Source organism: Bradyrhizobium sp. (assembly GCF_036735945.1).
In the GTDB taxonomy this organism is placed as follows: Bacteria; Pseudomonadota; Alphaproteobacteria; order Rhizobiales; family Xanthobacteraceae; genus Bradyrhizobium.
Window position 1 is genome coordinate 1 of sequence record NZ_DAINNI010000034.1, and the last position, 46,019, is coordinate 46,019.

The 46,019-nt window shown below is 65.2% G+C and carries 46 protein-coding genes; 24 read left to right on the forward strand and 22 right to left on the reverse strand.

Going from position 1 to position 46,019, the window contains the following annotated elements; translation table 11 throughout:
• The 7 genes from V7E26_RS14055 to V7E26_RS14085 form a co-directional block, all read left to right on the forward strand.
• Positions 1 to 281 (forward strand): hypothetical protein (locus V7E26_RS14055; RefSeq protein WP_324416910.1); only part of this gene is annotated, 281 nt, incomplete at its 5' end.
• Between the two features lie 133 nt (positions 282 to 414).
• On the forward strand, positions 415 to 1,395 hold the full coding sequence (locus V7E26_RS14060) for a small ribosomal subunit Rsm22 family protein (RefSeq protein ID WP_324416912.1): 981 nt from the start codon (positions 415 to 417) through the stop codon (positions 1,393 to 1,395).
• Positions 1,396 to 1,694: 299 nt separating this feature from the next.
• Positions 1,695 to 2,255, forward strand: coding sequence for a LemA family protein (locus tag V7E26_RS14065; protein ID WP_324416914.1), 561 nt, complete (start codon positions 1,695 to 1,697; stop codon positions 2,253 to 2,255).
• 31 nt (positions 2,256 to 2,286) lie between these two features.
• The gene (locus V7E26_RS14070; protein WP_324416916.1) at positions 2,287 to 3,480 is read left to right on the forward strand and encodes a M48 family metallopeptidase; all 1,194 of its coding nucleotides are present in this window, start codon (positions 2,287 to 2,289) and stop codon (positions 3,478 to 3,480) included.
• A 169-nt stretch (positions 3,481 to 3,649) separates the two neighbouring features.
• On the forward strand, positions 3,650 to 4,399 hold the full coding sequence (locus tag V7E26_RS14075; RefSeq protein ID WP_324416918.1) for a hypothetical protein: 750 nt from the start codon (positions 3,650 to 3,652) through the stop codon (positions 4,397 to 4,399).
• 59 nt (positions 4,400 to 4,458) lie between these two features.
• Positions 4,459 to 5,130 carry a hypothetical protein gene (locus tag V7E26_RS14080; RefSeq protein WP_324416920.1) on the forward strand — a complete coding sequence of 224 codons (672 nt, stop codon included), beginning with the start codon at positions 4,459 to 4,461 and terminating at the stop codon, positions 5,128 to 5,130.
• A 71-nt stretch (positions 5,131 to 5,201) separates the two neighbouring features.
• Positions 5,202 to 5,534 (forward strand): GIY-YIG nuclease family protein, encoded by a 333-nt coding sequence (locus V7E26_RS14085; RefSeq protein WP_324416922.1) that lies wholly within the window; start codon positions 5,202 to 5,204, stop codon positions 5,532 to 5,534.
• A gap of 26 nt (positions 5,535 to 5,560) precedes the next feature.
• On the opposite strand, the gene V7E26_RS14090 is transcribed toward V7E26_RS14085, so the two are convergent.
• Together V7E26_RS14090 and V7E26_RS14095 are read right to left on the reverse strand one after the other, a co-directional pair.
• Positions 5,561 to 6,100, reverse strand: a complete 540-nt coding sequence (locus V7E26_RS14090; RefSeq protein WP_324416924.1) for an adenine phosphoribosyltransferase — start codon at positions 6,098 to 6,100, stop codon at positions 5,561 to 5,563.
• 103 nt (positions 6,101 to 6,203) lie between these two features.
• Positions 6,204 to 8,378: an anthranilate synthase component I gene (locus tag V7E26_RS14095; RefSeq protein WP_324416926.1), complete on the reverse strand. Its 2,175-nt coding sequence runs from the start codon at positions 8,376 to 8,378 to the stop codon at positions 6,204 to 6,206.
• Positions 8,379 to 8,709: 331 nt separating this feature from the next.
• Here V7E26_RS14095 and V7E26_RS14100 point away from each other — a divergent pair, with 331 nt between their 5' ends.
• The gene (locus tag V7E26_RS14100; RefSeq protein WP_324416928.1) at positions 8,710 to 9,705 is read left to right on the forward strand and encodes a VOC family protein; all 996 of its coding nucleotides are present in this window, start codon (positions 8,710 to 8,712) and stop codon (positions 9,703 to 9,705) included.
• A 159-nt stretch (positions 9,706 to 9,864) separates the two neighbouring features.
• On the opposite strand, the gene V7E26_RS14105 is transcribed toward V7E26_RS14100, so the two are convergent.
• From V7E26_RS14105 to petA, 4 genes are all read right to left on the reverse strand, one after another.
• Positions 9,865 to 10,764, reverse strand: coding sequence for an NAD-dependent epimerase/dehydratase family protein (locus V7E26_RS14105; protein ID WP_324416930.1), 900 nt, complete (start codon positions 10,762 to 10,764; stop codon positions 9,865 to 9,867).
• A 2-nt stretch (positions 10,765 to 10,766) separates the two neighbouring features.
• Positions 10,767 to 11,441, reverse strand: a complete 675-nt coding sequence (locus V7E26_RS14110) for a dienelactone hydrolase family protein (RefSeq protein ID WP_324416932.1) — start codon at positions 11,439 to 11,441, stop codon at positions 10,767 to 10,769.
• Between the two features lie 163 nt (positions 11,442 to 11,604).
• A complete protein-coding gene (locus tag V7E26_RS14115; protein WP_324416934.1) occupies positions 11,605 to 13,677 on the reverse strand; it encodes a cytochrome c1 in 2,073 nt (690 codons plus the stop codon).
• Between the two features lie 66 nt (positions 13,678 to 13,743).
• Positions 13,744 to 14,274, reverse strand: a complete 531-nt coding sequence (petA, locus tag V7E26_RS14120) for a ubiquinol-cytochrome c reductase iron-sulfur subunit (RefSeq protein ID WP_324416935.1) — start codon at positions 14,272 to 14,274, stop codon at positions 13,744 to 13,746.
• A gap of 275 nt (positions 14,275 to 14,549) precedes the next feature.
• Here petA and V7E26_RS14125 point away from each other — a divergent pair, with 275 nt between their 5' ends.
• From V7E26_RS14125 to V7E26_RS14150, 6 genes are all read left to right on the forward strand, one after another.
• Positions 14,550 to 15,035, forward strand: a complete 486-nt coding sequence (locus V7E26_RS14125; RefSeq protein ID WP_324416937.1) for a tRNA (cytidine(34)-2'-O)-methyltransferase — start codon at positions 14,550 to 14,552, stop codon at positions 15,033 to 15,035.
• Positions 15,032 to 15,664 (forward strand): 7-carboxy-7-deazaguanine synthase, encoded by a 633-nt coding sequence (gene queE, locus V7E26_RS14130; protein WP_324416939.1) that lies wholly within the window; start codon positions 15,032 to 15,034, stop codon positions 15,662 to 15,664. Before V7E26_RS14125 ends, queE begins: the two co-directional genes overlap by 4 nt.
• 15 nt (positions 15,665 to 15,679) lie before the next feature.
• Positions 15,680 to 16,045, forward strand: coding sequence for a 6-carboxytetrahydropterin synthase (locus V7E26_RS14135; protein WP_324416941.1), 366 nt, complete (start codon positions 15,680 to 15,682; stop codon positions 16,043 to 16,045).
• A gap of 9 nt (positions 16,046 to 16,054) precedes the next feature.
• On the forward strand, positions 16,055 to 16,942 hold the full coding sequence (gene hemF / locus V7E26_RS14140; RefSeq protein ID WP_324416943.1) for an oxygen-dependent coproporphyrinogen oxidase: 888 nt from the start codon (positions 16,055 to 16,057) through the stop codon (positions 16,940 to 16,942).
• A gap of 68 nt (positions 16,943 to 17,010) precedes the next feature.
• Entirely contained in the window at positions 17,011 to 17,241 is a 231-nt protein-coding gene (locus V7E26_RS14145; RefSeq protein ID WP_324416945.1) for a YodC family protein, read from the forward strand.
• 175 nt (positions 17,242 to 17,416) lie between these two features.
• Complete coding sequence (locus V7E26_RS14150; protein ID WP_324416947.1) at positions 17,417 to 18,148, forward strand: HAD family hydrolase; 732 nt, start codon at positions 17,417 to 17,419, stop codon at positions 18,146 to 18,148.
• Positions 18,149 to 18,168: 20 nt separating this feature from the next.
• Here V7E26_RS14150 and V7E26_RS14155 read toward each other — a convergent pair whose 3' ends face one another.
• From V7E26_RS14155 to V7E26_RS14175, 5 genes are read right to left on the reverse strand one after another with little or no spacing between them, the layout of a single operon-like run.
• Positions 18,169 to 18,930, reverse strand: a complete 762-nt coding sequence (locus V7E26_RS14155; protein WP_324416949.1) for a sulfite exporter TauE/SafE family protein — start codon at positions 18,928 to 18,930, stop codon at positions 18,169 to 18,171.
• Positions 18,927 to 20,186 carry a CCA tRNA nucleotidyltransferase gene (locus V7E26_RS14160; protein ID WP_324416951.1) on the reverse strand — a complete coding sequence of 420 codons (1,260 nt, stop codon included), beginning with the start codon at positions 20,184 to 20,186 and terminating at the stop codon, positions 18,927 to 18,929. The genes V7E26_RS14155 and V7E26_RS14160 overlap by 4 nt, the downstream gene beginning before the upstream one ends.
• Positions 20,183 to 20,446, reverse strand: coding sequence for a DUF6111 family protein (locus V7E26_RS14165; RefSeq protein ID WP_324416953.1), 264 nt, complete (start codon positions 20,444 to 20,446; stop codon positions 20,183 to 20,185). The genes V7E26_RS14160 and V7E26_RS14165 overlap by 4 nt, the downstream gene beginning before the upstream one ends.
• Complete coding sequence (locus tag V7E26_RS14170) at positions 20,443 to 21,093, reverse strand: CoA pyrophosphatase (protein WP_442893400.1); 651 nt, start codon at positions 21,091 to 21,093, stop codon at positions 20,443 to 20,445. Before V7E26_RS14170 ends, V7E26_RS14165 begins: the two co-directional genes overlap by 4 nt.
• Positions 21,094 to 21,113: 20 nt before the next feature.
• Positions 21,114 to 21,755 (reverse strand): DUF1285 domain-containing protein, encoded by a 642-nt coding sequence (locus V7E26_RS14175; protein WP_324416957.1) that lies wholly within the window; start codon positions 21,753 to 21,755, stop codon positions 21,114 to 21,116.
• Between the two features lie 373 nt (positions 21,756 to 22,128).
• Between V7E26_RS14175 and V7E26_RS14180 the strand changes: the two genes are divergently transcribed.
• The 7 genes from V7E26_RS14180 to V7E26_RS14210 all read left to right on the forward strand — a co-directional run bounded on the left by V7E26_RS14180 (position 22,129) and on the right by V7E26_RS14210 (position 33,869).
• The gene (locus V7E26_RS14180; RefSeq protein WP_324416959.1) at positions 22,129 to 23,130 is read left to right on the forward strand and encodes an AAA family ATPase; all 1,002 of its coding nucleotides are present in this window, start codon (positions 22,129 to 22,131) and stop codon (positions 23,128 to 23,130) included.
• Positions 23,130 to 24,074, forward strand: coding sequence for a DUF58 domain-containing protein (locus V7E26_RS14185; RefSeq protein WP_324416961.1), 945 nt, complete (start codon positions 23,130 to 23,132; stop codon positions 24,072 to 24,074). The genes V7E26_RS14180 and V7E26_RS14185 overlap by 1 nt, the downstream gene beginning before the upstream one ends.
• Positions 24,074 to 26,890 carry a DUF4159 domain-containing protein gene (locus V7E26_RS14190; protein WP_324417002.1) on the forward strand — a complete coding sequence of 939 codons (2,817 nt, stop codon included), beginning with the start codon at positions 24,074 to 24,076 and terminating at the stop codon, positions 26,888 to 26,890. The genes V7E26_RS14185 and V7E26_RS14190 overlap by 1 nt, the downstream gene beginning before the upstream one ends.
• Positions 26,891 to 26,893: 3 nt before the next feature.
• On the forward strand, positions 26,894 to 28,957 hold the full coding sequence (locus tag V7E26_RS14195; RefSeq protein ID WP_324416964.1) for a hypothetical protein: 2,064 nt from the start codon (positions 26,894 to 26,896) through the stop codon (positions 28,955 to 28,957).
• A 144-nt stretch (positions 28,958 to 29,101) separates the two neighbouring features.
• Positions 29,102 to 29,476, forward strand: coding sequence for a DUF2946 family protein (locus V7E26_RS14200; protein ID WP_324416966.1), 375 nt, complete (start codon positions 29,102 to 29,104; stop codon positions 29,474 to 29,476).
• A gap of 109 nt (positions 29,477 to 29,585) precedes the next feature.
• The gene (locus V7E26_RS14205; protein WP_324416968.1) at positions 29,586 to 31,979 is read left to right on the forward strand and encodes a TonB-dependent receptor; all 2,394 of its coding nucleotides are present in this window, start codon (positions 29,586 to 29,588) and stop codon (positions 31,977 to 31,979) included.
• 90 nt (positions 31,980 to 32,069) lie between these two features.
• Positions 32,070 to 33,869: a cation:proton antiporter domain-containing protein gene (locus V7E26_RS14210; protein ID WP_324416970.1), complete on the forward strand. Its 1,800-nt coding sequence runs from the start codon at positions 32,070 to 32,072 to the stop codon at positions 33,867 to 33,869.
• A gap of 36 nt (positions 33,870 to 33,905) precedes the next feature.
• Here the strand turns inward: V7E26_RS14210 and V7E26_RS14215 are convergent, their stop codons facing one another.
• The 3 genes from V7E26_RS14215 to V7E26_RS14225 form a co-directional block, all read right to left on the reverse strand.
• The gene (locus V7E26_RS14215; RefSeq protein ID WP_324416972.1) at positions 33,906 to 34,421 is read right to left on the reverse strand and encodes a GNAT family N-acetyltransferase; all 516 of its coding nucleotides are present in this window, start codon (positions 34,419 to 34,421) and stop codon (positions 33,906 to 33,908) included.
• Between the two features lie 68 nt (positions 34,422 to 34,489).
• Entirely contained in the window at positions 34,490 to 35,425 is a 936-nt protein-coding gene (locus tag V7E26_RS14220; protein ID WP_324416974.1) for a glycosyltransferase family 2 protein, read from the reverse strand.
• Between the two features lie 230 nt (positions 35,426 to 35,655).
• Complete coding sequence (locus V7E26_RS14225) at positions 35,656 to 36,144, reverse strand: NUDIX domain-containing protein (protein ID WP_324416976.1); 489 nt, start codon at positions 36,142 to 36,144, stop codon at positions 35,656 to 35,658.
• Positions 36,145 to 36,239: 95 nt separating this feature from the next.
• Here V7E26_RS14225 and V7E26_RS14230 point away from each other — a divergent pair, with 95 nt between their 5' ends.
• Complete coding sequence (locus tag V7E26_RS14230; protein WP_324416978.1) at positions 36,240 to 37,127, forward strand: metallophosphoesterase family protein; 888 nt, start codon at positions 36,240 to 36,242, stop codon at positions 37,125 to 37,127.
• Positions 37,128 to 37,151: 24 nt separating this feature from the next.
• Here V7E26_RS14230 and V7E26_RS14235 read toward each other — a convergent pair whose 3' ends face one another.
• The 4 genes from V7E26_RS14235 to V7E26_RS14250 form a co-directional block, all read right to left on the reverse strand.
• Positions 37,152 to 37,865 carry a glycine-rich domain-containing protein gene (locus tag V7E26_RS14235; RefSeq protein WP_324416980.1) on the reverse strand — a complete coding sequence of 238 codons (714 nt, stop codon included), beginning with the start codon at positions 37,863 to 37,865 and terminating at the stop codon, positions 37,152 to 37,154.
• A gap of 31 nt (positions 37,866 to 37,896) precedes the next feature.
• On the reverse strand, positions 37,897 to 38,451 hold the full coding sequence (locus V7E26_RS14240; protein ID WP_324416982.1) for a hypothetical protein: 555 nt from the start codon (positions 38,449 to 38,451) through the stop codon (positions 37,897 to 37,899).
• Positions 38,452 to 38,675: 224 nt separating this feature from the next.
• Complete coding sequence (locus tag V7E26_RS14245; RefSeq protein WP_028347002.1) at positions 38,676 to 38,885, reverse strand: DUF4170 domain-containing protein; 210 nt, start codon at positions 38,883 to 38,885, stop codon at positions 38,676 to 38,678.
• Between the two features lie 68 nt (positions 38,886 to 38,953).
• The gene (locus V7E26_RS14250; protein ID WP_324416989.1) at positions 38,954 to 40,594 is read right to left on the reverse strand and encodes an isocitrate lyase; all 1,641 of its coding nucleotides are present in this window, start codon (positions 40,592 to 40,594) and stop codon (positions 38,954 to 38,956) included.
• Positions 40,595 to 40,774: 180 nt separating this feature from the next.
• On the opposite strand from V7E26_RS14250, the gene V7E26_RS14255 reads away from it, so the two are divergent.
• Complete coding sequence (locus tag V7E26_RS14255) at positions 40,775 to 42,220, forward strand: helix-turn-helix domain-containing protein (protein ID WP_324416991.1); 1,446 nt, start codon at positions 40,775 to 40,777, stop codon at positions 42,218 to 42,220.
• A gap of 144 nt (positions 42,221 to 42,364) precedes the next feature.
• On the opposite strand, the gene V7E26_RS14260 is transcribed toward V7E26_RS14255, so the two are convergent.
• Positions 42,365 to 42,703 (reverse strand): c-type cytochrome, encoded by a 339-nt coding sequence (locus V7E26_RS14260; protein WP_324416993.1) that lies wholly within the window; start codon positions 42,701 to 42,703, stop codon positions 42,365 to 42,367.
• A 226-nt stretch (positions 42,704 to 42,929) separates the two neighbouring features.
• On the opposite strand from V7E26_RS14260, the gene V7E26_RS14265 reads away from it, so the two are divergent.
• Positions 42,930 to 43,211 (forward strand): hypothetical protein, encoded by a 282-nt coding sequence (locus tag V7E26_RS14265; protein ID WP_324416995.1) that lies wholly within the window; start codon positions 42,930 to 42,932, stop codon positions 43,209 to 43,211.
• Between the two features lie 142 nt (positions 43,212 to 43,353).
• Here V7E26_RS14265 and V7E26_RS14270 read toward each other — a convergent pair whose 3' ends face one another.
• From V7E26_RS14270 to V7E26_RS14280, 3 genes are all read right to left on the reverse strand, one after another.
• Entirely contained in the window at positions 43,354 to 43,767 is a 414-nt protein-coding gene (locus V7E26_RS14270) for a VOC family protein (protein WP_324416996.1), read from the reverse strand.
• Between the two features lie 13 nt (positions 43,768 to 43,780).
• Positions 43,781 to 44,344 (reverse strand): DinB family protein, encoded by a 564-nt coding sequence (locus V7E26_RS14275; RefSeq protein ID WP_324416998.1) that lies wholly within the window; start codon positions 44,342 to 44,344, stop codon positions 43,781 to 43,783.
• Positions 44,345 to 44,499: 155 nt separating this feature from the next.
• The coding region (locus V7E26_RS14280; protein ID WP_324417000.1) for a xanthine dehydrogenase family protein molybdopterin-binding subunit at positions 44,500 to 46,019 on the reverse strand (1,520 nt) is incomplete at its 5' end.

The window sequence follows — 46,019 nt, forward strand, 5'->3', positions numbered from 1 at the left end:
CGCTGATCTTCGCGGTGTTCCTCACCAACCCCTCGCCGATCTGCGTGCTGGACGAGGTCGACGCGCCGCTCGACGACCACAACGTGGAGCGGTTCTGCAACCTGCTGCACGAAATGACCTCCTCGACGGAGACGCGCTTCATCATCATTACGCATAATCCGATCACGATGGCACGGATGAACCGGCTGTTCGGCGTCACCATGGCCGAACGCGGCGTCTCGCAACTGGTCTCGGTCGGCCTCGACGACGCCGTGAAGATCCTCGATCAGCACGTGGCGTGATCCAGCTCGCGCCCGCCCGTTGACGTCGTCATCCGCGAAGGCGGATGATCCAGTACGCCGCGCTTTCAGTGGAAGCGCAAAACCGTCACGGCTTACTGGGTGCCCCACCTTCGCGGGGCACGACAACCGATAGATGACCTCACCCGACCTCCCTGCGGAGCTGAAAGCCGCGCTCGACGGCAAGCTGCGCGGCTTCTCCCGCAGCGACGCCGCCGGCCGCGCGGCGACAATTTCGAGAACCTATCGCGGCGGCGGCAACTCCGGCGCCATCCGCACCGAAGCCGACGCGCTCGCCTATGCGCTGGCGCGGATGCCCGCGACCTATGCAGCGGTCACCGCGAGCCTGAACGCGCTGGCAGAGATCCGGCCGGACTTTGAGCCGGGCAGCCTGCTCGATATCGGCGCCGGGCCGGGAACGGCGACCTGGGCCTCGGCCGAGTCATTTTCTTCCCTGAAGGATTTCAAACTGCTCGACGCCAACGACGCGCTGCGCGCGCTGGCGCTGGACCTTGCACGGGACAGCACACGGCTACGCGCGATCGATTATGAACGCGGCGAAGCGCACGCCACGCTGGCGAAGGCGGAAGCCGCCGACCTCGTCATGGCCAGCTACATGATCGGCGAGATCGGCGATGCCGAACAGCGCGCGCTCGCCGAGGCGATGTGGGCAAAGACCAACGACACGCTGCTCGTGGTCGAGCCCGGCACGCCCGCGGGCTATGCGCGAATCATCGCGCTGCGCGCGCACCTGATCGGCCTCGGCGCGCATGTCGCCGCCCCCTGCCCGCATGACGGCCAATGCCCGCTTCAGCCGCCCGACTGGTGCCATTTCAGCCAACGTCTGCAGCGCTCGCGCGCGCACATGCAGGTCAAGGGCGCGGAAGTGCCGTTCGAGGATGAACGATTCTCCTATGTGGCGCTGATGCGCGCGCCGGTTGAAGGCCGGCGGCCTTCCCGCGTGCTGGCGCAACCTGATGTGAGCAAGGTGGAAATCACCGCAAAACTCTGCACGCCAGAAGGACTTTCCCTCACCAAGGTGCCCCGCCGCGCCAAGGCGGATTACGCCGCAGCCCGCCGCTGGCGATGGGGCGATGCGGTGACCGAGGAAGGCTGATCCTCGGCGCCCCGGACGCAGCGCAGCGCGACGCGCTTGCGGCGTGATGCGCTGCAGAGCCGGGGCCCAGCTCCTGTGGCAGCGATGGGTCCCGGCTCTGCGGTGCAGCGTCACCGGACGATGCTTCGCATCGCCGGAAGGACGCTGCACCGCGTCCGGGACACGTCACAAAAACCGGCCTTGAACTTATCCCGCCCCTGTTCCGACTAACGCCATGCCCCATCTTGCGGGCGGGCTGCCGCACGCCCCGCTTTTCGTCTAGTTTCGCTGTCTTCCGTCCTCTTCAGGAGTTGTCCGTCATGTCGACCGGCTGGATCGTTCTCGGCGTCATCGTCATCATCGTGCTGTTCGCGTTCGGCGCGTATAACCGCCTCGTCGCGCTCAGCCAGCGCGTCAGCCAGGCCTTTGCCGATATCGACGTCCAGCTCAAGCAGCGCCACGACCTGATCCCGAACCTGGTCGAGACCGTGAAGGGCTACGCCAGCCACGAGCGCGGCACGCTCGACGACGTCATCAAGGCGCGCAATTCGGCGATGTCGGCGCAGGGGCCGGCGCAGGTATCGGCCGCCGAGAACCAGCTTTCCGGCGCGCTCGGCCGCCTGATCGCGCTGTCGGAGGCCTATCCCGACCTCAAGGCCAACGCCAATTTCCAGCAGCTCGCCAGCGAACTGTCCGACCTCGAAAACAAGATCGCGGCCAGCCGCCGCTTCTTCAACAACGCGGTCCAGGAATACAACACCGGCATCCAGCAGCTTCCGGCCGCGCTGTTCGCCGGTATGTTCGGCTTCACCCGCAAGGAATTCTTCGACCTCGGCGCCAGCCGCAGCCAAGTCGAGACGGTGCCGACCGTGAAGTTCTGACGCTTCAGACACCCGGCAGAGCAGCCCGACCATGGCCGCGTACGGTCTCTACACGCATATTGCATCGAACAAGTTTCGTTCGATGCTGCTGCTTGCAGGCCTGTTTCTGCTGATCTACGTGCTGGTGTTTGCCGGCGCGCTGGTCGGCGAAGTGTTCGCCAACAGCGACCGGCCGCTCAATTATTACCTGACACACGCCTCGCGCGACCTGGTCGCGGCGTTCCCCTACGCCACCATTGCCGCGGCGGTGTGGATCGTGATCGCTTATTTCTTCCACCAGAACATGATCGACGCCGTGACCGGCGGCGAGAGCGTGACGCGGCAGCAGGAGCCGCGACTTTATAATCTCCTTGAAAACCTCTGCATCTCGCGCGGCATCCCGATGCCGAAACTGAAGCTGATGGACAGCCCGGCGCTGAACGCCTTCGCCACCGGCCTCAACCGCCGGCAATATTCCATCACGGTCACCACGGGCCTCCTGCAGGCGCTCAACGACCAGGAGATCGAGGCCGTGCTCGGCCACGAGCTCACCCATATCCGCAACGGCGACGTGCAGTTGATGGTGGTCGCCGTAATCATCGCCGGCGTGGTGGGCTTTTTCGGCGAACTGTTCTTCCGCATGTTCACCAACCTGTCCTGGAACTCGAGCGGCGGCGGCTGGTCGTCCTCGTCTTCCCGCTCGTCTTCTTCATCGTCATCCGACCACGACAGCAAAGGCGGCGGCGGCGCAGTCCTCGCCATCGTCATCGCGGTCGCGCTGATCGTGCTGGCCTGGCTGTTGTCGCAGGTGGTCAAGCTGGCGCTGTCGCGCTCGCGCGAGCTGCTGGCCGACGCCGGCTCGGTCGAACTGACCAAGAATCCGGACGCCATGATCACGGCGCTGCGCAAGATCGAGAATCGCGGCGAACTCCCCGGCGCCACCTCCGCGGTCATGGAACTTTGCGTCGACAATCCGCGCGAGGGATTCGCCGACCTGTTCGCGACCCATCCGTCGGTCGATTCGCGCGTCAAGGCGCTGGTGCAGTTTGCCGGCGGCCACGATCCCGGCCCGCTCGCCCTGCCCTCCGAGACGGCGAGCGACCAGACGGATGCGGCCGAAGAATCAGCCGGCGAGCGGATTCCACCGCCGCCACCGCGCGGCCCCTGGAGCGGTTCCAGCGAGCCTGCCGCTATCCCGGGCGCTGGTTCCACCTCGTCGAACGGCCCCTGGGGCCCGCACCGTTAGACGGTTGCCGTTTTCATCGCCGCCGGGTCAACGAATTCGGTATGAATGGCTGCGATGGCGGTCCAAGGAATTGAATTATTTCTCGTTTCTGCCATGTTCGCGCCCAAAGCAGGGAATCTGACCTACCGGCCGCTCCCCGCTGGCCGGGTACGCTGTTCAAGGGAATTCAATGGCAAAGCCAGTCGTGATTGTGGTGGGCGCGGACAAGGGCGGGGTCGGCAAGACGACCGTATCGCGGACGCTCCTGGACTACTTCAGTGCCAATAACGTGCCGACCCGGGCGTTCGATACCGAATCGCCGCGCGGCACGCTGAAGCGGTTCCATCCCGATATCACCGAAATCGTCGACATGACGACGACTGCGGACCAGATGAAGATCTTCGATACGCTGAGCGCGGGGCCCTCGGTCACCGTGATCGACGTCCGCGCCGGACTGCTGTCGCCGGCGCTCGCCTCGCTGCGCGACATCGGCTTTCTTGACGCGGCCAAGGCCGGCCAGATCACGTTTGCCGTGTTCCATATACTGGGCCCCTCGATCGCCTCGCTGGACGAGATCGCCGAGACCGCGAACTTCATGCAGGGCGCCAAGTACTTCCTGGTGAAGAACTTCATCAACGATACCCAGTTCTTCCAGTGGGACCAGGCGACCTATAATTCCTACTTTCACCGCATCAAGGACGCCACCGACCTCACGATCCCCAAGCTCAATGAAATGGCCTATGAGCAGGTCGAGGTCTCCTCGGTGCCGTTCCTCAAATTCGTCGCCAACAAGGGCAAGGAAGACGAAGCCGCGAACTATTCGTTCGTGCTGCGCGGCTATGTCCGGCACTGGCTCGCCAACGTCTGGAGCGAGTACGACCGCATCAAGCTGACCGATCTGGTCGGCGCCAAGTCGGCGACGCGCGGCGGCGAAAAATAACTCGCAGCCCTGCGGCCAAGGGGCTGGATTAGGCGAAAAATTCCTTTGATATACAGGCGATGACTTCCACGCCTGTCTACATCATCTGCTCGCCCCGGCCGCTGGTCGGCAAGACGCTGCTCGCGCGTCTTCTGGCCGAGTTCCTGCTGCTGAAGGACGGTTCGGTCGCCTGCTTCGACATCAACCTGAAGGAACCGTCGCTGCTGGAATACCTGCCGCGCATCACCGAGACCGCGGACGTGGGCGACACCTACGGCAAGATGCAGTTGATGGACCGCCTGATCGTCAATGACGGCATCGCCAAGGTGATCGACCTCGGCTTTCACGCCTTCGACGAGTTCTTCAAGATGACCCACGAGATCGGCTTCCTGAAGGAAGCGCTCCGGCGGCGCGTTGAGCCGATCGTCCTGTTTGTCGCCGATACCGACCGCGTTTCCGCGCGCAGCTATCCGGCGTTGCAGGACCAGATCCCGGCGAACGCGCTTGTCACCATCGACAACGAGTATGTGATACGCGGCGAACTGCCCCGCGACATGGCAACGGGCGAGGTGGTGCGGATCCCGGCCCTGCCCTCGTTCCTGAGGACCTATGTCGATCGCGTGAGTTTTTCCTTCACCGACTACCTGCGCAACGAACGGGACTCCTCGACCGAGTTGCATCAGTGGATCCGCCGGAATTACAGCGTCCTTCGGGAGCTTGAGCTGAGGCTGCTGGCTCCGTCCGCCAAATAATATTACCCGGGTAATATTGACGCCAGCTAGGCCATCTGGTATCGCCGCAGCGACCAAGCGAGAGGCACCCCATGACATCAGCGAGAAAGGCAGCCATCGCCGCCTACAAGGAGCGCAAGCCGGCTGCGGGCATCTTCGTCATCCGCTGCGCGGCCTCATCGGAGGCGTGGGTCGGCCAAACCCCCGACCTCGAAAAGATCCAGAACCGGATCTGGTTCACGCTCCGCCAGGGCAGCCACCCCTGCCGCGGCCTGCAGGCGGCATGGACCGCGCACGGGGCGGACAGTTTTGCGTTCGAGGAATGCGAGCGGCTGGAAGAGGAAGAACTGCCCTACATCCGCGACGCTCGCCTGAAAGAGCGCGCGTCGTACTGGCGGAGGCAGCTCGAAGCAGAAGCGGTTTAGCGGTCGGCGCGGCGAACTGGAAAAGCTCAGTGTCCCTCGAACGACATCAGCGTGCGCACCGGCACATCCATCGCACGGAGCTTGTCCGCGCCGCCGAGATCCGGCAGGTCGATGATGAAGCAGGCGGCGACAACGTTGGCGCCGATCTGGCGCAGCAGCTTCACCGCGCCTTCGGCGGTGCCGCCGGTGGCGATGAGGTCGTCGACCAGGATGACGCGCTCGCCCTCCTGGATCGCGTCGACATGCATCTCCATTTCGTCGATGCCGTATTCCAGCGAATAGGCGATCCGCACCGTCGTGTGCGGCAGCTTGCCCTTCTTGCGGATCGGAACGAAGCCCGCCGAGGCCTGATGCGCCACCGCGCCGCCGAGGATAAAACCCCTCGCCTCGATGCCGGCGACCTTGTCGATCTTCAACCCGGCCCAGGGCTGCACCAGTTCGTCCACCGCGCGGCGAAACGCGCGCGCATCCGCGAGCAGCGTCGTGATGTCGCGAAACAGGATGCCCTTCTTCGGGTAATCCGGGATGGTGCGAACGGTGGCCTTGATGTCGTGATCGAATGTCATTCGTATCTCTTTCAAATGTCATTCCGGGGCGATGCGCAGCATCGAACCCGGAATCTCGAGATTCCGGGTCTGGTGCTAACGCACCATCCCGGAATGACGGTGCCTAAGATGTTGCATCGGGTCGGCCCCCGTTCAGACGAAACGCGTTCTCGACGATCCGCAGCCCCACCTCGCCGCCGAGCGACATCAGCGACTCCGGGTGAAACTGCACGCCGCCGACCGGCAGGGTCTTGTGCTCGATCGCCATCGCGACGCCGTCCTCGGTGGTCGCGGTGACCTCGAGCACGTCGGGCACGCTGTCGCGCTCGACGTAGAGCGAGTGATAGCGGCCGATTACGATCTCGTTCGGCAGATTCTGCATCAGGCGGCCGCCGCGCACCTGGATCCGCGACGGACGGCCATGCGCGGGCTGGCCGAGCTGGCCGAGCTGGCCGCCGAAATATTCGCCGATCGCCTGCACGCCGAGGCAGACGCCGAAGATCGGCAGCTTGCGCTCAAGCGCCGTGCCGATGGTCTTTGAAATCCCGAAATCCTCCGGGCGACCGGGGCCCGGCGACAGCACAAGGAGATCCCAGTTCTTCTTCAGCATGTCCTGCGCGTGGACATGCCGGACCACCGTCACGCTGGCGCCGACCTGGCGGAAGTAATCCGCCAGCATATGCACAAAACTGTCATCGTGATCGATCAACAACACCTTGCGACCCGAGCCGGTGGCATCGGGCGCAAACGCCGACAGCGGCTTTGGCGCATCGCCGCGCAGCGCCTGGAACAGCGCGGCGGCCTTGACCTGGCACTCGCGGTCTTCGGCGGCGGGATCGGAGTCAAACAGGCAGGTGGCGCCGACACGCACCTCGGCAAGGCCGTCCTTCATGCGGATGGTGCGGATGGTGAGGCCGGTGTTGATGCTGCCGTCGAAATTCACCGCGCCGATCGCGCCGGCATACCAGCGCCGCGACGAACGCTCATTGTCCTCGACGAACTGCATCGCCCATAATTTCGGCGCCCCTGTTACCGTGACCGCCCAGGCGTGCGTCAGGAACGCATCGAGCGCGTCGAAGCCCGGACGCAGCATTCCCTCGACGTGATCGACGGTGTGGAACAGCTTCGAATAGGTCTCGATCTGCCGCCGCGCCAAGACCTTGATGGTACCGGGAATGCAGACGCGCGCCTTGTCGTTGCGGTCGACGTCGGTGCACATGTTGAGTTCGAACTCGTCCTTTTCCGAGTTCAGGAGCTGCCTGATCTGCTCCGCGTCGCCGATTGCATCGACGCCGCGTGCGATCGTGCCCGAGATCGGGCAGGTCTCGACCCGGCGGCCGTCGGAGCGCACGAACATCTCAGGCGACGCCGACACCAAAAATTCGCCCGCGCCGAGATTCATCAGCGCGCCATAGGGCGACGGGTTGATGCGGCAGAGCCGCTGGAACACTTCGGCCGGCGAGCGTTCGCAGGGCTCGGCGAACAGCTGCCCCGGCACCGCCTCGAACAGATCGCCGCGCGCGAACGCCGCGCGCGCGACCTCGACGGTCGCCTGGTATTCGCCCGCCGCGTGATCGGCAAAGCCCTGCCGCGGCGTCCTGGCGTAGACGCTCTCGGCGGTGTCGCGCGGCAGGCCCTGGGTGGATTTTCCCTTCCAGGAAAAATCATAGCTCAGCACCACGCCGCGGCCGGTGGCGCGGTCATAGGCCAGAAGGCGATCGGGCACGTACAGCACGATGTCGCGCTGGTCGGCCTCGCGGGCCCGCTTCTGCACGATGTCCTCGATCTGGAACACGAGGTCGTAGGCGAACGCGCCGAACAGGCCGAGCAGCGGATCGTCATTGGCCGAGAGCGCGGCGATGAGATCGCGCACCAGCGACATCACGCTGGCGCGGCGGGTGCGCTGGTCTTCCTCGACCGGCGCGGCACCGCGGATGATATGGCCGGCCAGCCGCGTCGGGCTTTTCTCGGAGATCACCACACAGGGCTCGCGCAGCACGTCGCCCAGGAATGCGATCAGCACCTCGCCGCGTGCATTCAGCGCCGACAGCGAAAAGCTGGCGCCTGTGGTTTCCAGCACCAGCGGCGGATCGGCAAAGCCGAGGTCGAAACTCTCGTAGCGGCCCGGCACCGTGGTGCCGGAGGACAGCACGACGCCACGGCGGCGGTCGAGCAGTTCGATCAAATCGTCGAGGCGCCTGGCGTTGCCGGTGAACTGTTCGACGACGCGCGAGATCGCGAGGCCGCCGCCGGTCCGGTATTCGCTGCGCTCCGGCAGGGAGAAGGCTGTCCTGTTCATGTGATCCTCTTACGAAGTTTCGGGAGGGAGCGCCACACAGGACAAGCGAAGGGACCGTCGCACTGCGATGGCGACCTCCGACGATTGAAAAAAATGAAATCGCACCGGCCACCTCTTCAGGAGGTGCGCCACCACAGGCGGGAGGGGGTCACGACGGTGCTCATGGGAACCTAATCATCATCCGCAGGCTGCGATGTCAAGGGAGGGACAGGCTGGAACGCCCCCCGTCCCGGCCGATCTTTGGCTGTCGGAACGGTGCAAACCTGCGTAGGATTTGAGCAAGGCAGCGGCGGCATTGAACACGCCGAGACTGCGATCAATGGAGGCAGGGATGGCAGTGCTGGGCCTGGGATATGCCGGCTTCGGATCCGATAACCTCGAGGACTGGCGGCAGTTCGGGACCGGCCTCGTCGGCCTGCAGGCGGTGGAGCGCGGCAACTCGCTGCTGGCGTTCCGGATGGACGACCGCAAGCAGCGCATCGTCATCGACCGCGCGATGGGCGACGGCACCCGCTTCTTCGGCTGGGAAGTGGCTGACAGCGCGGCGCTCGATGCGCTGGCGGCGCGGCTGGAAGCCGCTGGCGTGGCTGTTGTGGCCGAGCCGCAGACGCTGGCCGATGCACGGCGCGTCCGCAGACTGATCTCGTTTCGCGATCCGGCCGGTAACCGCCTGGAAGCGTTCCACGGCGCCGAGCTCGACGAGACGCCCTTCGTGCCGGGCCGTTCGATCTCGGGCTTTCGCACCGGTCCGCTCGGGCTCGGACACGCGGTGCTGACGGTCGAGAACATCGAGCCCATGATGGCGTTCTATGTCGGCGTGCTCGGCTTCGGCCTGTCCGACTACATCACAAAGCCGTTCCGCGCCTATTTCTTTCACGTCAACGCCAGGCATCATAGCCTCGCGCTGATCGAGACCGGCCGGGACGGCATGCATCATCTGATGGTGGAACTGTTTTCGCTCGACGATGTCGGCCAAGCTTACGACATCGCGATGTCGCAGGAGGATCGCGTCAACGTCACGCTCGGCCGTCACACCAATGATTTCATGACCTCGTTCTATGCGAAGACGCCCTCCTCCTTCATGATCGAATGCGGCTGGGGCGGCCGCGAGATCGATCCGGCGACATGGCAGCCGGTCGAGATGCATGACGGCCCGAGCCTGTGGGGCCATGAACGCGTCTGGCTGCCGGAGAAAGACCGCGAGGTCGCCCGCCAGATGCGCCTCAACGCCGCCGCTTCAGGCCTGCGCGCGCCGGTGCAGGTGATGGAGGGGAATTACAAGCTGATGTCGGGCACATGCGCCTGGTGGGATGGGGTGAAGGGCTAAATTGGTCAGCACCTCACCACAATCGTCGTCCCGGCGAACGCCGGGACCCATAACCACAGGGCGTCGTTATTTGGCGATGATGTCCGCGATCTACCTTCACAACAAGCGCCGCGGAGTATGGGTCCCGGCGTTCGCCGGGACGACGGCGTGTTTGCTGTCCTAATTCCGGTAACACCCCTGCTCGATCTCTTCGATCAATCCGCGCCCGTTCGGCTCCCAGCCTAGCTGGCGCGCGCGCTTGGCCCGCACCCGGCTGTTCGAGGCCATCGTATCCTCCGTGGTGCCCTCGCCCCATTCGGCGGCGGCCTCCTGCATCGACATCGCCGTTGGCGGCCCGGCAAACCCGAGCATGCGGTTGATCGCCACGCAGGCATCGCGCATCGAGTTCTCGCCGTTCTCGGCAAAATAGAAGCTGCCCGCCGGCGCCTTGTCGATCGCGAGCACATAGAGCGGCACGAGATCGTCGATGTGGACGTTGGACCAGATGTTCTCGCCGGGCCCGGCATGCGCCGCGTTGCCGCGCTTCCTCGCGAGCCTGATCAGCAAGGGCACCTGCACGCTGTCGCGCCCTGCGCCGTGGCCGATGCCGTAGATCAGGCTCGGGCAGACGATGACGGGGCGGCAGCCCTTGTCGCGATGGGAGAGGATGAACTCGTTCAGCGCGACGCGCGCTGCGCGCGCCGGCGACGGCGTGACCGGCGTGTCTTCGTCGAAGATGTCGTCGGAGCGCTCGCCGCGGGAACGCTCGCCAACAATGCTCGACCCTGATGTGTGGATGAAGGCCTTGCCGCTTCCGCTGACAGCATCGAGCAGCGCTGCGACAGCGCCCTTGTGGTCGGCACTGGCGGCGTTGACGACGACGTCGGCGGCCCGCGCCGCCTGCGCGAGAATTTCCCCGTCCTCCAGCGTGCCCAACACGGGCACGATGCCGAACGCTCGAACCGCGTCGGCCTTTTCGGCCGAACGAACAAGGCCGGTGACCTGATGGCCGGCGGAAGCGAGACGCGCTGCAACCGATCCGCCGATATAGCCCGACGCGCCCGTGCAGAAGATTTTCATTCCTACCCCAGGTGCTTGGCGAAAAACGCGGTCGCCCTGCCCCAGGCGAGTTCCGCGGCCTGGCGGTCATGCACGGTCTGCCGCTGCTCGTTGACGAAGGCGTGCTCGGCGTCATAGCGGAACAACTCGAGCGACTTGCCGGCGGCCTTCATGCCCTGCTCGAAGGCGTCGACCACCTGCGGCGTGCACCAATCGTCCTTGTTGGCGAAGTGCGCCTGCAGCGGAATATTCACGTCCGCCGGCTTTGCCGCCTGCTCCGGCGGAATGCCGTAGAACACCACGCCGGCCGCAAGCTCGGGAATCCTGGTGGCGCCGATGATGGTCACCGCGCCGCCGAGGCAGAAGCCGGTCAGTCCGACCTTGGCGCCGTTGCGCGACAGATACTGCACGGCGCCGCGCACGGTCTGCGTGGTGGCGTCCATGAAATCCAGCGAGTTCATCTCCCGCCCGGCCGCGTCCGTGTCGTGATACGGCACCACGGTGCCCTTGTAGAGATCGGGCGCCAGCGCGTCGAAGCCCGCCAGCGCGAAGCGGTCGCACATGCCCTTGATCTGGTCCTGCAGGCCCCACCATTCCTGGATCACGACCACACCCGGCGCATTGCCGCGCGAGGCGTTGGCGAGATAGCCGGCCGCATCCTTGCCGTCCGGCCGCTTGAAGGTGACGCTGGTACCCATGGGAGTCCTCCGCAACTGATGTCTTGTGGTTGGGGTTGGCGGCCATCTTGTCCGCACTGACGCCAGGAAGCAATCCGCCGCCCCGCCGCCCGCACGCCCATTTGAAGGCAACAAAAAAGCCCCCGCAGGGGCTTTTCCGAATTCGCGGATGACGAAGGCAGGATCAGTGGGCGTTGGCCCAGACCTTCTTCTTGGTGAAGTACAGCAGCACGGTGAGCAGGATCAGGAACACGAACACCTGCAGGCCGAGCGCCTTGCGCGCCTCCATGTGCGGCTCCGCGGCCCACATCAGGAACGTGGTGACGTCCTTCGAATACTGCGCAACCGTGGCCGGCGAGCCGTCGTCATAGGTGACCTGGCCGTCGTTCAGCGGCTTCGGCATCTTGATGGCGTGGCCGGGGAAATACCGGTTGTAGTAGGCGCCCTCGGGCAGGTCGAAGCCGGCCGGCGGCTTGTCCTCATAGCCCTGCAGCACCGCATCGACGTAGTCGGGGCCCTGCTCCTGATACTGGGTGAAGAAGTCGATCAGGAACATCGGGAAGCCGCGCTTGTAGGATCGAGCCTTGGTGATCAGTGACAGATCCGGCGGAGCCGCGCCGCCATTGGCCGCGCGGGCCGCCTGCTCGTTCGGGAACGGCGACGGGAAAAAGTCGGCGGTCCGGCCCGGCCGTTCGAACATGTCGCCCTGATCGTTCGGGCCGTCCTTGATCTTGTACTCGGAGGCGAACGCCTGCGCCTGCGCCACCGAATAGCCGGGGCCGCCGGGATCAGCGAGGTTACGGAAGGCGATATAGGACAGGCTGTGGCAGGAGGAGCAGACCTCCTTGTAGACCTTCAGGCCGCGCTGCAACGCGCCGCGGTCGAACTTGCCGAACGGGCCGGAGAACGACCACTTCTGGCCGGGCGGTGAAACGCCATGATCCTCGGCGCGCGCGTCCTGCACGCTGCCGGCGAACAATCCGCCCGCAACGAGCAGCGCGATCACCGCCGAGGCCACGGTGGCGCGCTTGGCGCCGGACTTGGCCAGCACATCATCGGCGATCGAGTTCGGCACCGGACGCGGCTTCTCGATAACCGAGAGCAGCGGCAGCAGGATCAGGAAGTAGCCGAAGTACATCACGGTCAGGATGCGGCCGGCAATGACGTAGATGCCTTCCGGCGGCTGGGCGCCGAGATAGCCGAGGCCGATGCAGACGATCACGAAGATCCAGAAGAACTGCTTGGCCAGCGGGCGATACTTCGACGACCGCGTCTTGGCGCTGTCCAGCCAGGGCAGGAACGCCAGGATGATGATCGCGCCGAACATCGCGACGACGCCGGCGAGCTTGTTCGGGATCGAACGCAGGATCGCGTAGAACGGCAGGTAGTACCATTCAGGCACGATGTGCGCGGGCGTCACGCCGGGATTGGCCGGGATGTAGTTGTCGGCATCGCCGAGATAGTTCGGCATGTAGAAGATGAACCATGCGAAGAACAGCATGAAGCAGGAGACGCCGAACATGTCCTTCATCGTGGCGTAAGGCGTGAAAGGCACGGTGTCCTTTTCAGTCTTGGCCTCGACACCCGCCGGATTGTTCTGGCCCGCGACGTGCAGCGCCCAGACGTGCAGCACGACCACGCCGGCGATCACGAACGGCAGCAGGTAGTGCAGCGAGAAGAAGCGGTTCAGCGTCGGGTTGCCGACCGAATAGCCGCCCCACAGCAGCGTCACGATGCTGTCGCCGACATAGGGAATGGCCGAGAACAGGTTGGTGATGACGGTGGCGCCCCAGAAGCTCATCTGGCCCCACGGCAGCACGTAGCCCATGAAGCCGGTGGCCATCATCAGGAGATAGATGATGACGCCGAGGATCCAGAGCACTTCGCGCGGCTCCTTGTACGACCCGTAGTAAAGGCCGCGGAACATGTGGATGTAGACGGCGAAGAAGAACATCGAGGCGCCGCTGGCGTGGATGTTGCGCAGCAGCCAGCCGTAGTTGACGTCGCGGACGATGAGTTCGACGGACTTGAAGGCGAGATCGGCGTGCGGGGTGTAGTGCATCGCCAGGATCACGCCGGTCAGGATCTGCACGCCCAGCATCACCGAAAGGATGGCGCCGAAGGTCCACCAGTAGTTCAGGTTACGCGGCGTCGGATACGCCACGAACGAGGAATGCATGAGTCCCATGATCGGGAGGCGCCGTTCGATCCACTTCAAGGCGGGATTGGTCGGCTGAAAATCGGATGGTCCGCTCATTGATGCGATCCTGAGGAAGTAAGACGACGCGACGGCGTAAGGGGGCTCGGGCTGGCGCCCGACCCCTTAGCCGATCTGGATTTTGGTGTCGGAAACGAACGTATAGGGCGGGATCGGCAGGTTGGCCGGCGCCGGTCCCTGACGGATGCGGCCCGAGGTGTCGTACACCGAACCGTGGCAGGGGCAGAAGAAGCCGTCGTAGGCGCCCTCATGGGCGATCGGGATGCAGCCGAGATGCGTGCAGATGCCGATCACGACCAGCCACTGGTCATGGCCCGCCTTGACGCGGGCCGAGTCGGGCTGCGGATCGGGCAGGCTCGATACCGGCACGCTTTGAGCCGCTTCGATCTGCTTCTTGGTCCGGTGGCTGATGTAGATCGGCTTGCCGCGCCAGAACACCTTGATGTCCTGTCCTTCGGCGACCGGGGTCAGGTCGACCTCGATCGGCGCGCCGGCCGCGATCGTCGCGGCGTCCGGGTTCATCTGGGAAACCAGCGGCCACACCGTGGCAGCCGCGCCGACGGCGGCGACGGCTCCTGTTGCAACATAGAGGAAATCACGGCGTGTCGGATGGTCCGCCGAAGACGCTGTCGTCACGATTCCAAGCCCTTTCTCATCTGCAGCCGGCGGAACCGCCCCGGAAGCGCCCAAGGTGCACCCGGAAGTGGCTGCCGGCGCCCGCGGCCCCCGCGGCGGCAGAAAACTGCTTTTCCTTCCCCAATCCGGCGGAACAAGCAGTCCAGAATCGTTCTATTGGCACCCTTGCCGGGAGAGCGCAAGCCCGCTATCGGCTCGCAAACGTGCAATGCACTAAATCCGCGCCCGACCGTGATTATTCAGCAATCATCTGCGTGCGCCCGGAACCTCGACACATGCATCTCGCCCTGTTCCAGCCTGATATTCCCCAGAACACCGGAACGATTCTGCGCCTGTGCGCGTGCCTGGGTGTATCAGCCCATATCATCGAACCGGCGGGATTTCCGATCTCCGACCGGCATTTCCGCCGGGCGGGAATGGACTATCTCGATCAGGTCGCCCTCACCCGCCATGACTCGTGGTCAAAATTCGAGGAATGGCGTAACGAAGCGGGTCTCCGGCTGGTGCTGTTTACGACCAAAGCCGCAGGTTCCTACCTGGATTTCCGCTATCAGGGCGACGATGTCCTGCTATTCGGACGGGAATCAGCCGGAGTTACCGACGAGGTCGTTGCCGCGGCGGATGCCCGCGTGGTGATCCCGATCAGGCCGGGTTTGCGCTCCCTCAATGTGGCGATGTCGGCCGCCATGGCACTGGGAGAGGCGTTGCGGCAGACGGGTCATCCGACAGCGGTCGAGACCGGGTCCAGGGAGAAGGTGTGAGCTACGCGGTCAAAGAAATATTCCTGACCTTGCAGGGCGAAGGCGCGCATGCCGGCCGCGCGGCGGTGTTTTGCCGTTTTTCCGGCTGCAACCTCTGGAGCGGCCGCGAACAGGACCGCGCCACCGCCACCTGCCAGTTCTGCGACACCGACTTCGTCGGCACCGACGGCACGCTCGGCGGCCGCTACGCCTCGGCGGATGAACTCGCCGATGCGATCGCGGAGCAATGGACCGGTGACGCGACCAACCGCTACGTGGTGCTGACCGGCGGCGAGCCGCTGCTGCAGGTAGATCCACCCTTGATCGATGCGCTGCATGCGCGCGGTTTTGCCATCGGGATCGAGACCAACGGCACGATCGAGCCGCCGCAGGGAATGGACTGGGTCTGCGTCAGCCCGAAAGCCGGCGCCGACCTCGTGGTGCGCCGTGGCCATGAATTGAAGCTGGTCTATCCGCAGCAAGGCGCCGCGCCGGAAGATTTCGCGGGGCTCGACTTCGAGCGCTTCTCGCTGCAGCCGATGGACGGCCCCGACGTCACCGAAAACACCGCGCGCACGGTCGACTACTGCCTGCGCCATCCGCAATGGCGGCTCAGCCTGCAAACGCACAAGACACTTGGTATCAGATAGGACCAGACTTTCGAGATGTGGGAACTGACGAAATCATTTCGCTTCGAAGCCGCGCATTCGCTGAAGGGCACGACCTTCGGCGCGGCCAGCGAGGAAATTCACGGCCACTCGTTTCGCGCTGAGGTCAGCGTGCGCGGCACGCCCGATCCGGAAACCGGCATGGTGCTGGACCTCGGCCTTCTGGAGCGCAGCATGGAAGATGTCCGCAAGACCCTCGACCACAAGTTCCTGAACAGGATCGAGGCGCTGGGCACGCCGACGCTGGAGAACATCTCCCGCTTCATCTGGGAGCGGGTCCAGCATGCCGGCAAGATCACCCGCGTCAGCGTCTATCGTGATAGCTGCAACGAGAGCTGCACCTATTTCGGGCCGCAGGGCTAGGAATTCCGCATGGACATGTCGTTGATCGAAGATCGCAAGACGCGCGCACGGGGCTGGTTCGAAGCGCTGCGCAACGACATCTGCGCCGCCTTCGAGCGGCTGGAAGACGACGCGCCCCCTGCCCTCTATCCCGGCGAGGCCGGGCGCTTCGTGCGTACGCCGTGGGAGCGCACCGACCACACCGGCAAGCCCGGCGGCGGCGGCGTGATGTCGATGATGCGCGGGCGGCTGTTCGAGAAGGTCGGTGTGCACTGCTCGACTGTGCACGGCGAGTTCGCGCCGGAATTCCGCGCGCAGATTCCGGGCGCGGCCGACGATCCAAGGTTTTGGGCGTCGGGCATTTCGCTGATCGCGCACCTGCGCAACCCGCATGTGCCGGCGGTGCACATGAACACCCGCTTCGTCGTCACCACCAAGGCCTGGTTCGGCGGCGGGGCCGACCTGACGCCGGTGCTCGACCGCCGGCGCACCCAGGAAGACCCCGATACGCTCGCCTTCCACCAGGCGATGGAACAGGCTTGCGGGGGAGCGAACAGCGTCGCCGACTACGACAAATACAGGAAATGGTGCGACGAATATTTCTACCTGCCGCACCGCAAGGAAGCACGCGGCATCGGCGGCATCTTCTACGACTGGCACGATTCCGGCGATTGGGATGCCGATCTCGCCTTCACGCAGGAGGTCGGCCGCGCCTTCCTGAAGATCTATCCCGAACTGGTCCGGCGCAACTTCGCCACGTCATGGACTGCGGCCGAGCGCGAGGAGCAGTTGGTCCGGCGCGGACGCTATGTCGAGTTCAACCTGCTCTACGATCGCGGCACGATTTTCGGGCTGAAAACCGGCGGCAATGTGGATTCCATCCTCTCCTCGATGCCACCGGAAGTTAAATGGCCATGATCGCATGATCGGCTGTCATGACGGGTCGCTAGGGTGCGATTCGTGTCAAGCAATTCAAGGAGCAGATCATGGAAGTGAAGCCAGGCGACGTCGTCATTCTCAAGTCCGGCGGCCACCCGCTCAGCGTGGTGGAGGTCAAGGACGGCAACGTCGTGTGCGTATGGATGGGCAATGAGGGCGATCTGTTTCGCGAGACGCTGCCGCTCGCCGTCCTCGAGCTCGTCGAAACCGATACGTCCGACGATGAAGAAGACGAGGACGAGGACGAGGATGATGAGGAAGAAGACGAGGACGAGTAGGCGAACGGCCGCCACAACCAGATGATTTAAGGGGACCTTTGACGCCGCCGGCTGGATGGCCCGGCGGCGTCCGCTTCTCGGGGTTGGACCCGGCGCGGCCGATCTGATATTCGCGGACGATCAGGCCCTGCGCGTTCCGCGGCCGGTGCCTCCAGCAACGAGACCCGCTGATACGATGACCGAACTTCCCCGCGCGATGCTGATCGACATGGATGACACTATCCTGTCGGCCTACGGACGTCCCGAGATCGCCTGGAACAACGTCGCCAAGGAATTCGCCGACGAGTTCGGACCCCTTACCCCACAGCAGGTCGCCACAGCGGTCAACGAGTCCGCACGACAATTCTGGGCGGTCGCAGGAGCCGAATGGCGGCTGAAGCTCGCAGAAGCGCGGCGCCTGACCGTCGGCAACGGATTCGCCGCGCTTGCCGCAGGCGGCCACGCGTTGCCCAACGATCTGGCGGTCCGGCTCGCCGACCGCTTTGCCGCCTATCGCGAAGAAGAGATGTTCGTCTTTCCCGGGGCGCATGACGCGATCGACGAATTGAAGGCGCGTGGCATCAAGCTGGCGCTGGTGACCAACGGCGCCGCGGGTTCCCAGCGCGCCAAGATCGAACGCTTTGCGCTGTCGGATCGCTTCGATCACATCCAGATCGAAGGCGAGCACGGCTTCGGCAAGCCGGAGGAGCGCGCCTATCTGCACGCCATGCAGACGCTTGGCGTCACCGCCTCCGAGACCTGGATGATCGGCGACAATCTGGAGTGGGAGGTCGTGGCGCCGCAGCGGCTCGGCATCTACGCCATCTGGATCGACGCGCATGGCGACGGCCTGCCGCCTGATAGCACGGTGAAGCCCGACCGCATCATCCGGTCGCTGACGGAGCTATTATTGCCCGCGAAGCGCTGACAGGGCTATGAGCCGCTTCCTTAGCGCCGCAGCGCCGCGGTGATCATGACGATGCCGCCGACGATCACGGCGGCATCGAGGATGGCGGTGTGGATGTGCACCGGCATGCGCTCGACGAAGGCTTTTGCGAGGAAGGCGCCGGGAACTGCGATGGCGCCGATCAGGAGCGCGAAAGCCAGCACCTGCGCGGTCACGACGCCGGCCAGGCCAAACACCGAAATCTTGATCAGACCGGTCGCAACCGAAATCACCGCATCGGTGGCAATCACCGCCGCGCCCTCCAGTCCCGACGCCATCAGCAGCGACAGCAGGATCACGCCCGAGCCTGACGTGCCGCCGACCACCACACCATAGCCGACCGCGCTGACGCCAAGACCCGTATCGCCGATCCTGACGTTGCGATGCCTGGCGAGCCGCCGCAGCGGCACGCTCAGGATCAGCATGCTGCCGATGACAAGTGCCGCGCCGGCGCTGCTCAGCCGCGTGTAACCATAGGCGCCGAGCGCCGTGGTCAGCATCGCAGCGCCGATCACGATCAGCGCGCGCCGCCGGTCGGCATAGCGAAAATACGCGGCGAAGCGGCTGATATTGCTGAAGATCGCCGAGATCGCGATGATCGGCACCACCGGCTCGGCGCCGATCATCGGCACCAGCACCAGCGGCATCAGGGCGCCGGTGCCATAGCCGGCAAGCCCGCCGATCACGGAAGCCAGCAGCGCCATGCCCCCGACCAGCACGAGCTGGCCGAGGGAGACATCGACAAACCCGGCCAAAAGATTCACAGCCGGTGGTCTCGCGCGAAACGGGCCGCGGCCTGGTCGGCGACCGCGGCGATCGCGGATGGATCGAGCGGAAAACCCGCCGCCAGCCAGGCATCCTCCGCAAGCGCAAGCACATGACCGAGCGCGGGGCCTTGCGCGATGCCGCGCGAAATGAAGTCGGCGGCCTTGAGCGGAAATTTCGGCGCGGTCCAGCGCTGCGGCAAGGTTGCGAGGTCGTGCCAGCGCGGAGCGCCATCGCCGACGCCGCCGGCGCGCGCCCACGCCAGCATCAGGCGGTCGCGGTAGGCATCCTCGCCGAGGCGATAGAGCAGTCGCCGGGCGCGCGCATCGTCGCTGGTGGCGAGCCGCCACCAGCGGTGGCCCATGGAGTCGAGCGTCTTGGCTTCCGCATTGGAGAGGCGCAGCCGTGCCGAGACGCGCTTCGCATCCTCGGTCACCGCGACGGTGAGCGCGGCGAGCCGGCGCACCGCGCTCGGCGGCAGCCCCATTTCGCGTTCGGCGGCGATCATCGCCGCGAACGGCCCGGAATAGGTGACGCCACCGAAGACCGGCAGCAGCAGGCCGGCGTCGGCCATCGCCTGCAGCGCGACCGCCGCGCCTTCGGCGACCAACAGCTTCAGCATCTCCATGCGCACGCGTTCGGCGGAAAGCGTGGAAAGCCCGGCGCGACCGTCGATGCAGGCGAGATAGCCGGCGCGGTCGGGTTCGCCCACGCCATAGGCGGCGTGCATGCGGAAGAAGCGCAGGATGCGGAGATAATCCTCGGCGATGCGCTGGCCGGGATCGCCGATGAAGCGCACGCGTTTGGCTTCGATATCGGCAAGCCCGCCGACATGGTCATGCACGACGCCGCCGGCGTCGACGGAAAGTCCGTTGATGGTGAAGTCGCGCCGTTCCGCGTCACGAACCCAGTCGCGCCCGAACGCGACCTTGGCCTTGCGGCCGAAGGTCTCGGTATCCTCGCGCAAGGTCGTGACCTCGAAGGGATGGGACTCGACGACCAGCGTCACCGTGCCATGGTCGATCCCGGTCGGCACGCATTTGATGCCGGCCACCCTGGCGCGCCGGACCACCTCCTCGGGCAGCGCCGTGGTCGCGATGTCGATGTCGCCGAGCGGAATGCCCAGCAACGCATTGCGCACGGCGCCGCCGATGACGCGGGCTTCCTCGCCATCGCCATTGAGCAATTTCAGCACGCGCGCGGCCGGACCCGATCTGAGCCAGGGTGCATCCGACAGCACGCGGGCCTCGCTCATTTCTCGACTCCGTCGACCAGTCTGCCGTTCTCGATATGGGCCGGGACGTATGTCGAATTCGGCGGCGCACCGGAGAATTGCGCGAGCATGACGAAGCTGAGCACGACGAGCAAAAGCGATCCCAGCACCAGCTTGGCGATCAGATGCGCCGGCCAGGAGGAAGATGCGAACACGCCGGAACGGGTCGCAATCAGGAACAGCGCATAGGCCGCGAACGGGATCAGGAAAATTCCGACTTCGGTCAGAACCGGACGGATCATGCGAGATAAATCCGTTCATACAGCACGCGCAGAATTCCCGCGGTCGCACCCCAGATATAACGCTCGGCAAACGGCATGGCGTAATAGGAGCGCTCGATGCCGCGGAAATCCTTGGAATGGATCTGGTGGTTCTCGGGATTCATCAGGAACGCCAGCGGCACCTCGAACGCATCGACCACCTCGCCCTCGTTGATGCTGAGCTTGAAGCCGGGCTTCACGCGCGCGACCGTCGGCAGGATGCGAAAGCCGAACGCGGTGCCGTAAAGGTCGAGATAGCCGATCGGCTCGATGAACTGGCTTTTGAGGCCGACTTCCTCGTCCGCTTCGCGCAAGGCGGCATCGAGCGGGGACGCGTCGGTCGCGTCGATCTTGCCGCCGGGAAAGGAAATCTGGCCGGCGTGGCTACTGAGATGCGGCGAGCGCTGCGTCAGCAACACGGTCGGCTCGTCGTGATCGACCACGGGGATCAGCACCGCGGCCGGACGCACCGGCTGCTCGCGCGCCACGATCTCGAGCATGCGGTCGTTGCCGGAGTCGCCGGTCTTCGGGATGATATCGGGGTCGATCAGGCCGGGCGGCACGTCGAAGTTCAGCCGGGTCTTGCTCCGCGCGAAAAACTCCGCCGAGTTGATCGGAGCCGCCTCCATCTTCTTCAGTATCGGCTCGTTCAAACCGCGTCCCTCACCTGCTTCGCGTCCGCCATCGCAAAGAACTCGCCGCCGGACTCGATTCCAAACATCGGCTGACCATCGACCATTCGCTCCTCCCCCATGTCAACCAGATCGTAATAGAGCGCGCGGGTGACTTTCGCCCAGAGATCGGCGCGGACATGCAGATAGGGCGTCAGCCCGCCATCGGCGGCCATCTCGAACCGGAGGCGATGGGCGGCATCGCACGGCACCCAGTCGTCGACATTGGTGCGAAAGCTGAGCAGACGGCCGTGATCGCCGGCGTCGATCTGCATCTCCACCGCCAGGAACGGCGCATCGTCGACGCGGATGCCGACCTTCTCGACCGGGGTCACAAGAAAGTGCTTGCCGTCCTCGCGCTTGAGAATGGTCGAGAACAGCCGCACCAGCGCCGGCCGCCCGATCGGCGTGCCCATGTAGAACCAGGTGCCATCGCCAGCGATTCGCATGTCGAGGTCGCCGCAGAACGGCGGATTCCACAGATGAACTGGAGGTAATCCTTTTCCGGCCGGCGCGCGATTGGCGGCTTCACGGGCGGCGACCGTCAGACCTTCGAGCCCCTTGCTGTCGGGATTCCCGCTTTCATGTCGCTGGCCGCCGGTTTGCCCTTGCTTCGCCATTGTTTGCCCTGACTCTCAGTGCCCCTCGATTGGCACGATTGGTGCACTTTTCACGATCGGTGCACTTGTCACGATTGGTGCATTTGTCACGATTGGTGCACTTGTACCGACAAGATACCAATGAGATATCGACGAGGTATCGCATCGACGAGGTATCGCTATGTGTTCCTGACGATCCCGGTCCGTAATATTGCGGATCAGTTCGCCATATCGTGATGCCGTTCATACCCCGAAATGCCGATAATGTGGGGATAGTTTAATTCAACGAATACATGGCCCTTGCACGAGTTTAGCATGGGACTTCGTGTCATGACGACGCAGCCAGCGCAACCAGCGGTGTCATCAAGGGTTCAGGTGGTTGAAGGAGAAAGACATGGCGAGTGCAGACGGTGTCGAGAAGCTCGAGGACGCGATCGTCCGCTCGGCCGAGCAGGTGTCGGGCCAGATTCGCGCCGCAAAGGAGGCGATCTCCACCGTCATCTTCGGCCAGGAACGGGTGATCGAAAACACCCTGGTGACGATCCTGTCCGGCGGCCATGCGCTCTTGATCGGCGTTCCCGGCCTCGCCAAGACCAAGCTGGTCGAGACCCTGGGGATCACGCTGGGACTCGACGCCAAGCGCATCCAGTTCACGCCGGACCTGATGCCATCGGACATTCTGGGCGCCGAGGTGCTGGACGAGAGCCAGTCCGGCAAGCGCTCGTTCCGCTTCATCTCCGGACCGGTATTCGCGCAGCTCCTGATGGCCGACGAAATCAACCGCGCCAGCCCGCGCACGCAGTCGGCGCTGCTGCAAGCCATGCAGGAACAGCACATCACCGTTGCAGGCGCGCGGCATGATCTGCCCAAGCCGTTCCATGTGCTCGCCACCCAGAACCCGCTGGAGCAGGAAGGCACCTACCCGCTGCCCGAAGCGCAGCTCGACCGCTTCCTGATGGAGATCGACGTCGATTATCCCGACCGCGACGCCGAGCGCCGTATCCTGTTCGAAACGACGGGCGCCGAAGAGACGCTCGCCAAGGCGGCGATGAACGCGGAAATCCTGATCGCGGCGCAGCGGCTGGTGCGGCGCCTGCCGGTCGGCGACAGCGTCGTCGAGGCGATCCTGTCGCTGGTGCGCGCCGCGCGCCCGAGTTCCGAAGGCGGCGGCGACAAGCTGATCGCCTGGGGCCCCGGTCCCCGCGCCAGCCAGTCGCTGATGCTGGCGGTCCGCGCCCGCGCGCTGCTCGACGGCCGCCTCGCGCCGTCGATCGACGACGTGCTCGATCTCGCGGAACCGATCCTCAAGCACCGCATGGCGCTGACCTTCTCGGCGCGCGCGGAGGGCCGCACCATTCCCGACGTGATCAGACAGTTGAAGACCCGGATCGGTTGATGGCCGCAGAGACCAGCCACGAGACCAGGGAGATTCTAGCAATCCGACGTGCCGATGGCGAAAGCCGTACGCTCGCGGCATCGCTGCCCCGTCTCGTGCTTGAAGCCCGCCGCATCGCCGCCAACGTCATCCACGGCCTGCACGGCAGGCGCCGCGCCGGCGCCGGCGAAAGCTTCTGGCAGTACCGCCGCTTCGTCTCCGGCGAGCCGTCGCAGAATGTCGACTGGCGGCGCTCGGCGCGCGACGACCATCTCTATGTCCGCGAGCAGGAGTGGGAGGCGGCCCACACCGTGTGGCTGTGGCCCGACCGTTCGGCGTCGATGGCGTTTGCCTCCAGGGGCGCGCGCGACTCCAAGCTGGAGCGCGGCCTGATCGTGACGTTCGCGCTGGCCGAACTGCTGGTGTCGGGCGGCGAACGCGTCGGCATTCCCGGCCTGATGAACCCGACCGCCAGTCGCAACGTGATCGACAAGATGGCGCAGGTGATGCTGCATGACGACGCGGCGCGCGCGAGCCTGCCGCCGTCGTTTGTTCCGTCGGCGCTGGCCGAGATCGTGGTGCTGTCCGATTTCTGGTCGCCGATGAGCGAAATCCGCGCCATGCTGGCCGGCCTCTCCGCGTCAGGCGCGCACGGCACCCTGATCCAGGTCGTCGATCCCGCCGAAGAGACCTTCCCCTATGCGGGCCGGGTCGAGTTCGTCGAGCCGGAAGGCTTTGGCGCCATCACCGCCGGCCGCGCCGAGAGCTGGGCGAGCGACTATGTCGCGCGCGTCGCGCTGCATCGCGACGAGATCCGCAGCGAGACCAACCGGCTCGACTGGCTGTTCTCGACCCACACCACCAGCCGTTCCGCCGCCGAACTCCTGCTGTTCCTGCATTCGGGCATGATGACAGCCAAGGGCAATGTGCGCGGCTCAACCGTCAAGGCGGGACGTAGCGCATGATCGCAGGGCTTCCCCTCACCTTTGCCCAGCCGCTGCTCCTGTTGGGTCTGTTGAGCCTGCCGGTGTTGTGGTGGCTGCTCCGCGTCATGCCGCCGCGGCCGCGGCGGATCGAGTTCCCGCCGACGCGGCTGTTGTTCGACATCAAACCGAAGGAAGAAACCCCGTCGCGGACGCCGTGGTGGCTGACCTTGCTGCGGCTTGCCGCCGCGGCGCTGGTCATTTTCGCCGCGGCAGGTCCGATCTGGAATCCGCAGACCGGCGTCGGCGGCAGCAACGCGCCGCTGGTGATTCTGCTCGACGACGGCTGGAGCGCCGCAGGAAGCTGGGACACGCGGATCAAGTCCGCTGACGAGTTGATCGCCAATGCCGAAAACGACCGCCGAGGCGTCGCGCTGGTTCCGCTCTCCGAGCCCGCGCGTGACATTACGTTGATGCCGGCCGGCACTGCGCGCGTCGCGTTGCGGCAGATTTCGCCAAAGCCCTGGTCGGTCGACCGCGTCGACACGCTCGCCGCACTCGACCGCTTCCTGAAGGCCACCGGCGATGCCGAGATCGCCTGGCTGTCCGACGGCGTCGATACCGGGCGCGGCAGCGAATTCGTCGAGAATCTCGCCAAGACGATCGGCGACCGCAAGCTGACGCTGTTCGAGGGCGGCGCGGCGCCGGCGCAGGCGCTGGTCGCCGCTGAAAACGCCGCCGCGAAGATGACGGTCAAGGTATTGCGCACCACCGGTGGGGTCGCTGCCGGCGTGGTTCGCGCGATCGACGCCAAGGGATCGCCGATCGGCGAGGCGCGTTATGCCTTCGGCATGCAGGATCGCGAGAGCGAAGCTTCGTTCGATCTGCCGGTCGAACTGCGCAACGACATTGCGCGGCTGGAAATCTCAGGCGAACGGTCGGCCGGCGCCGTGCAACTGCTCGACAAGAGGTGGCGGCGGCGCGCGGTCGGCGTCGTCACCGGCTCCACCAGCGACACCGCCCAGCCGCTGCTGGCATCGACCTTCTATCTGACCCGCGCGCTCTCGCCGTTCGCCGACGTGCGGCTCGGCGACCGCGGCGCGCCGCAGCAGGTGGTCGCGCAGTTCCTCGATCAGCGCCTGCCGATGATCGTGCTCGCCGATGTCGGCACGCTGTCGCCGGAAATTCGCGAGCGGCTGAATGCATGGATCGATCAGGGCGGCGTGCTCGTGCGCTTCGCGGGTCCCCGCCTGGCGCAGGCCGATGACGACCTCGTGCCGGTAAAACTGCGCCGCGGCGGCCGCACCCTCGGCGGCAGCCTGACCTGGGAAAAGCCGCAGCATATGGCGTCCTTTGCCGCCGACGGCCCGTTCGCCGGCCTCACCGTGCCGAAGGACATCACCGTGAACCGGCAGGTGCTGGCCGAGCCGGACGCGGTGCTCGCCACCAAGACCTGGGCCTCGCTGGAAGACGGCACGCCGCTGGTGACCGGCGAGCATCGCGGCAAGGGCATTGTCAGCCTGTTCCATGTCGGCGCCGACTCGCGCTGGTCGGACCTGCCGATGTCCGGCAGCTTCGTCGAAATGCTGCGGCGATTGGTCGACATGTCCGGCTACACCTCGAAACCCGGTGCGGGCGTGGCGAGCGAAACCACCAATGTCGAGACGGTGGCGCCGCTGCGCACGCTTGACGGTTTCGGCGCGTTCGGACCGCCGCCCTCGACCGCCAAGCCGATGCCGGCGGATTATCGCGACCGCGCCACCGCCGAACATCCGCCGGGCTTCTACGGCCCGGCCGATGGACCGATCGCGGTCAACACGCTGGCCCCCGCCGACCGCATCGCGCCGCTCGATACGTCCTCGCTGCGCGCGCAACGCGCCAGCTACACCAATGCGGAGCCGCGCGATCTGCGCGGCATCCTGCTGTCGTCGTCGCTGGCGCTGTTCCTGATCGACGCGGTCGTGGTCGCGATGATGGGCGCCGGCCTTGCCGCGTTGTGGCGACGGCGCACCGCGACCGCCGCCGTCCTGCTTGCCCTGATCCTGCCTGCGACGACCATCACACCTTCGCCGACACGCGCTCAAAGTCCAGGCAACGACGAGTTCGCCATGAAGGCGGTGTCGCAGACACGCCTTGCCTATGTCGTTACCGGAAATGCCGACGTCGATTCCATCGTCAAGGCCGGCATGGCCGGACTGACGCTGTTCCTGGCGCAGCGCACCGCGCTGGAGGCCGGCGATCCCGTCGGCATCGATCCGGCGCGCGACGAACTGGCATTCTTCCCGCTGATCTACTGGCCGGTGGTGCCGGGTGCGCCGAAGCCGCCGCAGGACGCCATCAACCGCATCGACGCCTACATGAAACAGGGCGGTACGGTGCTGTTCGACACCCGCGACGCCATCGAGGCGCCGCCGGGCGAGAACGGCGCCTCACAAACGCCGGGCATGCGGACCTTGCGCGAGATCCTCTCCTCCCTCGACGTGCCGGAACTGGAGCCGGTGCCGCGCGAGCACGTGCTGACCAAGACGTTTTACCTGCTGCGCGACTTCCCCGGCCGCTTCACCACCGGCCAGACCTGGGTCGAAACCCTGCCGCGCGAGGATGACGACGAAGCGGCCTCGCGGCCGGCGCGCGGCGGCGATGGCGTCTCGCCGATCATCATCACCTCGAACGACCTTGCCGGCGCCTGGGCGCATCGCCCGGACGGGCAGCCGATGCTGCCGCTGACACCGGGCGAGCCGCGCCAACGCGAGTTCGCGTTCCGCTCCGGCGTCAACATCGTGATGTACACGCTGACCGGCAACTACAAGGCCGACCAGGTGCACGCGCCCGCCCTGATCGAGCGGTTGGGGCAGTAGACCATGCAATACGGCATCGCGTTCACCCCCCTGGTTCCGTCCATCGTGCTGTGGATCGCGCTCGCCGCGATCGTCGTGATCGCAGCGCTGTTGCTGCTCGGCCGTTCCCGTGGTGCGGCCGTGCGCGTCGCGGCGCTGGCGCTGATCCTGCTGGCGCTCGCCAACCCCTCCTTCACGCGCGAGGACCGCGAGCCATTGTCCTCGGTGGCCGCCGTCGTGGTCGACAAGAGCTCGAGCCAGAATTTCGGCACCCGTAACGCGGAGACGGCCAAGGCCCAGGAGGCGCTGGTCGACACGCTGAAGAAGATCAAGGGACTGGAAGTTCGCGTCGTCGACGCCGGCCAGGCCGACGGCGAGACCGACGGCACCAAGCTGTTCGGCGCGCTGTCCTCGGCGCTATCGGATGTCCCCGTCGACCGTGTCGCCGGCGCGTTCATGATCACGGACGGCCGCGTGCACGACATTCCGGCCAATGCCGCCGCCGTCGGCTTCCAGGCGCCGGTGCACGCGCTCATCACCGGACGCAAGGACGAACGCGACCGCCGCGTCGCGATTTCGGCCGCGCCGCGTTTCGGCATCGTCGGGCAGCCGCAGACGATTACCTATCGCCTCGACGACCAGGGGGTCACCGGCCAGCGCGCCAAGGTCGTCATCCGCCGCGACGGCGAGGTGATCAGCGAGCGCAACATGGTGAGCGGCCAGACCGCCAATGTCGAAGTCGACATCAAGCATGCCGGCTCGAACATCGTCGAGATCGAGGCCTCGCCGCTCGAGAACGAACTGACGCCGGTCAACAACCGCGCCGTGGTCGCGATCGAGGGCGTACGCGACAAGCTGCGCGTGCTCCTGGTATCCGGCGAGCCGCATTCCGGTGAGCGCACCTGGCGCAACCTGCTGAAATCGGACGCCAGCATCGACCTCGTGCATTTCACGATCCTGCGTCCGCCGGAGAAGCAGGACGGCACGCCGATCAACGAATTGTCGCTGATCGCGTTTCCGACCCGCGAACTGTTCCAGCAGAAGATCAACGAGTTCCAGTTGATCATCTTCGACCGCTATGCCCGCCAGGGCGTGCTGCCGATCGCCTATTTCGACAACATCGCGCGCTATGTCCGCGCCGGCGGCGCCGTGCTGGTCTCCGCCGGTCCCGATTACGCCTCCACCACCAGCATCTGGCGCACGCCGCTCGACACCGTGCTGCCGGCCGAGCCCGTCGGCGTTACCGAGAAGCCGTACTACGCGCATCTGAGCGACGCCGGCAAGCGCCATCCGGTGACGCGCGGCCTCGAAGGCTCCGCCAGCGAGCCGCCGCGCTGGAGCCGCTTCTTCCGCACGGTGGAGACGCGCAACGCGGTCGGCGCGCCGGTGATGACCGGCGCCGACGGCAAGCCGCTGCTGCTGCTGTCGCGGTTCGGCGAAGGCCGCGTCGCACTGCTGCTGTCGGACCACATCTGGCTGTGGGCGCGCGGCTATGAAGGCGGCGGGCCGCATCTCGACCTGTTGCGGCGGATGTCGCACTGGCTGATGAAGCAGCCTGATCTGGACGAAGAGGCGCTGCGCCTGCAGATCCAGGGCAAGGACCTCGTGGTCATCCGCCAGACCATGGCCGACAACGTGCCGCCGGTGACCGTGACCTCGCCGAGCGGCGCCACCAGGGAACTCACGCTGACCGCGAGCGAGCCCGGCACCTGGCGCTCCACCCTGCCCGCCAACGAACTCGGGCTGTGGCAGGCCAGCGACGGCGCGCTGAAGGCGCTGATCAATGTCGGGCCGACCAACCCGAAGGAGTTTTCGGAAGTCACCTCCACGACCGACATGCTGAAGCCGCTGGCGCAGGCGACCGGCGGCGACGCACGCCGCGTGTCCGACGGCGGCAGCATCGACATGCCCCGCGTGGTGCCGGTGCGCGCCTCCGGCATCTTCCACGGCGATGGCTGGATGGGCGTGAAGATGCGCGACGCCAGCGTCGTCAAGGGCGTCGGCGTGCTGCCGATGTTCGCCGGGCTGGTCGGACTGTTGCTGCTGCTCGGCGCCTTTGCCGCGACCTGGGTGCGCGAGGGCCGCTGAGCGTGGCCGATCGTTGCATCAATCACACAACGCTGGTCGTTCTTGTCGCAGCCCATCCGGGCTGCGGTTGACATCCTCTGAACGTTCCGATGTTATAATATAACGTTGGGGACGACGACCCGGATGAACTGGTTCCGAAAACACGTGAAGACCGGCTCGCGGCTGGCGCTGTTTGCGCTCGCGATCCAGTTCGCGCTGTCGTTCGGCCATTTCCACGGGGAGATTGTCCGCGCCGCGCCGGCCATTCAGGCCGGTCTGGCCGATGCCGCGATGCTGGCTGCGCAGGAGGCGCAGCCCGAGGCCGCGCAGCGACCTTCCAACCACGATACCGATCGGCACGCCTCCGACTGCGCGATCTGCGCCGTCCTCGCACTGGCCAACAATTTCCTGTTCGCCACGCCGCCGTCGCTGGAGCTGCCGCAAGCGGTCGAGCCTCTGCACGTCACCACCGCCGCCGAGTTCGCGCATCTCGGCTCGCCTCATCGCGCGTTCCAGTCGCGCGGGCCCCCTGTCTCCTGATCTCGATTGATTGATGCACTTCCCGAGGAGATCGCCGCAACGCGGCTGATCCGCCGAGGGAAAATCGGAATCGACCCGTCGCAGATCGGCGGGATCAGGAATCGGAATAATGACACTGAAGAAGAAGCGAGCGTCCCATTTCGGTGGAGCAAGCTGGCTATTGCTATGCGCGATGGGCAATCATGCGATGGCTCAGGACGCGGCCACACCACCTTCCTCGACGCAGCTGCCTGAAATCACCGTGACGGCGCCAAGCCCGATCGTGCGGCGCAGGACCGTCGTTCCCTCGCAGAGGCCGGTGCGCGTTGCCCGCACCGCGCCCGGCCGCAACCGCGAGCGCGCGCCGGAAGCCACACCGGCGCCGGCCGCTCCCGCGCCTCAACAAGGCGTGCTGCCTATCGTCACGGATCAATTTGCGACCGTCACGGTGGTGCCGAACGAGGAAATTCGCCGCCAGGGCACGGCCCAGCTTGGCGATCTCCTCTTTTCCAAGCCCGGCATTACCGGCTCGACCTTTGCGCCGGGCGCCGCAAGCCGGCCGATCATTCGCGGCCTCGACGTCAACCGCGTCGGCATTACCGAAAATGGCACCAACGCTGGCGGCGCTTCCGATCTCGGCGAAGACCATTTCGTTCCCGTCGATCCGTTGGCGACCAACCAGGTCGAAGTCATCCGCGGTCCGGCGGCGATGCGGTACGGATCGACATCGATCGGCGGAGTCGTCAGCGCAACCAACAATCGCATCCCGGACGCCTTGCCAACATGCGCGGCCGCACCGTTCCAGACCTACGGACTGCCGGCGAAGGCGCCGCTCGCAAGCGCTGGATCACCTTCATGTGTCACGGTCGAAACCCGAACGGCCGTCAGTTCCGTCGACCGCGGTGTCGATGGCGGCATCCTGCTTGATGCCGGCGGTGGCAATTTCGCGATCCACGCCGACGCCTATGGCCGCAAGGCCAGCGATTACAGCATTCCGGGCTATCCATATCTGTTTGATCCCACCAAGCCATTCAACGGTCGGCAGCCGAATTCGGCGATGCAGGCGGACGGTGCGTCCATCGGTGGCTCGTATATCTTCCAGGGCGGCTTCATCGGCGCTGCGATCACGCAGAACGACACGCTCTATCGCATCCCCGGCATCGACGGCGCCGATCACCAGACCCGGATCGACGCACATCAGACCAAATTCACCGCAAAGGGTGAATATCGGCCGGACGCCGCTGCAATCGACGCCGTGAGATTTTGGGCCGGTGCCACCAACTACAAGCACAACGAGATCGGGCTCGCCGATCCCGCCGACCTCTCCTCAACGGGCGTGCGGCAGACCTTCACGAACAAGGAGCAGGAAGGGCGCATCGAGGTGCAAATGGCGCCGTTCAACGCGCGCTTTGCCGCTGTCACGACCGCCTTCGGTCTGCAGGCGGGGCATCAGGAACTGACGGCACCAAGCCCGGACGATCCGACCAGCCCGCTCAACGGATTGTGGGATCCCAACAGGAACAGCCGCATCGCCGGCTACGTCTTCAACGAGTTCAAGTTCACCGAGACAACCAAGGCGCAGATCGCCGGCCGTATCGAGCATGTCAATCTCAGCGGAACGACGCCGGCATTCATACCTGAGGTATTCGACCTCAACGCCGATCCTACAGCCATTGGCCCTGCCACACCGCGCAACCTGAACTTCACGCCGAAGAGCGCGAGCATCGGCCTGCTCCAGAACCTGCCGGGCCAACTGGTCGCCAGCATCACCGCGCAATATGTCGAGCGCGCGCCAAAGCCCGCCGAATTGTTTTCGCGCGGGGCACACGATGCCACCGCCACCTTCGACATCGGCAATCCCGATCTCGGCATGGAGACCGCCAAGACGATCGAAATCGGATTACGGCGAGCGACCGGGCCTTTCAGGTTCGAAGCGACCGCCTACTACACCAAATTCAACGGCTTCATCTATCGTCGTCTCACCGGCGTCACCTGTGAGGACGTCGCCTGCGTCGGCCCCGCCGATCCGGCCTATCCCCTCGAACTGAACCAGGCGGTCTATTCGCAGCGCGACGCCACCTTCCGCGGCGGCGAATTCCAGAGCCAGCTCGATGTCGGTCCGCTCCATGGCGGTATCTGGGGCATCGAGAACCAGTTCGATGTCGTGCGCGCGACCTTCAGCGACGGCACCAACGTCCCGCGCATCCCGCCGGTGCGCGTCGGCGGCGGCCTGTTCTGGCGCGACGCCAACTGGCTGACACGGATCAACCTGCTGCACGCCTTCGCGCAGAACGATATCGCTCCGATCGGCGAGACGCCGACGGCAGGCTACAACCTGCTGAAGGCGGAAGTCAGCTACCGGACCAAGCTTGATGCAAGCTGGTTCGGCGCGCGCGAGATGACGGTCGGGCTCGTCGGCAACAACCTGCTGAACGAGAACATCCGTAACAGCGTGTCCTACACCAAGGACCAGGTCTTGATGCCCGGCCTCGGCGTGCGCGCGTTTGCCAACCTGAAGTTCTAGGATGGCCGTGCCCCGTGGGGTGGCGTTAGCTGGTGCTACCAGCTAACGTTCCGGCGAAACCACCTCTGGAATCGGATGCGCACCGAATAGATGACTTCGTCCATCAATGTTCACGTCTACAGCGACGCGCTCGTCCTGCTCGGCACCGCGGGCGTCGTCATTCCCCTGGTGCGGCGATTCGGTTTCAACCCCGTTCTCGGCTATCTCGGCGCCGGCGCGATCCTGGGCCCGCTTGGGCTCGGATCGTTCATCGACAGGTTTCCGCTGCTCTACTGGTTCACCGTCGTCGACGCGGCGAACGTCTCCGGCCTTGCGAATCTCGGCGTCGTGTTCCTGCTGTTCCTCATCGGCATGGAGTTGTCCTACGAACGATTGAAGGCGATGCATCGCCTGATATTCGGCCTGGGCAGCCTGCAGATCGTCCTGTCGACGGTGGCGATCGGCATCGTTGCCGCGCTGGCAGGCACCAAGGCTCCGGTGCCGCTGATCCTGGGCGCCTGTCTCGCCTTGTCCTCGACCGCCATCGTCATGGAGATTCTCGGCAGGCAAAGGCGGCTCAATACGATCGCCGGACGGGCAAGTTTTTCGGTTCTCCTCGCGCAGGATCTGGCGGTCGCCCCTCTCCTGCTTTTCATCTCGATTTTCGGCGCTGGAGCCTCCGGCTCGGTGGTCGGGACACTGGCGCTCGCGATGACCCATGCCGCGATCGCGCTCGGGGTCATCGTGTTCGCCGGTCGCGTCGTGATGCGTCCACTGTTCCGCCTTGTGGCATCGGTCGGCATGAGCGACCTGTTCGTCGCCACCACGCTGTTCGTCATCGTCGCGACCGGCGTCGCCGCCGCCCTGGCCGGCGTCTCGATGGCGCTTGGCGCCTTTGTCGCCGGACTGCTGCTGGCGGAGACGGAATTCCGCAAGGCCATCGAGACCGCCATCGATCCGTTCAAGGGAATCCTGCTCGGCCTGTTCTTCTTCACGGTCGGCATGAACATCGACTTTGGCCAGATTATCCGCGATCCGGTCTGGCTGATCGCCGGTGCTGCCGGGCTGATTGCCATCAAGTCCACCATACTCGTTTTCCTGGCGCGGATGTTTCGCCTCTCCTGGCCGGCCTCGCTCGAGGTCGGGCTGCTGCTCGGTCCCGGCGGCGAGTTCGCTTTCGTGGGCATCGGGCTCGCGACGACGCTTGGCCTGGTCGACGCGAAGGTCGCGAGCTTTGCCGTCGCATTGACCACGCTGACCATGATGCTCACTCCCGCGCTGTCTCATGTCGCGCGGCGGTTGGCGCCGATGGTGCGGGAGGACAAACCGCATGATCCCGAGCTTGCCGTCGCGCCAAGCGGCGGCAGCGGCCACGCCATCGTCGTTGGGCACGGCCGGGTTGGACAAGTCGTCTGCACGATGCTCGACCGCCACCAGTTCAAATACACGGCAGTCGATAACGACGCCGCGGCCGTGCCCGAGCAGCGCCGGCAAGGACGCACCGTTTTCTACGGGGATGCGACGAACCCGGAGTTCCTGAAGAGCTGTGGCCTGATGGAGGCCGCCGCCGTCATCGTCACGATCAACGAACCCAGGGCCATCGACGAAATTGTCGCCCAGGTTCGCGCGCTACGGAAAGACGTACTGATCGTTTCGCGCGCGCGCGATGCCGACCACGCGCGGCACCTCTATGGCATCGGCGTGACCGATGCCGTGCCCGAGACCATCGAGGCAAGCCTGCTGGTATCAGAAGCTGCCCTGATTGGCCTCGGAGTGGCGATGGGGCTGGTCGTGGCGTCCATCCACGAGAAGCGTGAGGAGTTTCGCCACGAACTGCAACAGGCCGCCGGAAGTGCGGGATCGGCGCCGAAGCAGGTGGCCGGCACCAGAAGGCGCAGGCTTTTCCGGTAGCGGCGAATGTCTCCGCAGCACTTCTTCGCCGCGGCGCTAAGAGCGCGCCTTGCTCCAGTCCGGACGGATATCTCCGGAAACGCCGTCGAACGCGCCTTCGACCAGTTCCGCCACCAGCAGACGGCTGTAGTCGACAGGGCCCGGCATGATCGCGCGTCCCTTCGGGATCACGTTGAATCCGACGCGGCGGTAATAGGACTCGTCGCCGACCAGAATGACCAGCCGATGGCCCTTGGCCCTGGCATCCTGCAGCGAGCGATCCAGCAACATGCGGCCGACGCCGCGGCCGCGGAACGGCGGCTCGACCGTCAACGGCCCGAGCATCAGGGCCGGCGTGTCGCCGATGCAGATCGGCAACTGGCGCACCGAGCCAACCAGCAATGTGCCGATTCGCGCCGTGAACGACAGGTCGAGCAGGTGATCGACATGTTCGCGCAGGCGGTAGGCGCTCAGCACGAAACGGCCGGGGCCGAAGGTGCGCTCGTGCAGGCGTTCGATGGCCTGCGCGTCCTTTGGCGTTTCGGCCAGGATGGTGACGTCAAGTTCGCTCATGATGAGGCGCGGGATAGCATCTGGCTGCGGCGCGGTCCATCGCCGGAAGCGGCAATCCCGGTATTGCCTCAATCCCTGCCGATGGCCGGCTGGGACAAATAGGTCAAAAGCTTCATTTCGCGGCGACCTCGCGTCACCGTATCCAGCACCAGCCCCGAACTTACCGACAGCACCGCCACGATCATCAGGCCCATCGACAGCACCGCGGTCGGCAGCCGCGGAACGAGGCCTTCCTCGAGAAAGGTGACGATCACGGGGATCGCGAGGCCGATCGATATCAGCATCAGGAAGATGCCGATGACCGTGAAAAACCGCAGCGGCTTTTCCGACCGGTACAGCTTCAGGATGGTACCGAGAATCCGGAAACCATCGCGCCAGGTATTGAGCTTGCTGACCGATCCCTCCGGCCGGGCGTAATATGGCGTCTCGATCTCCGTCACCGGCAGCGCCAGTTCGAGCGCGTGCACGCTGAGCTCGGTTTCGATCTCGAAGCCGTCCGACAGCACCGGGAAGGACTTGACGAAGCGACGGGAGAACACGCGGTAGCCGGAAAGGATATCCTTGAACGCCTGGCCGAACACGTTGGAAAGGAACGATGTCAGCATCCAGTTGCCGGTGCGGTGGCCGGGCCGGTAGGCCGCAACCGACTGATCGACGCGCAAGCCGACCACCATGTCGAGGTGTTCGTTGATGAGCTTGTCGATCATGCGCGGCGCGCTCGGCGCGTCATAGGTCGCGTCGCCGTCGACCAGCACATAGATGTCGGCGTCGACGTCGGCGAACATGCGCCGCACCACGTGGCCCTTGCCCTGGCGGCGCTCGCTGCGCACGAGCGCGCCGGCGGCACGCGCCACCTCGATGGTGCGATCCCTGGAATTGTTGTCGTAGACGTAAATCCGGGCGGTCGGCAGCGCCTTGCGGAAGTCGGCGACCACGGTGGCCACCGCGGCTTCCTCGTTGTAGCACGGCACCAGAACCGCAATCCGCAAGCCCGCCTCCGTCATCGCACGCTCACCAAATTAGATCCGTCCATGGCGCGTCACACCGCAATCAGGCGCTGGCGGCAGGGTCCAGGGAGCATGTCGATCGGAATGATATAATATGGCGTAAATATCGGGTGGGTCGGGGAGAAAATCAGGTTGTGCCGCGAAGTTTAGCGCGACCGGGACGGTGACCTGCCGGGCGCGGCCTCGATCAACAAGGTGAATTGAACGTCAACGCACCGGCCGCCGCGTCAGCGCCAGGTCGCGACCTGCGCTACGCCGTCGAGCACTTCCGCGATCCGCAGCCGCGTTCCCCGCGTCGTCTCGGCCGGCAGCGCTCCCGCCGCGTAGAATCCGCACTCCACAATCTCGTGGTTCGGCTCCGGCAGCCGGTCCTGGCGGAACTGCCTGATAATGTAGACCGCAACATGGTCGCGGCGCGAGACGTGGCCGTTGAAAAACACGCCGTGCAGCGCCGGCTCACCGGTCATTTCAATCCGCCCCTCCTCGACCAGCTCGCGCCGCAGCGCTTCGAGAAACGTCTCGCCGACCTCGACCCCGCCGCCCGGCAGGTGCCAGCCCGCGACATAGCTGTGCCGGACCAGAAACACCCTGTTGTCGCCGTCGAGCACCACGCCGCGAACCCCCAGCGTCATGCCGCGGGCGATCCGCCAATACAGATGAAATACCCGCCGCAGTGGCGGCTCCAACCGCTTTCGTAAGCGCTGCAGCGCCGTCACTCAAACCTCGGATGGACAGGTGTCACGTTTGATCCTTATATCGCCGACATGATCGGGCGACGGCTCTATATCACAGACAATGCGGCGGAGCGCGAATGACCGACACCTTCACGCTGGCGCATTTGTCCGATCCGCATCTGCCGCCGATGCCCGCGGCGCGGCTGCGCGAACTCGCCGGCAAACGCGCCCTCGGCTATATCAACTGGACGCGCAACCGCCACAAATATCACCGCCGCGAAGTGCTGGATGCCCTCGTCGCCGACATGCAGGCGCAACGGCCCGACCACATTGCGGTGACCGGCGATCTCGTCAACCTGGCGCTCGAGGCCGAATTCACCCCGGCGCAGGCCTGGCTCGAAAGCGTCGGCACGCCGCAGCAGGTCACGGTCGTTCCCGGCAATCACGACGCCTATGTGCGGGCGACGCGGCATCACTTCGGCGGCACGTTCGCAAAATTCCTGCAGGGCGACGCCGCGAACGGCGCGCCATTCCCGTTCGTGCGGCGGCGCGGACCGTTGGCGCTGATCGGAGTGTCCTCGGCCGTGCCGACGCTGCCGCTGATGGCGACCGGCCGGCTCGGCCGCACGCAGCTCGATGCGCTGGACCGCGAGCTTGCGCAATTGCCGCCGGACGAAGCCTTCCGGGTGCTGCTGGTGCATCACCCCCTGCATTCGACGTCGCGGATGAAGCGGCTGACCGATTCCATGGCGCTCCGCGGCGTGCTGAAGCGGCACGGCGTGGAACTGGTCCTGCATGGCCACGACCACATCCATTCGACGATGTGGCTCGAAGGCGCCGATCGCCAGATCCCCGCCGTCGGCGTGCCGTCGGCATCGGCGCTGCCGCATCGGCACTATCCGGCCGCGGCCTACAATCTGTTTTCGATCGCGCGCGACGCCGGCAAATGGCGCTGCGTGCAGACCGTGCGCGCGGTCGATGCCGATTTCCGCGTCAAGCAGATCAAGCAGGCGACGCTGCTTTAGTTGCGGCATGCGCGGGCTGATATCTCAATCCCCGCCACCGCCGCAGCCGCCGCCCCCATCACCGCCGCCGCCGCTGTCGCCGCCTCCGCTATCACTGCTTCCGCTGTCGCCGCTGCTGCTGCCGGTGTCGCCAAAGCCGTCCGAACTGCCGTCGAACGACGAGTCGGAGAAGTCGCCGCCGCAATAGGCGACGCCGCTGCCGTCCCGGCGCAGCGCTGCGCAATTGGGGTGGTAGACGAACCCGTTCCGGATGTTGAGCTTGCCGTCGAGCGCAAACAGCAGCGGCAGGCGGGTCGGTCGCACCGGGTCGATGTTCTCGTATTTGCAGCAGTACCACCAGACGCGGCGCAGGCCCGCGTTGCTCTGGCGGTGCTCGCCGAGCACGACGGCGGGGGTGTGGTGCAGGAAGCCGCCGAAGGCGCGGCGGCAGAACTCGTGGTAGTCGCGGGTGTACAGGATGAATTCGTGCCAGAGATCGTCGGCGATCTGCGAGGGCATCGAGACGTGGCGCTTGCCGCTCATGAGATAGGCGAGGAAAAATTGCCGCAGGCCTTGCGAGACCAGCGCGCTGTTCTTGCGCTGAAAGCCGGGGCGACGCTTCTCCAGTCGATCGAGCAGCCCGCGCGGCCAGTCAAAGGTGCGGATGTATTCGGCGCGGCGCAGCGTCTGCCATTTGGCATAGAAATAGGCGGTGGCAGCGAAGGCTGCCACCAGCGCGATGGCAAACGGTATGGTCATGATGCGATTTCCAGCCCGTTCGCTTCCAGCCCTAAAAGTTGTTCAGGCTGGCGTAGAGCGCGAGGCCGAACAGCGCAACCGCGCCGAGCAGGAAGCCGAGCACGAACGTACCGAGGCCGCGGCGGCGCGGCTTCTTCTTGAGGACAGGCTCGGCCACCGGCATCGACACCATCGCATGCTCGCGCTCGACCATGCGGCGCGCGACATAGCCGGTGACGGCATCGACGATGACGGGCACGTCATGCGACTCGGCGAGCACGATGCGGCCGAAGCGAGTGTCCTGCACGAAGCGGTAGATGCGCTTGTCGCGCCCCATCACGACATGCGCGACGACGTCGATCCACAGCCGCGGCGTCTCGCCCTGGCTGACGCCGCGATCGAACAGATCGACCTGGACAGGCACTTCCGAAAACAGGGGATCGAGCGCCTCGTTGAGGATCTCGAGGCGGGCGACTTCGGCATCGCGCAGTTCGACCACGACACCGGTACGATCGGCGGCCTCGATGCGCGCCTGGCGCAGCGCATCGCGCAGCCGTGTCTGCCTGATGTCGCGGGCCTCACTGCCGGAATTTTGCGCGTCTGCCATCGGGGGCCGCCTTTTTATTCTGAAGGATTAGCCCGTTAACCTATCAGTAACCACATTGTCCGCAAAGGCCGTTTAGTTGCAATGGGTTAGCGATCCACCGGGTTCTGGGGCCGCGGCCGGCGCCGCTCGCCCCGCCCTCACCGGGCGCAAGACGGCCCCAGCCGGTTTTCCGGATGGGCCGCCTGTCCCTGGGACGTTTCCTGTTTTGACGTTGTCGGCAGCGCTCAGGCCGAGACGCGCGAGGGCTCTTCGACGATCGAGAAGCGGACGCCGGCCTTGTGACGGCTCTCTTCCGAGACCTCCTTCCAGCACTCCTCCGCTTCCTTGCGGGTCTTGAACGGGCCCCTGACCTGGGCCGAGCCTTCCACCAGCTTGTGGAAGTTCATCGAGCCGAACTCGCCGCCGATCACCCAGAAATTGCTGCCTTTGGTCATTTTCAGTCTCCTGTTTGCGCGAGGCGATCAGTCTGGAATTCAATCGACCCCAGACTGATCAACCGCCGTTAGCCGAACTGGTTCATCGTGTTGTGGACGCCGCCCGCCTTCAGCGCGGCTTCACCCGCGAAGTATTCCTTGTGCTCGTCGCCGATATCGGAGCCGGCCATGTTCTGATGCTTGGCGCAGGCGATGCCCTGACGGATCTCCTGGCGCTGAACATTCTTCACATAGCCCAGCATGCCCTGCTCGCCGAAATACTCCCTGGCGAGATTGTCAGTCGACAGGGCTGCCGTGTGATAGGTCGGCAACGTGATCAGGTGGTGGAAGATGCCGGCGCGCTTGGCCGAATCGGCCTGGAAGGTGCGGATGCGCTCGTCGGCCTCGATGCCGAGCGGCGTATCGTCGTATTCCGGCTTCATCAGTTCGGCACGGTTGTACTTGCTGACGTCCTTGCCGGCCTCCTTCATCGCGTCATAGACCTGCCAACGGAAGTTGAGCGTCCAGTTGAACGACGGCGAGTTGTTGTAGGCCAGCTTCGCATTTGGAACGACCTTGCGAATGCGGTCGACCATCTTGGCGATCTGTTCGATATGCGGCTTCTCGGTCTCGATCCACAAGAGGTCAGCGCCGTTCTGCAGCGAGGTGATGCTGTCGAGCACGCAGCGATCTTCACCCGTACCGGCGCGGAACTGGTAGAGGTTGCTGGCGAGGCGCTTCGGACGCATCATCTTGCCGTCGCGGTTGATGATGACATCGCCGTTGCGGGCATTGGCGGCCGTCACTTCCTCGCAATCCAGGAAGCTGTTGTACTGGTCGCCGAGGTCGCCGGGTTTGTGGCTGACAGCAATCTGCTGCGTCAGGCCGGCGCCCAGCGAGTCGGTGCGGGTCACGACGATACCGTCTTCGACGCCGAGTTCGAGGAACGCGTGGCGGCAGGCCCGGATCTTCGCCAGGAACACCTCATGCGGCACCGTCACCTTGCCGTCCTGGTGACCGCACTGCTTTTCGTCGGAGACCTGGTTCTCGATCTGCAGGGCGCACGCGCCCGCCTCGATCATCTTCTTGGCGAGCAGATAGGTCGCCTCGGCGTTGCCGAAGCCGGCATCGATGTCGGCGATGACGGGCACGACATGGGTCTGGAAATTGTCGACCTTCTCGATCAGCTCCTTTTCCTTCGCCTTGTCGCCCGCCTTGCGGGCGACGTCGATGGCGCGGAAGATGTCGTTGAGCTCACGCGAGTCCGCCTGGCGGAGGAAGGTGTAGAGCTCTTCGATCAGCGCCGGCACCGAGGTCTTCTCGTGCATCGACTGGTCCGGCAGCGGCCCGAACTCGGAACGCAGCGCCGCGATCATCCAGCCGGAGAGATAGAGATAGCGGCGATCGGTCTTGCCGCCGAAATGCTTCTTGACCGAAATCAGCTTCTGCTGGGCGATGAAGCCGTGCCAGCAACCCAGCGACTGGGTGTACTTGGTCGGGTCGGCGTCATAGGCCGCCATGTCGGCGCGCATCAGCGCCGCGGTGTAGCGGGCGATGTCGAGGCCGGTCTTGAAGCGGTTCTGCAGACGCATGCGCGCCACGGCTTCGGCGGAGACGCCGTTCCAGGTCGGCTTCGTCTCGAGGAGCGCCTTGGCTGCTTCAACCTGGCTCTGATAGGCGCCCGGTCCCTGGAGTGCCTGATCGCTGATGCCACGCGGCTGGTAGTTCATGATCGTATCCCTTCAATCGACATTCTTGACAGTGCATTGCGAAACGTGCCGACAGCTAAACGCCAAAAGCATAAATTCGTACAGATAGCTTGTTTTCGATTGGTGATGTATTGTAACATCTACACCTGTCATATATGTTATTTTGTAATTTCTGTCACAAATGAGGTCAAGGAACCCGCCATGGCCGCCGATTCCGGAAAGAAGCTGTTCGTCGGTCCCCGCTTCCGGCGAATCCGCCAGCAGCTCGGCCTGTCGCAGACCCAGATCGCCGAGGGGCTGGGGATTTCCCCGAGCTATATCAACCTGATAGAGCGCAACCAGCGGCCGGTGACGGCGCAGATCCTGCTCCGGCTGGCGGAGACCTATGACCTCGATCTGCGCGACCTCGCCACCGCCGACGAGGACCGCTTCTTTGCCGAACTGAACGAAATCTTCTCCGATCCGCTGTTCCGCCAGATCGACCTGCCGAAGCAGGAACTGCGCGACCTTGCCGAACTCTGCCCCGGCGTGACGCACTCGCTGCAGCGGCTTTACGCCGCCTATACCGAGGCGCGCCGCGGCGAGACGCTGGTCGCAGCCCAAATGGCCGATCGCGATGAGGGCGCCCGCTTCGAGGCCAACCCGATCGAACGCGTGCGCGACCTGATCGAGGCCAACCGAAATTATTTTCCGGAACTCGAACAAGCCGCGGAAAATCTGCGCGACGAGCTGAACGTCTCCGCGGAGGAGCTGTTCGCTTCGCTTGCGGCGCGGCTGCGCGAAAAGCACTCGATCGTCACCCGCATCATGCCTGTCGACGTGATGCGCGAGACGCTGCGGCGGTTCGACCGCCATCGCCGCCAGCTTCTGATTTCCGAACTGGTCGACGGCTCTGGCCGCGCGTTCCAGCTCGCGCTGCAGATTGGCCTCGCCGAATGCGGCGCTGTCATCGACGGCATCGTCAACCGCGCCGGCCCGCTCGACGACACCCCGCGGCGGCTCTACCGCATCACGCTGGCGAATTACTTCGCCGCCGCCGTCATGATGCCCTACCAGCCGTTCCATAGCGCGGCGGAAACCCTGAACTACGACGTGCATGTGCTGGCGCAGCGCTTCAACGCCGGCTTCGAGCAGGTCTGCCACCGCCTCACCACACTGCAGCGGCCGAACGCGCGCGGCGTGCCGTTCTTCCTGCTCCGCGTCGACAATGCCGGCAATGTCTCCAAGCGGTTTTCTTCCGGCACGTTCCCGTTCTCGAAGTTCGGCGGCACCTGCCCGCTCTGGAACGTGCACTCGACCTTCGACACGCCGGACCGCCTGCTCAAGCAGGTGATCGAGCTGACCGACGGCACGCGCTACTTCTCGATCGCGCAGATGGTGCGCCGGCCGATCGCGCCGCATCCGCAGCCGCAGCCGCGCTTTGCGATCGGTCTCGGCTGCGAAATCCGCCATGCGTCGAAACTCGTCTACGCCGCGGGGATGGATCTGGAGAAAACGGAAGGCACGCCGATCGGCGTCAACTGCCGGCTCTGCGAGCGCGAAAACTGCAGCCAGCGCGCCGAGCCGCCGATCACCCGCACGCTGATCCTGGACGAGAACACGCGACGGGTATCGTCGTTCGCGTTCTCGAATGCGCGGGAGCTGTGAGGCGTTATTCGTCATTGCGAGCGCAGCGAAGCAATCCATCCTTCCGCGCATGAGGCGACAATGGATTGCTTCGCTGCGCTCGCAATGACGGGCGGGAATGGGTTCACAGCCGCCTCGGGATAAGGTCTACATGGACCGCAGACTTTAACGCTTGCGCTGGATGGCCCTGAGATAGTTCACCGCGGCGGCAGCATCATCTCGCTTGAAGCGGAAGGTCGGCATCTCCGGGTGGATGGTGGTCAGCCCGTCCTGCAAGCGCTGCACCATGTCGGTGTCGTAGAGCTTTTCGCCGAAGGTGCGGAACGCCGGCGCCAGCGGATTCGGGCTATCGCCTGTCGTGCCGACGGCGTGACATCGCCCGCACAGGTTTTCCAGCGTCGCCCCGGCACGCCGCTGCTGTGCATCGAGCGCCTGCGCGGCGGCGCCCGAGAGCAGCACGAGGCACGCCGATGCGGCGAACATTCGCAAGGTGAGGCCTGACATCGCGATCTCTTCGGCTGTGTCCGGGTTTCTACGGACTGTTACGCTGACAGGTGCGCAACAGCCTTGCGATGCATCAAGCAGCCGGCACGAAATGCCCTCCGAATGCCCAAGGAATCGCCAAAGTTAAATCCCGGGGATTGCGTAATTTAGCAATGGAACGGCCGAGCTGATTCGCTAGTTTTGGAAGGGGCGAATCCCTAATCGCAAAATGTGGATGCAGGGAACGATGTTACGACGCGTCAAGTTGATGAACCCGTTCGAGATCATTCAGGACCGCCTTGCGCCGGAGCGGCAGCAAGCGCCGCCGGCCGAGCTCAAGGTGATCAATCGCGCCGCGCGCACCACCCCGGTCTGCGCCGCCTGCGGCTCCGACGACATCATCTGTCACGCGACCGCGCAATGGAGCAACGAAGCCCAGGAATGGCAGCTCGCCAACACCTTCAACCAGCCGGCGCGCTGCAACACCTGCAACAGCGACGTCAGCCTGACGTGGCTGACGCTGAATTGAGGCGCTAAACCGCCCTGCTCGCTCAATCCCTCATGGTGAGGAGGCGCTTCAGCGCCGTCTCGAAACATGCAGGCCCGGCTGGTGCCATTCATCCTTCGAGACGCCTGCTTCGCAGGCTCCCCCGGGATGAGGTCTGGCAGCGTTAAATCTCGGCATACACCTCCAGCAGATTCCCGTCGGGATCCCTGAAGAACAGCGTGCGATGACCGAACGGCTGGTCCTTCGGCGGCTCCATCAGTACGACCCCATGCCGCACCAATTCCTCCGCGCAGCGATCGACATCCGCGGCCGCCACCCTGAACGCAAGCTGCAGCGACGCGCTCCCCGCAGGCGTCGGTGCGTCCTTCGCCGTCCGGCTCGGCCGCGCCAGCGCGAGCGTATTGCCGCCGATCTGATATTCGATCCACCCCGCCGACAATTCGCGCGTCAGGGAAAAACACAGCACGCCCTCATAGAAGCGGCGCATCGCCGCCATGTCGCGCACGAAGATGACGGTGTAGTCGACGGCGCGGATGGCGTGGAAGGGGGAAGTGGTCAATGGATTCCGATCGTGCATGATGGCGTATGCTCTACGATTTTTCGTCCCACACCCGCGCTTCCGTCCAACCCAGCTCGGCGAATTCCGCCGCCCGCAGCGGCGCTTCGCCCGCCGAGAAAAACTCGTCGAGCTGCGGCGGGCTCACCGAGGTGCCGCTGAGCATAGCGTGGGCCTGGCCGCGGTGATGCACCTGATGCTGGAACAGATGCAGGAGCAGGCGATCCATCCGTTCGCTCTGGATGGAGGTGCCGCGATGCACCGAGACGACGCGCTGCAATCCAGCGGCGTCGAGCGCTTCAACGATGGTGAGCAGGCGTCGGTCGACTGCGGCCTGAGCGTCCTTTAGCGCAGCCACGGTCGCACAAGGCTCCCGGTTCGCCCAGGCCGCAGGGCCGAGCGTGCCGTCTTCCATCGCATCGACGTAGAAGTGGTCGATGATCAGGATGTGGTTGAGCGTGGCGCGCAGGGTTGGAAAGAAGCCGGTACGCTTCGCGGTGAATTCCTCCGGCGACAGCGCGAGACAGGCCGTGAGCAGCCGGTGGTTGGCCCAGGCGTTGTTGTAGGCCATGGTGCGGAAGGGAAGCACGTCGTTCATTGGCGTCGCTGGCTCCGCGCAAGTCAGTAAGGCGGATTAGCGCAAGCGTAATCCGCCGCCGTCGTTCGGCGAGAATGGTGGGTTGCGCCTTTCCGCCTTCGCTCGTTGAGCTACGGCGCGACGGGGACGGCTAACCCACCCTACGAATCTCGCTCTTACTCCGCGGCCTGCCGGGTCGGCTCGTCGAGCTTCTCCAGCACCTTTGGCGGCGACATCGGCAGCGCGTAGAAGCGTTTGCCGAGCGCGTTGTAGATCGCGTTCGCTACCGCCGCCATCACAGGCACCAGCGGCACTTCGCCGACGCCCTTGACGCCCTGCGGGTGCTTCGGGTTCGGGATTTCGACCATGATGCAGTCGAGCATCGGAAGGTCCGAACAAACCGGCATGCGATAGTCGAGGAAGCCGGGATTATCGACCTTGCCGTCCTTGGTGTAGATGTACTCCTCGTTCAGCGCCCAGCCGATGCCCTGCGCGACGCCGCCCTGAAGCTGGCCCTCGACATAGCCGGGATGGATGGCGCGGCCGACATCCTGCACGGCGGTGTAGCGGATCACGCGCGCGATGCCGAGATCGACGTCGACCTCGACGTCGCAGACATGGGTGCCGAAGCCGCCGTCGGCGCCCGTGGTGTTGAGCTGCACGCCGGCGCCGATCGGGCCGCCCATCGCGGGCGCCTTGTCGGCGAGTTCCTTCAGCGTCAGCGGCTCGAACTGGCCGGCATTCGGGCTGACCGGATGCGCCGCGCCGTTCTCCCACTTCACCGCTTCCGGATCGATCTCCCAGATCTTGGCCGCGCGCTCGCGCAGCGTCTGGATGATCTTTTCGGTCGACTGCGTCACCACCATCGAGGAGGCGAACAGCACGCGGCTGCCGCCGGTCAGGTTGGAGAAGCCGACGGTCTGCGTATCGCCGATGATGACGGAGACGCGGCGGTAGTCGATGCCGAGCAGCTCGGCGCAGATGTTGGCGATGCCGGCGCGCGAGCCGCCGATATCGGGATGGCCTGTCGTGACGACGACGTTGCCGTCCTCGGTGATGTTGACCTGCGCCGAGGACTCACCGCCGGCGTTGAACCAGAAGCCGGATGCGACGCCCCTGCCCTGAAACTTGCCGAGCGGCGCCTTGTAGTGATCCGAATTCTTCGCGGCTTCGATGGTTTCGACATAGCCGATGCGCGGGAAGGTCGGGCCGTGCGCGGCCTTGGTGCCTTCCCTCGCGGCGTTCTTCAGGCGGAAGTCGAGCGGGTCCATCTTCAGCGCTTCGGCGACCTCGTCGAGCACGCATTCGACCGCGTAAGCGCCGATCGGCGCACCCGGCGCGCGATAGGCCGCGACCTTCGAGCGGTTGGAGACGACGTCATAGCCTTCCGACAGCAGGTTCGGGATGTCGTAGGGCGTGAAGCTGCACCCGGCAGCGCCACGGATCGGCGAGCCCGGCAACGCGCCGGCCTGCAGATAGAAGGTGCCGTGGGCGGCAACGATCTTGCCGTCCCTGGTGGCGCCGATCTTCACCGTGCTCTTCGAGCCTGAAGTGGGACCGGTCGCGCGCATCACTTCCTCGCGCGTCATCACCATCTTCACCGGGCGGCCGGACTTTTTCGCGAGCAGCGTCGCGAGCGGTTCGAGATAGACGATGGTCTTGCCGCCGAAGCCGCCGCCGATCTCGGCGGGGATGG

Bases quoted from the DNA above. Each gene is read 5' to 3' on its own strand.
- V7E26_RS14060 (WP_324416912.1), top strand. From the start codon at position 415: ATGACCTCACCCGACCTCCCTGCGGAGCTGAAAGCCGCGCTCGACGGC.
- V7E26_RS14065 (WP_324416914.1), top strand. From the start codon at position 1,695: ATGTCGACCGGCTGGATCGTTCTCGGCGTCATCGTCATCATCGTGCTG.
- V7E26_RS14070 (WP_324416916.1), top strand. From the start codon at position 2,287: ATGGCCGCGTACGGTCTCTACACGCATATTGCATCGAACAAGTTTCGT.
- V7E26_RS14075 (WP_324416918.1), top strand. From the start codon at position 3,650: ATGGCAAAGCCAGTCGTGATTGTGGTGGGCGCGGACAAGGGCGGGGTC.
- V7E26_RS14080 (WP_324416920.1), top strand. From the start codon at position 4,459: ATGACTTCCACGCCTGTCTACATCATCTGCTCGCCCCGGCCGCTGGTC.
- V7E26_RS14085 (WP_324416922.1), top strand. From the start codon at position 5,202: ATGACATCAGCGAGAAAGGCAGCCATCGCCGCCTACAAGGAGCGCAAG.
- V7E26_RS14090 (WP_324416924.1), bottom strand. From the start codon at position 6,100: ATGACATTCGATCACGACATCAAGGCCACCGTTCGCACCATCCCGGAT.
- V7E26_RS14095 (WP_324416926.1), bottom strand. From the start codon at position 8,378: ATGAACAGGACAGCCTTCTCCCTGCCGGAGCGCAGCGAATACCGGACC.
- V7E26_RS14100 (WP_324416928.1), top strand. From the start codon at position 8,710: ATGGCAGTGCTGGGCCTGGGATATGCCGGCTTCGGATCCGATAACCTC.
- V7E26_RS14105 (WP_324416930.1), bottom strand. From the start codon at position 10,764: ATGAAAATCTTCTGCACGGGCGCGTCGGGCTATATCGGCGGATCGGTT.
- V7E26_RS14110 (WP_324416932.1), bottom strand. From the start codon at position 11,441: ATGGGTACCAGCGTCACCTTCAAGCGGCCGGACGGCAAGGATGCGGCC.
- V7E26_RS14115 (WP_324416934.1), bottom strand. From the start codon at position 13,677: ATGAGCGGACCATCCGATTTTCAGCCGACCAATCCCGCCTTGAAGTGG.
- V7E26_RS14125 (WP_324416937.1), top strand. From the start codon at position 14,550: ATGCATCTCGCCCTGTTCCAGCCTGATATTCCCCAGAACACCGGAACG.
- V7E26_RS14135 (WP_324416941.1), top strand. From the start codon at position 15,680: ATGTGGGAACTGACGAAATCATTTCGCTTCGAAGCCGCGCATTCGCTG.
- hemF (WP_324416943.1), top strand. From the start codon at position 16,055: ATGGACATGTCGTTGATCGAAGATCGCAAGACGCGCGCACGGGGCTGG.
- V7E26_RS14145 (WP_324416945.1), top strand. From the start codon at position 17,011: ATGGAAGTGAAGCCAGGCGACGTCGTCATTCTCAAGTCCGGCGGCCAC.
- V7E26_RS14150 (WP_324416947.1), top strand. From the start codon at position 17,417: ATGACCGAACTTCCCCGCGCGATGCTGATCGACATGGATGACACTATC.
- V7E26_RS14160 (WP_324416951.1), bottom strand. From the start codon at position 20,186: ATGAGCGAGGCCCGCGTGCTGTCGGATGCACCCTGGCTCAGATCGGGT.
- V7E26_RS14165 (WP_324416953.1), bottom strand. From the start codon at position 20,446: ATGATCCGTCCGGTTCTGACCGAAGTCGGAATTTTCCTGATCCCGTTC.
- V7E26_RS14170 (WP_442893400.1), bottom strand. From the start codon at position 21,093: ATGGAGGCGGCTCCGATCAACTCGGCGGAGTTTTTCGCGCGGAGCAAG.
- V7E26_RS14175 (WP_324416957.1), bottom strand. From the start codon at position 21,755: ATGGCGAAGCAAGGGCAAACCGGCGGCCAGCGACATGAAAGCGGGAAT.
- V7E26_RS14180 (WP_324416959.1), top strand. From the start codon at position 22,129: ATGGCGAGTGCAGACGGTGTCGAGAAGCTCGAGGACGCGATCGTCCGC.
- V7E26_RS14185 (WP_324416961.1), top strand. From the start codon at position 23,130: ATGGCCGCAGAGACCAGCCACGAGACCAGGGAGATTCTAGCAATCCGA.
- V7E26_RS14195 (WP_324416964.1), top strand. From the start codon at position 26,894: ATGCAATACGGCATCGCGTTCACCCCCCTGGTTCCGTCCATCGTGCTG.
- V7E26_RS14205 (WP_324416968.1), top strand. From the start codon at position 29,586: ATGACACTGAAGAAGAAGCGAGCGTCCCATTTCGGTGGAGCAAGCTGG.
- V7E26_RS14210 (WP_324416970.1), top strand. From the start codon at position 32,070: ATGACTTCGTCCATCAATGTTCACGTCTACAGCGACGCGCTCGTCCTG.
- V7E26_RS14215 (WP_324416972.1), bottom strand. From the start codon at position 34,421: ATGAGCGAACTTGACGTCACCATCCTGGCCGAAACGCCAAAGGACGCG.
- V7E26_RS14220 (WP_324416974.1), bottom strand. From the start codon at position 35,425: ATGACGGAGGCGGGCTTGCGGATTGCGGTTCTGGTGCCGTGCTACAAC.
- V7E26_RS14230 (WP_324416978.1), top strand. From the start codon at position 36,240: ATGACCGACACCTTCACGCTGGCGCATTTGTCCGATCCGCATCTGCCG.
- V7E26_RS14235 (WP_324416980.1), bottom strand. From the start codon at position 37,865: ATGACCATACCGTTTGCCATCGCGCTGGTGGCAGCCTTCGCTGCCACC.
- V7E26_RS14240 (WP_324416982.1), bottom strand. From the start codon at position 38,451: ATGGCAGACGCGCAAAATTCCGGCAGTGAGGCCCGCGACATCAGGCAG.
- V7E26_RS14245 (WP_028347002.1), bottom strand. From the start codon at position 38,885: ATGACCAAAGGCAGCAATTTCTGGGTGATCGGCGGCGAGTTCGGCTCG.
- V7E26_RS14250 (WP_324416989.1), bottom strand. From the start codon at position 40,594: ATGAACTACCAGCCGCGTGGCATCAGCGATCAGGCACTCCAGGGACCG.
- V7E26_RS14255 (WP_324416991.1), top strand. From the start codon at position 40,775: ATGGCCGCCGATTCCGGAAAGAAGCTGTTCGTCGGTCCCCGCTTCCGG.
- V7E26_RS14260 (WP_324416993.1), bottom strand. From the start codon at position 42,703: ATGTCAGGCCTCACCTTGCGAATGTTCGCCGCATCGGCGTGCCTCGTG.
- V7E26_RS14265 (WP_324416995.1), top strand. From the start codon at position 42,930: ATGTTACGACGCGTCAAGTTGATGAACCCGTTCGAGATCATTCAGGAC.
- V7E26_RS14270 (WP_324416996.1), bottom strand. From the start codon at position 43,767: ATGCACGATCGGAATCCATTGACCACTTCCCCCTTCCACGCCATCCGC.
- V7E26_RS14275 (WP_324416998.1), bottom strand. From the start codon at position 44,344: ATGAACGACGTGCTTCCCTTCCGCACCATGGCCTACAACAACGCCTGG.